At 47.4% G+C, this 43,548-nt stretch carries 57 protein-coding genes; 18 read left to right on the top strand and 39 right to left on the bottom strand.

What is annotated here, in order from left to right:
* The 3 genes from HYR79_02505 to HYR79_02515 form a co-directional block, all read left to right on the top strand.
* A partial coding sequence (locus HYR79_02505; GenBank protein MBI1820558.1) for an ISL3 family transposase occupies positions 1–132 on the top strand: 132 nt, incomplete at its 5' end.
* 380 nt (positions 133–512) lie between these two features.
* Positions 513–737, top strand: coding sequence for a hypothetical protein (locus tag HYR79_02510; protein MBI1820559.1), 225 nt, complete (start codon positions 513–515; stop codon positions 735–737).
* A complete protein-coding gene (locus HYR79_02515) occupies positions 737–1,096 on the top strand; it encodes a PIN domain-containing protein (protein ID MBI1820560.1) in 360 nt (119 codons plus the stop codon). The genes HYR79_02510 and HYR79_02515 overlap by 1 nt, the downstream gene beginning before the upstream one ends.
* Positions 1,097–1,390: 294 nt before the next feature.
* On the opposite strand, the gene HYR79_02520 is transcribed toward HYR79_02515, so the two are convergent.
* Genes HYR79_02520 through HYR79_02535 form a run of 4 tightly spaced genes read right to left on the bottom strand, consistent with a single transcriptional unit; the run spans position 1,391 to position 5,725 of the window.
* Positions 1,391–2,782 carry a hypothetical protein gene (locus HYR79_02520; protein ID MBI1820561.1) on the bottom strand — a complete coding sequence of 464 codons (1,392 nt, stop codon included), beginning with the start codon at positions 2,780–2,782 and terminating at the stop codon, positions 1,391–1,393.
* Positions 2,779–3,585: an outer membrane lipoprotein-sorting protein gene (locus HYR79_02525; GenBank protein ID MBI1820562.1), complete on the bottom strand. Its 807-nt coding sequence runs from the start codon at positions 3,583–3,585 to the stop codon at positions 2,779–2,781. The genes HYR79_02520 and HYR79_02525 overlap by 4 nt, the downstream gene beginning before the upstream one ends.
* Positions 3,582–4,982 carry an ABC transporter permease gene (locus HYR79_02530; protein MBI1820563.1) on the bottom strand — a complete coding sequence of 467 codons (1,401 nt, stop codon included), beginning with the start codon at positions 4,980–4,982 and terminating at the stop codon, positions 3,582–3,584. The genes HYR79_02525 and HYR79_02530 overlap by 4 nt, the downstream gene beginning before the upstream one ends.
* Positions 4,979–5,725 carry an ABC transporter ATP-binding protein gene (locus HYR79_02535; protein ID MBI1820564.1) on the bottom strand — a complete coding sequence of 249 codons (747 nt, stop codon included), beginning with the start codon at positions 5,723–5,725 and terminating at the stop codon, positions 4,979–4,981. Before HYR79_02535 ends, HYR79_02530 begins: the two co-directional genes overlap by 4 nt.
* Before the next feature lie 94 nt (positions 5,726–5,819).
* Here HYR79_02535 and HYR79_02540 point away from each other — a divergent pair, with 94 nt between their 5' ends.
* The gene (locus HYR79_02540; GenBank protein MBI1820565.1) at positions 5,820–6,491 is read left to right on the top strand and encodes a TetR/AcrR family transcriptional regulator; all 672 of its coding nucleotides are present in this window, start codon (positions 5,820–5,822) and stop codon (positions 6,489–6,491) included.
* A 78-nt stretch (positions 6,492–6,569) separates the two neighbouring features.
* Here HYR79_02540 and HYR79_02545 read toward each other — a convergent pair whose 3' ends face one another.
* From HYR79_02545 to HYR79_02600, 12 genes are all read right to left on the bottom strand, one after another.
* Positions 6,570–7,190, bottom strand: a complete 621-nt coding sequence (locus HYR79_02545; protein MBI1820566.1) for a hypothetical protein — start codon at positions 7,188–7,190, stop codon at positions 6,570–6,572.
* Between the two features lie 153 nt (positions 7,191–7,343).
* Complete coding sequence (locus HYR79_02550; GenBank protein ID MBI1820567.1) at positions 7,344–8,438, bottom strand: beta-propeller fold lactonase family protein; 1,095 nt, start codon at positions 8,436–8,438, stop codon at positions 7,344–7,346.
* A gap of 102 nt (positions 8,439–8,540) precedes the next feature.
* On the bottom strand, positions 8,541–8,876 hold the full coding sequence (locus HYR79_02555) for a hypothetical protein (GenBank protein ID MBI1820568.1): 336 nt from the start codon (positions 8,874–8,876) through the stop codon (positions 8,541–8,543).
* A gap of 177 nt (positions 8,877–9,053) precedes the next feature.
* Positions 9,054–9,551 (bottom strand): peptide-methionine (R)-S-oxide reductase MsrB, encoded by a 498-nt coding sequence (msrB, locus tag HYR79_02560; GenBank protein ID MBI1820569.1) that lies wholly within the window; start codon positions 9,549–9,551, stop codon positions 9,054–9,056.
* Positions 9,552–9,626: 75 nt separating this feature from the next.
* Positions 9,627–11,393 (bottom strand): cytochrome c biogenesis protein DipZ, encoded by a 1,767-nt coding sequence (locus HYR79_02565; protein MBI1820570.1) that lies wholly within the window; start codon positions 11,391–11,393, stop codon positions 9,627–9,629.
* A gap of 56 nt (positions 11,394–11,449) precedes the next feature.
* Positions 11,450–11,788, bottom strand: a complete 339-nt coding sequence (locus tag HYR79_02570) for a hypothetical protein (GenBank protein MBI1820571.1) — start codon at positions 11,786–11,788, stop codon at positions 11,450–11,452.
* 143 nt (positions 11,789–11,931) lie between these two features.
* Positions 11,932–12,441 (bottom strand): BamA/TamA family outer membrane protein, encoded by a 510-nt coding sequence (locus HYR79_02575; protein ID MBI1820572.1) that lies wholly within the window; start codon positions 12,439–12,441, stop codon positions 11,932–11,934.
* A gap of 115 nt (positions 12,442–12,556) precedes the next feature.
* Positions 12,557–13,324 (bottom strand): hypothetical protein, encoded by a 768-nt coding sequence (locus HYR79_02580; GenBank protein MBI1820573.1) that lies wholly within the window; start codon positions 13,322–13,324, stop codon positions 12,557–12,559.
* Positions 13,325–13,445: 121 nt separating this feature from the next.
* Complete coding sequence (locus HYR79_02585) at positions 13,446–14,444, bottom strand: hypothetical protein (GenBank protein MBI1820574.1); 999 nt, start codon at positions 14,442–14,444, stop codon at positions 13,446–13,448.
* A 187-nt stretch (positions 14,445–14,631) separates the two neighbouring features.
* Positions 14,632–15,711, bottom strand: coding sequence for a HAMP domain-containing protein (locus HYR79_02590; GenBank protein ID MBI1820575.1), 1,080 nt, complete (start codon positions 15,709–15,711; stop codon positions 14,632–14,634).
* Positions 15,711–16,412, bottom strand: a complete 702-nt coding sequence (locus HYR79_02595) for a response regulator transcription factor (protein ID MBI1820576.1) — start codon at positions 16,410–16,412, stop codon at positions 15,711–15,713. Before HYR79_02595 ends, HYR79_02590 begins: the two co-directional genes overlap by 1 nt.
* A gap of 184 nt (positions 16,413–16,596) precedes the next feature.
* On the bottom strand, positions 16,597–17,289 hold the full coding sequence (locus HYR79_02600; GenBank protein MBI1820577.1) for a spondin domain-containing protein: 693 nt from the start codon (positions 17,287–17,289) through the stop codon (positions 16,597–16,599).
* A gap of 205 nt (positions 17,290–17,494) precedes the next feature.
* On the opposite strand from HYR79_02600, the gene HYR79_02605 reads away from it, so the two are divergent.
* Entirely contained in the window at positions 17,495–17,863 is a 369-nt protein-coding gene (locus tag HYR79_02605) for a nuclear transport factor 2 family protein (protein MBI1820578.1), read from the top strand.
* 15 nt (positions 17,864–17,878) lie between these two features.
* The gene (locus tag HYR79_02610) at positions 17,879–18,214 is read left to right on the top strand and encodes a TfoX/Sxy family protein (GenBank protein ID MBI1820579.1); all 336 of its coding nucleotides are present in this window, start codon (positions 17,879–17,881) and stop codon (positions 18,212–18,214) included.
* A gap of 301 nt (positions 18,215–18,515) precedes the next feature.
* Here HYR79_02610 and HYR79_02615 read toward each other — a convergent pair whose 3' ends face one another.
* The 3 genes from HYR79_02615 to HYR79_02625 form a co-directional block, all read right to left on the bottom strand.
* Positions 18,516–18,764 (bottom strand): zf-HC2 domain-containing protein, encoded by a 249-nt coding sequence (locus HYR79_02615; GenBank protein MBI1820580.1) that lies wholly within the window; start codon positions 18,762–18,764, stop codon positions 18,516–18,518.
* Between the two features lie 128 nt (positions 18,765–18,892).
* Positions 18,893–19,303 (bottom strand): hypothetical protein, encoded by a 411-nt coding sequence (locus tag HYR79_02620; protein MBI1820581.1) that lies wholly within the window; start codon positions 19,301–19,303, stop codon positions 18,893–18,895.
* Positions 19,304–19,312: 9 nt separating this feature from the next.
* Positions 19,313–19,663 carry a hypothetical protein gene (locus HYR79_02625; GenBank protein MBI1820582.1) on the bottom strand — a complete coding sequence of 117 codons (351 nt, stop codon included), beginning with the start codon at positions 19,661–19,663 and terminating at the stop codon, positions 19,313–19,315.
* Between the two features lie 219 nt (positions 19,664–19,882).
* Between HYR79_02625 and HYR79_02630 the strand changes: the two genes are divergently transcribed.
* On the top strand, positions 19,883–20,440 hold the full coding sequence (locus HYR79_02630) for a sigma-70 family RNA polymerase sigma factor (GenBank protein MBI1820583.1): 558 nt from the start codon (positions 19,883–19,885) through the stop codon (positions 20,438–20,440).
* Entirely contained in the window at positions 20,437–21,192 is a 756-nt protein-coding gene (locus HYR79_02635) for an anti-sigma factor (protein MBI1820584.1), read from the top strand. Before HYR79_02630 ends, HYR79_02635 begins: the two co-directional genes overlap by 4 nt.
* Before the next feature lie 8 nt (positions 21,193–21,200).
* On the opposite strand, the gene HYR79_02640 is transcribed toward HYR79_02635, so the two are convergent.
* Entirely contained in the window at positions 21,201–21,530 is a 330-nt protein-coding gene (locus tag HYR79_02640; GenBank protein ID MBI1820585.1) for a hypothetical protein, read from the bottom strand.
* A complete protein-coding gene (locus HYR79_02645; GenBank protein MBI1820586.1) occupies positions 21,527–21,958 on the bottom strand; it encodes a LysR family transcriptional regulator in 432 nt (143 codons plus the stop codon). The genes HYR79_02640 and HYR79_02645 overlap by 4 nt, the downstream gene beginning before the upstream one ends.
* A gap of 69 nt (positions 21,959–22,027) precedes the next feature.
* Between HYR79_02645 and HYR79_02650 the strand changes: the two genes are divergently transcribed.
* From HYR79_02650 to HYR79_02685, 8 genes are all read left to right on the top strand, one after another.
* The gene (locus HYR79_02650) at positions 22,028–22,711 is read left to right on the top strand and encodes a hypothetical protein (GenBank protein MBI1820587.1); all 684 of its coding nucleotides are present in this window, start codon (positions 22,028–22,030) and stop codon (positions 22,709–22,711) included.
* A complete protein-coding gene (locus HYR79_02655; protein ID MBI1820588.1) occupies positions 22,708–23,166 on the top strand; it encodes a nuclear transport factor 2 family protein in 459 nt (152 codons plus the stop codon). The genes HYR79_02650 and HYR79_02655 overlap by 4 nt, the downstream gene beginning before the upstream one ends.
* Before the next feature lie 22 nt (positions 23,167–23,188).
* Complete coding sequence (locus HYR79_02660) at positions 23,189–25,051, top strand: MBL fold metallo-hydrolase (protein MBI1820589.1); 1,863 nt, start codon at positions 23,189–23,191, stop codon at positions 25,049–25,051.
* 333 nt (positions 25,052–25,384) lie between these two features.
* Positions 25,385–25,663 (top strand): DUF1778 domain-containing protein, encoded by a 279-nt coding sequence (locus HYR79_02665; protein ID MBI1820590.1) that lies wholly within the window; start codon positions 25,385–25,387, stop codon positions 25,661–25,663.
* On the top strand, positions 25,660–26,187 hold the full coding sequence (locus tag HYR79_02670) for a GNAT family N-acetyltransferase (protein MBI1820591.1): 528 nt from the start codon (positions 25,660–25,662) through the stop codon (positions 26,185–26,187). The genes HYR79_02665 and HYR79_02670 overlap by 4 nt, the downstream gene beginning before the upstream one ends.
* Before the next feature lie 294 nt (positions 26,188–26,481).
* Positions 26,482–26,979 (top strand): hypothetical protein, encoded by a 498-nt coding sequence (locus tag HYR79_02675; protein ID MBI1820592.1) that lies wholly within the window; start codon positions 26,482–26,484, stop codon positions 26,977–26,979.
* Positions 26,976–27,275 carry a hypothetical protein gene (locus HYR79_02680; GenBank protein ID MBI1820593.1) on the top strand — a complete coding sequence of 100 codons (300 nt, stop codon included), beginning with the start codon at positions 26,976–26,978 and terminating at the stop codon, positions 27,273–27,275. The genes HYR79_02675 and HYR79_02680 overlap by 4 nt, the downstream gene beginning before the upstream one ends.
* A 157-nt stretch (positions 27,276–27,432) precedes the next feature.
* On the top strand, positions 27,433–27,669 hold the full coding sequence (locus tag HYR79_02685; GenBank protein MBI1820594.1) for a CDGSH iron-sulfur domain-containing protein: 237 nt from the start codon (positions 27,433–27,435) through the stop codon (positions 27,667–27,669).
* Positions 27,670–27,783: 114 nt separating this feature from the next.
* On the opposite strand, the gene HYR79_02690 is transcribed toward HYR79_02685, so the two are convergent.
* The 6 genes from HYR79_02690 to HYR79_02715 all read right to left on the bottom strand — a co-directional run bounded on the left by HYR79_02690 (position 27,784) and on the right by HYR79_02715 (position 35,025).
* Positions 27,784–28,371 carry a hypothetical protein gene (locus HYR79_02690; GenBank protein MBI1820595.1) on the bottom strand — a complete coding sequence of 196 codons (588 nt, stop codon included), beginning with the start codon at positions 28,369–28,371 and terminating at the stop codon, positions 27,784–27,786.
* 103 nt (positions 28,372–28,474) lie between these two features.
* A complete protein-coding gene (locus tag HYR79_02695) occupies positions 28,475–28,747 on the bottom strand; it encodes a DUF4242 domain-containing protein (GenBank protein ID MBI1820596.1) in 273 nt (90 codons plus the stop codon).
* Positions 28,748–29,094: 347 nt separating this feature from the next.
* Entirely contained in the window at positions 29,095–29,643 is a 549-nt protein-coding gene (locus HYR79_02700; protein MBI1820597.1) for a hypothetical protein, read from the bottom strand.
* Between the two features lie 265 nt (positions 29,644–29,908).
* Positions 29,909–30,820 (bottom strand): SUMF1/EgtB/PvdO family nonheme iron enzyme, encoded by a 912-nt coding sequence (locus tag HYR79_02705; GenBank protein ID MBI1820598.1) that lies wholly within the window; start codon positions 30,818–30,820, stop codon positions 29,909–29,911.
* 72 nt (positions 30,821–30,892) lie between these two features.
* Positions 30,893–31,054: a hypothetical protein gene (locus tag HYR79_02710; protein MBI1820599.1), complete on the bottom strand. Its 162-nt coding sequence runs from the start codon at positions 31,052–31,054 to the stop codon at positions 30,893–30,895.
* A gap of 275 nt (positions 31,055–31,329) precedes the next feature.
* The gene (locus HYR79_02715) at positions 31,330–35,025 is read right to left on the bottom strand and encodes a tetratricopeptide repeat protein (protein ID MBI1820600.1); all 3,696 of its coding nucleotides are present in this window, start codon (positions 35,023–35,025) and stop codon (positions 31,330–31,332) included.
* Between the two features lie 264 nt (positions 35,026–35,289).
* Here HYR79_02715 and HYR79_02720 point away from each other — a divergent pair, with 264 nt between their 5' ends.
* Together HYR79_02720 and HYR79_02725 are read left to right on the top strand one after the other, a co-directional pair.
* Positions 35,290–35,418, top strand: coding sequence for a hypothetical protein (locus HYR79_02720; GenBank protein ID MBI1820601.1), 129 nt, complete (start codon positions 35,290–35,292; stop codon positions 35,416–35,418).
* A gap of 39 nt (positions 35,419–35,457) precedes the next feature.
* Complete coding sequence (locus HYR79_02725; GenBank protein MBI1820602.1) at positions 35,458–35,964, top strand: methylated-DNA--[protein]-cysteine S-methyltransferase; 507 nt, start codon at positions 35,458–35,460, stop codon at positions 35,962–35,964.
* A gap of 3 nt (positions 35,965–35,967) precedes the next feature.
* Here the strand turns inward: HYR79_02725 and HYR79_02730 are convergent, their stop codons facing one another.
* From HYR79_02730 to HYR79_02785, 12 genes are all read right to left on the bottom strand, one after another.
* Positions 35,968–36,480 carry a DNA-3-methyladenine glycosylase I gene (locus HYR79_02730; protein MBI1820603.1) on the bottom strand — a complete coding sequence of 171 codons (513 nt, stop codon included), beginning with the start codon at positions 36,478–36,480 and terminating at the stop codon, positions 35,968–35,970.
* Positions 36,481–36,513: 33 nt separating this feature from the next.
* Positions 36,514–36,927, bottom strand: a complete 414-nt coding sequence (locus HYR79_02735; protein ID MBI1820604.1) for an SRPBCC family protein — start codon at positions 36,925–36,927, stop codon at positions 36,514–36,516.
* 66 nt (positions 36,928–36,993) lie between these two features.
* A complete protein-coding gene (locus tag HYR79_02740) occupies positions 36,994–37,617 on the bottom strand; it encodes a TetR/AcrR family transcriptional regulator (protein ID MBI1820605.1) in 624 nt (207 codons plus the stop codon).
* 531 nt (positions 37,618–38,148) lie between these two features.
* Positions 38,149–38,658, bottom strand: coding sequence for a hypothetical protein (locus tag HYR79_02745; protein MBI1820606.1), 510 nt, complete (start codon positions 38,656–38,658; stop codon positions 38,149–38,151).
* A complete protein-coding gene (locus HYR79_02750; protein ID MBI1820607.1) occupies positions 38,655–39,095 on the bottom strand; it encodes a hypothetical protein in 441 nt (146 codons plus the stop codon). The genes HYR79_02745 and HYR79_02750 overlap by 4 nt, the downstream gene beginning before the upstream one ends.
* 227 nt (positions 39,096–39,322) lie before the next feature.
* Positions 39,323–40,024, bottom strand: coding sequence for a DUF2461 domain-containing protein (locus HYR79_02755; protein ID MBI1820608.1), 702 nt, complete (start codon positions 40,022–40,024; stop codon positions 39,323–39,325).
* Positions 40,025–40,031: 7 nt separating this feature from the next.
* Positions 40,032–40,424, bottom strand: a complete 393-nt coding sequence (locus HYR79_02760; GenBank protein ID MBI1820609.1) for a hypothetical protein — start codon at positions 40,422–40,424, stop codon at positions 40,032–40,034.
* Between the two features lie 74 nt (positions 40,425–40,498).
* The gene (locus tag HYR79_02765) at positions 40,499–41,209 is read right to left on the bottom strand and encodes a YafY family transcriptional regulator (GenBank protein ID MBI1820610.1); all 711 of its coding nucleotides are present in this window, start codon (positions 41,207–41,209) and stop codon (positions 40,499–40,501) included.
* 61 nt (positions 41,210–41,270) lie between these two features.
* Positions 41,271–41,531 (bottom strand): TfoX/Sxy family protein, encoded by a 261-nt coding sequence (locus tag HYR79_02770; protein MBI1820611.1) that lies wholly within the window; start codon positions 41,529–41,531, stop codon positions 41,271–41,273.
* A 15-nt stretch (positions 41,532–41,546) separates the two neighbouring features.
* Positions 41,547–41,861 carry a helix-hairpin-helix domain-containing protein gene (locus tag HYR79_02775; GenBank protein MBI1820612.1) on the bottom strand — a complete coding sequence of 105 codons (315 nt, stop codon included), beginning with the start codon at positions 41,859–41,861 and terminating at the stop codon, positions 41,547–41,549.
* A gap of 196 nt (positions 41,862–42,057) precedes the next feature.
* Positions 42,058–43,128 carry a methyltransferase domain-containing protein gene (locus tag HYR79_02780; GenBank protein MBI1820613.1) on the bottom strand — a complete coding sequence of 357 codons (1,071 nt, stop codon included), beginning with the start codon at positions 43,126–43,128 and terminating at the stop codon, positions 42,058–42,060.
* 123 nt (positions 43,129–43,251) lie between these two features.
* Positions 43,252–43,548 (bottom strand): SPASM domain-containing protein (locus HYR79_02785; protein ID MBI1820614.1); only part of this gene is annotated, 297 nt, incomplete at its 5' end.

The following is a 43,548-nucleotide window of genomic DNA, read 5'->3' on the forward strand; positions in this document are numbered from 1 at the left end:
GGATTTAACCTCAAGGCGAAACTGACCATGAGAAAAGCATACGGTTTTCGGTCGGTAGAAAACCTACAAATCGCCTTATATCATACACTTGGTAATCTGCCAGAACCGGAAACAACCCACAAATTCTGCTGAGGAGCCAACTTTTCTTTCCATTTTTTGTCGGCTCCCCCCACACCTCCCGCCGAAAGAATAAGAAAGATAAGGAAAATTTTTGATTTTTGTTCCCCGCGACTGCAGGGAGCGGACGAGGCGCGCAGATTAGTCCGTTTTCTGTTCAAAATAGGTTCGAGCAAAGCAAAGTAATACAGCACTAAAAATAAAAAAGGGAGGCTTTTGGCCTTTCTTTTTTTATCTTCTCAAAACATCCAAATTTCCTAATGATATCCATGATGTCAAATCAAAGGCGTTTTCTTATAGTAAAGATTTGGAAGGAAAAAGAAATTCATCATGAACATTGATTATATACACTCGAATTGCTAAACTTAATCTACAATAATTTATTGGAGGAGGCCGTGCCAAAAATTTCTTTTCAGATACCTATTGAAGTCAGTAAGGTCATATCAAAACATCCAGAAATAAACTGGAACAAGGTAATCAGCAACACCCTAGGTAATTATACTAAAAAAATAAGACTCCTGGATTCAATCACCTCTAAAAGCAAACTTGCTGAACAAGACATTGAAGAAATCGATCATGTCATCAAGTCCGGCCTTCTCAAAAGATACAAAAAAGCCTGATGAAGTTTGTGATAGATACAAACATTCTCATTTCGGCCCTCCTTAAAAAATCCGTTACCAGAGAAATTCTTCTCTTAGACTCTTTTGAGTTCTTATTGCCTGAATTTGCTCTTGAAGAAATAGAGGTTCACAAAGATTATATTTCCAGGCGAAGCGGTTTAAACAGGGAAGAGTTAGATGTAATACTATCCATCCTCCTGGAAAATATAGCGATCATACCGTTTTCTGAGATAAAATCTAACTTGAAAAAGGCTGATAAGATTATGGGCGGTATTGACCCTCTGGACGCTCCCTTTGTCGCTCTTGCTCTCTCTGTAGTAAAAAGAGGGGACAGGTCTATTTTATTGTCATTCTCCTAGAATTTTAATTTATCAGCCCGCTCACTGACGTAAAGCAATAATGTCAACTAAATAGACCTGACTCTAATATTTGGACTCTAATATTGGTTTGACTCTAATATTTTGTTACGAAAATAGAAATAGGGCTTTTACTATGAAATATCTAGGGGAATACAGAATGGAAAATTCTGAGAAAATATTCGATATAAAGAAAGTGACATTAAAATTAGAAGGAGGCACCTTACGGGTTATTTCCGAAAACGGCAAAGAGAAACTTGTTTATTCCGGTCTTCAATTTCTATCCCTACAATCCCATTAAAAATAGCGGGTTAGCTGAAGAACGGCGCTACTTACCTGCGGCACACTTCCATTTACCGTTTCTATCCCTCCGGATGAAAAGCTAATGTAACTCGCAATCGTTGACCGGCTCGACAAGAAATAGGCCCCGGACATTTGAGTCGTCGTTGATTCATCATAGGGGCTGATGAATGCGATGGCTCCAAGCTCAAGGTTCTTTACCAGGGAATCAGGCCAATCGGCACGGACAAACAACTCCTGTTGCATCCACGGCTCCTGCTGGTCAAAGGCATACTGCCGGACATACCAGAGTTCACTTGCCAAAAAAGGATTAGCGGCGCCCAGGCTGAACCAGCGGTTTAATTCCTCATGATTCAGACCCGACTGGTGAAAGTGATACTCCAGATTCACCGTCAGTTTTGACGGACCCGACCATGAAAGGCCAAAAGCAGAGTCTTGTTGCAGACTTGCACCCGCGGCTTGCTGTGGGATCACAGGCGTCATCGCAGGAAGGCTTCCCGTCATTTTTCCAAAAGTAACCGCTCTTTCACTTAAATCAGGTTCCTTCGCTGCGGACCATTCGAAAAGGCCTACCAAACTGGGACAGATTACCTTGCTGACATTGAGCCCGACCCGCGTAATCGCGCTTTCGTGATAAAAGAGCATCTGGGGAGAAAAACTTGCAATATCGTATGAAAGAGTAAGAAGAATTCTATCGGAATCATTGGTCTGTCCGAAAAGAGGGTCCAGACTGGCAGGTCCTGAGGCTGTGATGGGTTGGGCTGCCTGCAGTCTCGGCGCGTAAATGATGCTTGCAGCGCCTGAGTCCCATATCTTGTGAAGATGAAACATGACCGTTCCCAGCCTATTTTCCCTCAAGGAGGAGGGATCCTGAGATGCCTGGGTCAACCCGGAGCGGGATTTGAAGTAATCGGTGGGATTAAAACCTAACGCGACGCCATTTCGGATGTTGATCCTTCCCGCCTCCAGAAATGTTCCTGGAAAAGTCTCCTCCGAGAGATACACCTCGCGAAAATTCATCTGGGCCGATCCTTGAGAAGGAAAAGGAAGGTTCTCCGCCTCAAAGGCGCTGAGGCGGCTGCTCAATATGAAACTCAACGATTGCGCGACTTCCCAACGACGCGTCAAATCGACGCTCGTTCGATTTTGCCAGCGGGGGGAATCTATTGGAACGGGAACAGACAAGGTCTCCCTAAAAGAGGAGACCGTCAATGCATCTTCAATGTAAAGACGAAAAAAGTTCTTGGAAAGCATCCGCGGAGCTTCCTGACGTTCGGGCTGGTTTCGTACCACGTCCGGAATTAAGCCGAGATCGGAGTTCTCGTCGGCCAAGAGAGGCGCCGCAGTAAAAAGGAGCGCCATAAACAGAAAAATCGCTCTACCCATCATTCGATTTTCAGATGCGGCAAGAACTCTCGTTGGAACCAGGCCTCCGGTATTTCCTGGTAACGATAGTCTGAAAAATTCATGGTGGTAACCTGTCTCGTATTTACGGCGTCGATGATGATCACCTCTCCTGGCCTTTTTGTATCAAGCTGTTCTTTGTACCTATGATAATAGGCTATTTTTAGGAGCCTTCCGCTATCGGCGTAAAACTTTCCTTTGACGGGATAAAAAGTCCCTTGTTCCACCCAATATTCGACGCGGCTGTAAATCGTGTCGTCCCTGGCCGGCGCCAGGTCGAGATGCCAACAGATTTTCGGCTTCCGATCGGCATCGTCAAGCGTTTCAGTTCCGAGAAGTTCAGCCTTGTAGTCTGTCGCCAGATTAACCGTGACGACATCACCTTCGGAGGCTTGCCCGATCAAGCGCTGTTGGGGGGAGATCCGAACGCTCGCCTTTGAAGAGGGGTCAAAGAACCACATCTGGGAACCATTCATCAGAACCAGCTTTCCGAAATCACGAAGAGGCTCGATGTATCGAACAAGCGTTTTGTATTGGCCCAACTCCTTATCTTCCTTGGAAAAAATGATCAATGTTAATTCATTGCGGGCCACTCCTCCGTCATATTCGATGAGCTGACTCATCATCCGGAAGGGCTTAGCAGGATTTCGAACTTGATCCGATCGTGTAATAATCTCTTGAGCTGAGACCTTTTCCGGATCCGGTGACGCGGCAATCGAAAGATTAGAGTTGAAACCCAAAAGGAAAACCAAAAAAAAGACGACCATCAGGCACTCCTTCATTTTCATACATGTCCCAATGCATCAACAACTTTCATCCTGGCCGCACGATTTGCGGGAATGAACGAGGCAAGGGCCGCCATCAGACAAAGACCCAGCCAGATACCAAACATAAGCCCGCCTGATCTGTTGGTGAGGACATTCAATGGAACGGGAGCGGCTTGTCCGGGCGGAAGCCATGTCAGACCCGCATGATTGATAATCTCTGCGGCCGCAGATCCCAACAAGATTCCGGCTGTGGCTCCGAGCACTCCAATGATCAACCCCTCAATCAAAAACTGAAGGCGAATCCCTTTGCGTTTTACGCCAAGGGCGCGAAGCGTTCCGATTTCCTGGGTTCTCTCCATAACGCTCATACTCATCGTATTGATGACCATAAACAGGACAATCACTCCCATGATCGCCGCGATAAATGAAAAAATGGAACCAAACATGGAGACGACCTGTTTATAAAAAGGCTGAAGTTCCAGGAGATCGCGGACTTCAAGGTCCAGTCTCTTTTCCCGGATCAGTTGTTCAATCCTCGCGCGGGCAGGACTCATCTCTTCTGTATTGTGGAATTGCAATACAATGCTAATGGCCTGATGCTCGCTACGTCCGAAGAGAAGCTGCTGGGCCAGGTTAAAGTGCATACCGATGAAACTATCGTCAAGCTCCTTAACCCCCAGAGGAACGGCTCGATCCACATATAGACTGACGACGTTAGGAGCGCCTGCAGTAGTTCCGGCTAGAAGATCGAGCCTTGGGAGCGTGCTGTTTTGGTCTCTGCTTGTCAGATCCTTGTCCCGCCCGGTCAGTGAACTAAAATCCCGGTTCAATGAGGGTGATCCGGAGATAATGGGAGGCTGCTTCGAAGGGCAATCGGTAAGGTGAAGCGGCTTGCAAAGACCGAGGATCCGCCCCACGCCGGCGCCGACGAATCCACGTGTGATATCATCGTCGACAAGCCCCGTCTCTGACCTGGGATATCCGCGTCCCATGTCATACTCATCCCATTTTTGCATCTGTCGGTAGTCTAATGGAACAAGCCCAACCCCGAAAAACGTCTTCGAAACATCGGCATCGAAGTTTCCGGCAATTCCAAAGAGGTTTATAGTGGGGGTAATCACGGCGATCCTGGACTTGAGGAGAGGATCTTGTGAAAGGAGAGAAATCACCGACGAGTAATCAGGTATCCCATAGGCTGAAGGATTTCCGGAACCATATTTGAAATATCCATTACGGAAAAGCGCAACGTGCCCCCCTTGTTTAACGGCATTCGTTTGAAGCCCCAGGACAATGTAATTTACAAATTCGCCGAAGAGGAGCATCGACATTGCACCCACGGCAATTGCGGAAATGGTCATCAGGGATCGCCTGGTATTTCGGAAAATATTACGGAAGGCGGTTTTGAGAAGAAGGTTCATTTAGTCTCCGATCTGCGCTCGACAAGCTCCCCGTCCCGAACGACGAAAACTTCCTGGGCATGAGAGATCAGCTGTGGATCATGGGTTGAAAAAAGAAACGTCGCGCCCTGCTCTTCCCTAACCCGATGCATGATCTCAATAATCGCGGCTCCGGTCTTGCTATCGAGATTGGCTGTGGGTTCGTCCGCAATCACCAGTCCGGGACCCTTGACCAACGCCCTTGCAATGGCCACGCGTTGCCGCTGTCCGCCGCTAAGCTGATTGGGACGGTGATCCGCATGTCGATCTAATCCTACGGATTCGAGTATTTTCAGGGTCCTTCTTTGACGTTCCAGCTTGGGCAGCCCCAGGAGGATTAAAGGGTATTCCACGTTCTCGTAGGCGCTCAGGACCGGAATTAAGTTAAAACTTTGAAAGATAAACGAAATGTTCCGCGCGCGAAACTCTGAAATCTGGTTGTCCGTAAGCTCGGCGATCGGTTGACCGAAGATGCGAATGCTCCCTTCCGTCGGGAGGTCAAGGCCTCCTACAAGATTTAGAAGCGTTGTCTTCCCGCTTCCGGAGGGGCCCAGGATCATTGAGAACCGATTACGAGGAATTTCAAGGCTAATGGTCTTGAGGGCTGGCACGCGAATCTCTCCGGATTGATAAATTTTGGAAACGCGATCAAAAATCACCGCCGGGGCGGTGGCCCGGTTGTCATCGGGAGTCTGAATTCCAGCTTGCAATATGCCCTCGCTCATGGTTCAATAGGATAGTACCAGTTGGTACCGGTTGGCCTAACATACAGTACCAATGGGTACTTTGTCAAGCGTTCGTGTAAACTTTTAAAAAAAGATGACAAAGATAAATGGGGTAAAACAAAAAATCAATCAAGACCGGACAAGTGAAAGGCCCGCGTGGCTTCCGATACTGCCGGATCCTCGAGATGAGGAAATTTTGGGCGCGGCTTTTCATGTTTTTTCCGAGCGCGGCTTTTACGAAGCGACGATGCTTGAGATCGCGCGTTGCGCTCGCGCCTCCAAGGCGACGCTCTACGCTCGTTTTCAAAACAAGAGCGGTCTTTTCAAGGCATTGCTCGAATGGGGGGCGCGCCGGTACCTGGGCATATCTAATTCAATCGAGAAAGACTCGGCCATTGATCCAAAAGAAGCGCTGATTCATTACACCACTTTGATCCTGGAAATCTCTATGCAGGCCGAGGCCCTGGCATTATTTCGGATTGCAGTCGCTGAATCGAGGAGATCTCCCCAAATTGGTCGAATTTATTCGAATACCCTAAAGGAACATTGTGAGGGAGTGTTAAGCACGATAGCAGAACAATTAGTCCGCGCCGGACAATTGGGCCGGGTGGATGCCTCGGAATTCAGCGACGTATTGCTAGGTCTGTTGAGAGGGGAACTCTTTTATAGAGCGATCCTGGGTACTGAGACCTCTCCCTCCGCTGGACAATTGAAAAAACGCGCCCGGCGGGCGGTGGAACTGACCCTTCGGGCCTTCCCCCCATGAACAAAAACGCTTGTCGCCTTCCAGTGCGAATATCCCCTGGGACTCCTCTCCCTGCGCGGCCCCTTTTTTATCTCGCCCTTATTCCAAGCCATTCACAACAAAGTCCACATTGCGACTTTTGGCAATCACTTCATATCCCATGAGTTCGAGGTCTTCGGCATCCAGTTTTCCGTCGCCATTGCGGTCCTCGATCACATCGGGAGCCGTACCCTTTACCATCGTGATAAAGAGATGCGAAGGAATCATCTCCCCTTCAACTCCAAAAGCATTTTTGGCTCCGGCGATCCAGGTGGCCCAAATTTCCGTACTTGCGGGCGTGCGGTTAGTCACCGCAATGATATTGAATAAGTTCGCGATATTTTGGCCCGGACCGGCGCCCACCTTTGTGGAGGAGATCAGGACGACCAAACCGGGAAAATGGTCCTTATCCGCTCCCAAACTAAATGTTCCGGGAAATGGCGCCGCATTCTGATGCGCGCCCGGACCGGTGAGTTCCAGCGAGGCCCCGGTTGAGGCCAGATCCCCTTTGAATTCCACCGCCAAATCAACCAGGAACCCTCTTGATGCCACACCGGCAATATCTCCGGCGCCTGGCGCGAATATGGTTACCTTCGCCGGACGATCATCAGCAGCCGCGGCTACACCAGCCGTCAGAACAAGAATGGAGGCGCTTAGTATAAGTTTTTTCAATATAGACATGTGATCTTTCTCCTTAGAGTCTCTATCGGAAGAGATCGAATCAAGCCTGTCGGCCATCTCCCCATCCGACTGTTTAATAATAAGGGGTGCAAAGGGTTCACTCTGCACCCCTTTATTTTTGTCTGTTGAAGCCTTTTTACTTGTCTCGATTTCTTAGCGTACCGCGATCCCTTGCGCAAACAGGGCGAATTGTCCATAGACAACCCCCAAATTGCTCAAGCTCCCATCACGTTCGATACGGAACATATCCACGTTTCCGCTCCCAGGATCCAGGGCATAGAGAAAACGTCCGTCTGAGGTAATACCGAGGTCGAGCGGTTTATTGCCTCTCCTATCCGTAGCGTTCAAGAGCGACACTTGCCCGTTTTGGGGCATGAGGTTGTAGCTGGAGATCGTCCCACTGCCGGGATTCGTAGTGAAGATATCACCCCGTTCGTTGCCCGCGATCCAGCAGGCCGCTTTCTGCCCATTGACCACCGATCCGCTGATCACCTGCAGAGTATCATTTGGAAGAATATTGTAAGTCGAAACAGCATCGGGACCTACTTCAACCACCACGAGGCGACCCCGCTCGTCAAAAATAAAACCGAAGGGGACTTTACCGTTTGATGCCGAGGTGACCGGAGTCGCTGCGGGCAATCCGTCGTCGCTTACCGAGTAGACGATAATCTGACTTTCAGCTCTATCCGTCACCACCAACTTATTTCCCTCCGGGTCGAAACCGATCTGGGAAAACGCCCCGGTCGACACCAGCGATCGGGTGGAGTTCGACAGGGGAGTTAAATGGCCTCTCTGGCTCAAATTGAAACCTGTGATATTAGGAGATGGCCCGGCGTTTAGAACATAGACCAGGTTCTGGTCGACCGTCACGCTGACGGGAAATGTTCCTCCTGAAGCAACCTTATCCGCCAGTTCTAATCCATCCGGCAGGACCCGGAAGAGAGAGAGTTCATTGCTCCCTCCATTGACGGCAAGGAGCCATCTGTGATCGTGGCTCAGGACAAGGGAATTCTGGGAAGCAAGCGGATCAAAACCGCCCCCTGAACCCTTTCCGCCTGTCAATACCGAACCAATGTTCGTTAGAATCCCTTCCTCGTCCCGGCTGAAAACAACCACGCTGTTCCCGTTTGAAACGTTGGTCATACTGTAGACGGCCCCGACCGGGTTCGTGTTTTTTGCAAAAACGGTCATTGTGGAGATCATCAGCATCCCCACGCTTAATACGGTTGCTATAAACTTATGTTTCATTTTAATACTCCTTATATTGATTGATTAAAAGTGGTTCGCAGCAAATCTAAAAAAAGCGCTTCGCAATTTTATTAGATCAGTGAAAGTAATTTTTACGGAAACCTATTTATCCATTTTCATTTCATCTTTCTTCATTTCACCTCCTTTCATGTCGTTTTCCATCATCTTGTCGTCCCCTTTCATCATTCCATCTTTCTTCATCTCTTTTTTCTTCATCATCATCCCCTTTTTTTTCATTTCATTGCCTTGAGCAATCATTTCAATCCCCTTCTTGATCATCTCATCAGCGCTCATCTTTTCGCTTTGCATCATTTCCCCTTTCTGGCCCTCCATCTTCATGCCTTCCGAATCCATTGCAAATGCCGGCAAAGTGGTCAATAACATCCCCATCAACGCTGCCGCTAATATTAACGGTCTTCTTTTTACTGCTGTTTCCATCTGTTTCTCCTTTTATTAAATGATTGGGTTGAATTTTTTAAGTTATTTTTCATGGATACGAAATCAATAACTTTGATGGAGTGACTTTACCAACAGAGTGTGAAAAAAAAAATAAAGGGAGTATGAAGAATTAATGAAGAAGGGTTCGAAGGTGAAGAAGAAATCTTTTTTTTGTATCTACTGGCCAGGAACAAACTTTAATGCCGCTGAGTTAATACAATACCGTAAGCCAGTGGGAGGCGGTCCATCCTTGAATAAATGCCCCTGATGACCGCCGCACCGTCTGCAATGGACCTCGGTCCGGGGATAAAGTAATTTCCAGTCGGTCCGGGTCCGTACCGCCGACTCGCTTACCGGCTGCCAAAAGCTTGGCCAGCCGGTATGGCTGTCATACTTGGCCTCAGAGGAAAATAGGGGTAAATCACATCCCGCGCAGAGGTAGATGCCATGAGCTTTATTGTTGAAATAGGCATTCTTAAAGGGGGGGTCTGTTGACTCCTTTCGTAGAACGTTGTACTGATCCGGGGTCAAAAGTGACCGCCACTCATCGTCTGTCCTGGTCATTTCAAAGGATTCGTCAGACTCACCCGATCGAACCAGTCGGGGCTTGACGGAAACGGCAAGAATTCCGACTCCCGCAACCAGGGTAGATTTAAGGAATGTTCTTCGATCCATTGGCCCTCCTGCTATTTAACTTTAAAAAAGATGGTTTCACCTGCATAGTCTTAAACTCGAGTAAATTAAATTTATCTACCCAAATGTAAACGCGAAGAGCTTTACATTTGCTTTTTCAAAGAATAGTTCGAAGAGATGATCTCTTCCGTCGCTTTCTGAAAGCGCAACAAGATTGTACATTCTTGATTCGGAAATCCTGACTGTGCCGTCTGGTCCCACATCTTTCCCGCGAAACTCCGCAGGAATTGGTTTTCCATCCAGAAGAACTTTTGCGGTCAATTCTTTCTCTCCCGCGACCATGACCAGGTTGAGCTTTGGCGCGTTAAACCGGAATTGAACCGCGCCGTGCGGAGATTGGAGAACCGCGGCCTCTTTAGTGATTTTCCACAGACCTTTCAGCGCCCAGCGGTTCAGAGATAGTGTCGAGGGCGCCGTATAAGGCAAGGCGGAATCCGCCATCATTTTTTGAGGAGATGAAAAATGTTCCGTCCGTCCATACCCAAGGTAGGTTTCGTCCGAATGGATTTTTGTAAAATCAACCGAACTTTTTGGAGCCTCCAGCCTCATAGGTTTATGAAGAAGTTTTGCCTCGACTAATAGAGCCTGGATGGCTTGCTCAGTCTCATCAATATTACCTTCCCCAAAATGTTCTTCACGGATATTCCCCTGAACGTCGATTAAATAGTGCGCCGGCCAATATTGATTGTTATAGGCATTCCAGGTCCCATAATTATTGTCTATGGCAACCGGGTAATGGATGCCATGCCGGATGATCGCCTGTTTCACATTGGCTTCTTCTTTTTCAAAACTAAATTCCGGAGTATGCACCCCGACGACGACCAATCCCTGATCTTTATACTTTTCGTACCATTTCGTGACGTAAGGAAGGGTTCGAATGCAATTGATACAGGAATAGGTCCAAAAATCCACCAGGACCACTTTTCCTCTCAAATCCATAGAGGTCAGACCAGGAGAATTAATCCATGTCGTAATCCCGGAAAATTCCGGCATCTTGCCCAAAACAGGCAACGGTATTTTTCCAGTCGAGGCCAGAACGACACCAGGTGAAAAGTTAGCTATGGGTGTAAAACCCGCGAGACGCGTCGAGGAATCATTTTTCCCCAGCAATTCTTTTTCAATCTTGTTGGTGATGAAAAATTGTCCGGGAAGGTGAGAAAGAAGCTGAGTATCAAGATTAAAGAAGAGACCAATGACCGTCGCGAGCGTCGTAAATCCAAAAAACCTGTGGAAAAATGGCCCCCACGAGCGAAACCTTTGAATTTGGCGAAAAATTCTCTGTCCCCCATAACCGATCAGGAGCATTGGGACAGCCGCTCCCAGAGCATATCCTCCCATCAAGAGGAGGGTATGTGTAAACGATCTCTGAACGGTTGCCAATGTAAGGACAATACCCAGGATCGGTCCTGCGCAGGGCGCCCAGATCAAACCCAACGATGCCCCGATCAGAAGGGAGGAGAGTCGGCCCTCTTCCGCAACGAACCGGTTAGTCCCTACAATCCTTTGCGCCATGGAACTGATTCGGCCTCCAATTCCTTCCCAGAGCTTCGGCCATATCAATGTGAGGCCAAAGAAAAAGAGAATGACCAATGCCACTTTGCGGAGGAGGGAGTTGCTTAATCCCAGAATGCTTCCAAAGAGAGCAAAGGCCGTTCCGAATAAGGCAAAACTACTCGAAAGACCCAACACGATCCAGAAAGGACGGTGACGAAGGGGCGTCGAGACTGACGCGCTCAGAAGGGGTGGTAGAATGGGAAGAACGCAGGGACTTAACACCGTCATCAATCCAGCGAAAACCGATAATAACTCCAGAGTCCAATTCATGATTTTCTCCTTTTCAACTCACCACTAAACATCATCGAGGATACTCGATCCACCGATTATTTCCCCATCTCCTTCATCTTCATATCCTCCATTTTATCGCCTTTCATTTCGTTTCCCTTCATCATCCCCTCTTCTTTCATCATTCCACCCTTTTTCATCTCTTTTTTCTTCATCATCATTCCCTTTTCTTTCATTTCTTTTCCCCGGGTCATCATCTCATCCCCCTTCATGATCATCTCATCGGCGCTCATTTGTCCGCTCTGCATCATTTTTTCTTTCCCGCTATCCATCTTCATGCTATCCGGATCCATCGCATAAACCGGCAGACTGAGGAAGAGCATTCCGAGAAAAGCTATTGTCCAGAAGGAATGATTTAATTTTAAGATTTTTTTCATGGGTTTCTCCTTTTTTGTTTGGGTTAGACTTCCTTTTTCCCTGTACTGGAAAAAGGCGCTTTTTATTTTACAGAAGTAATCTTATCAGAAAATCTTGAAGGAAGAATAAAGGAAATATGAAGAGTTTATGAAGAACCATTCAATTAAAAAAACTGTTGCAAACCAAAAGTAAATCCAACCTGCTTGATCGGCTCTTGAGTCCAGGCGATATCCCCTCTTAGAATACCACGATAAACTCTCGGAAGAATAATCCGGAAACCGGTTCCAAACGTAATAAAGGGCTTGTCGAACCCGGCGACTGAAAAGCTTTTTCCATCCCATGTCTTCGCTAAATCGGCAAATAGATTTCCCTGGAGGATCCAGTTCGGGGTTTCCAAAAGTGTTGGACGGACCTCAAGATTAAACAGCCAGAAATGATCGCCGCGGAATTGTTTATCCAAAAATCCGCGGAGAGTATCCAATCCTCCCAGATAAAATTTATGCTGAAACTCATTGCCGGTCTTTGAACCGACCTGAAACTGGGTGGCGACATTAAGTTTTTCCTCCGGACGGAATCCAGCATTCCAGCGCAATTCTCCTCTGACAAAATCAAAGTCTGATCCCAAAAAACGCTTGGCAACCTCTCCTTGTAAAGTGACCTCAGACCCCTCCACATAAAATTCATCTTTATTGACCTTTCCTAAAATGATCTGAGGTAAAAAGGAAACGGTAAGACCGGAGTTTAACGCCTCATTGCCGGCAAAAAGAGCGTTTCTAGTGTAGTGTCCGCTAAATAACTGGACAACTATTTATGATTATACCCCTCCCTTGATGGGAGGGGTAGGGGAGGGTGAAAGGTGATCTGTTCCCCTCTCCCAGCCTCTCCCACAAGGGGAGAGGAGTCGTGTAATACTTACGGTATAGACTGAGACCAATCCCCGCGCGTACATTATCAGTTAGTTCTCTTAAAAACCGGGTATTCCATCTCACTTCTTCATTATCGAAATCCCCTTCTTCCACGCCTTCAGATGTAAACAGAGGCAAATTGATGGTATGAACATAAACCTCAGTTCCGAAATTATTTCTTCGGGAATAAAAATAGGGATGGCGGAACCAGGCAACACCACCACTTCTGCCGCTCATATTTTCATACTGCGCTCCAATCTCCAGAAGCCTGTCCAGGAAATTCACCTCATAGGCCCCTACGGTTAAAAGGGATGTTCCTCCGCCCTGTTTGTACTTAAAAATGGGAATTAAAGAAATCTTGTTTCTGAGATGAAAGTGAATGACCTGTTTCCCATTTTCTTCCTCCACTTCATGATGAAGATCATAAAAGAGCCCCGTATTTTTAATTCTTTGAATATCCCTTTTCCATGTCTCTGGATCAAATTCATTTTCTGCTGTTGTATCAAGAAGCTGGCGAACAACATTAGAGTGAGTCCTGGCTCCTTCAATTTCGACCTTTTCTACCGGAAAAGCTGAAACATCGATTGGAAAATATAAGACCCCTATTGAAAAAATGCAAAATAATAATCTTTGATTATAATTGGTTATCATCTGAAAAGATTCATTGGTAAAATGGAGAAGGCCTGTTTAGAACAGGCCTTCTGATTAAATGTCATTTCTGACCAAGAATCGATGGTGTCATCGATTGACTTATCGGCCTGATTCTGATCTTTTATTTATCACCGTTGCCCGCGACCCGCACAATAGGGCAGTTGATGATTAACCCCGGCTCCGGAAGAAGTCTCATTTGCCCTATTCCAGCCAGGCGAAAAATCTCCTGCTCCGATTTAATAAGAGGATAAGCCTGGAATGACTGATTGGTAAATGTCACCGGCGCGATATCCCACATCGGGCTATAGTCTTTGTCGATATTTGATGGGCCTACCGGATTCGGCGCCGAATCTTCTACGTTTTTTTGCGCAGGGTTGGCACTGCCCACAAAAGGGTGAAGATCTGCTTCTGCTCCGCTTCCTCTCAGATTAACAAGCTTGGACACAAAGTTCGAACCATCCTGAACCGCCGCAGCCCTGTCAGAAGCATCTGTGCTAATATAGAAATTGACATGGCCATTTGCAAAACCTTTAATCAGCGGAAGCGTAATGGTCCCCTCTCCCTCAGCGGCCTCTTCAAGGTTAACTTCAAGCGCGCCAGGAAATGTTCCTGTGGAAGTAACCATGACGGGGCAGTTTACCACTATCGTGGTCGCCTGGACAATCACTTTACCGGCAGATTGAGCGTCCTGAATATCTGCTTCCGATTTCAATGTCACCGGCGTAAAACCTTTTTGCCAGGTTACCAAATGGATCAGCCAGAGAGGACTGTAGTCAGGATCGGTATTGTTTGGACCGACAGGATTCGGTACGGAATCCAGGATATTCGGCTGACTGAAGTTTGTGACATGGTACAAATCGGCTGTTCCCAATGCCCCGATTGCATTCACCAGTCTGGGAACATAGGTGGTCCCATCAGCGGCAGCCACAGCCGCATCGGAAGCTTCGGTATTGATGTAATAAATCATCTCCCCGTTAAAGAAACCTGGAACAAGGGGCATCGTTATCTTGGGAGCCGCAGACGCGCTGACAGGATAAGCCATTGAGACCAGAGCGATGATTCCCCCTAAAAATACGGCCGTTGAAAATACCCGAGCCAATCTAACTATGAAACGTTTCATACTATCTCTCCTATATTTTATAAGGTTTAGGTGCTTTAAAAGACAACCGCATCCGCTGGACTAACCGCGATCCAGATTAAATTTATTTCTTGTTTAAAAAAGACGCTTTTGCTTTTTTCTGAAATGATTCTACCGAAACATTTTGAAGGAAGAATAAAGGGAATATGAAGAGCTTATGAAGAGTGCTTTACAGGGGAAGGGTAAACCAGACCTGAGTCTGACCGGATCTGCTCCTGGTTCCTACCTCTCCGCCATGAGCCTCAATAATCTGTTTTACAATGGCCAGTCCAATGCCTGCTCCGCCCCATTCACGCGACCGGGATTTTTCTCCCCGGTAAAACCGTTCAAAAATATGAGGCAGATCCTCCTCCGGAATTCCGGTTCCGCTGTTGGTGAAAAGAACCTTTAGCCGATTCCCTTCTCTCAGTAAATCAATAGCGGCCTTCCCTTCTTCAGGCGTATATTGCAGAACGTTCTGGATCAGGTTTTGAACAACCTGTATGATCTGATCGGTATCGGCGATAACGGGAATCGGCGCTCCATTCATTTTTAACCGAATCCTCTTTTGATCAAAACGGGTCTGCTCTTTTTGAACCAACCGCAGAATCAAGGGATAAAGATCAATCTGCTCTTTTTTCAGGACTCCTGTTTCGGAGTCAATCTGAGAAAGATGATGAAGCGCTTCAACCAGACGAACCAGCCGTAGGAGCTCTTCATGGAGGGAATCGATCGTCTCCCGTGACGGCTCCATTAAACGGTCTTGAATCGCTTCCAGTTGGCCCCGCATATTATTGAGCGGGGTGCGAAGCTCATGGGCCACGTTGGCGACCAGTTCTTTTCTCATCCCCTCGATTTTTTCCAGGCTTTCCACCATTCGATTAAAAGCGAGTCCCAGGTCGCCAACCTCATCATGGGTGGTCACCTTGACCCGCTCGGAGTAATCCCCCTGCGCCAGCTTCCCCGTTACCCGGTTCATCTGAGTCAGAGAGCGCATGACCTGCTTGGTCATAAAGAAGCTGAGAAGCGTAACCACTCCGAGACCGAGAAACATCGAAAGGAGAAGAAACTGATGGGTGGTATGAAGAAACATGGCATGGAGGACCTTGGGGTCAATATTATATTGTTTCATCAGATCCATAAAGTAGCCCGCGGCCAGATGATCAATCACCTGCCAGGCAAGAATAATGACAGTTCCGACCCCTAGAAGGTTAATCGCAACCAGTTTCCAGATCAGGCTGATTCTCGGGATTTGCATCTTATTCCTCATTATTCCTCAGCGAATTGGTAACCGATTCCCCTGACCGTTTTAATATACCGGGGGCGCGCGGGATTTTTCTCGATCTTCTGCCGGAGATTTTTAATATGCACATCGACCGTTCGATCAAGGACGGTAGCCTCGCCTCCCGGATAAATTTCTTCCAGCAGGGCCTCGCGTGAATAGACCCGTCCGGGAACAGCCAATAGCGTTACCAAAAGTTTAAATTCGACGTGAGTCAGTTGCAACGGAACGCTGTTTAAAGTGACCTTGTGTTTTTCCGAATCGACCGCAAGACCTTGAAACGAAAATGTTTTAAGGGACCCCGCTCCTCTTCGTTGAAAACGGCGAAGAATCACCTTGACCCGGGCGACGATTTCTCTCGGGCTGAAAGGCTTGACGACGTAGTCATCTGCGCCGATGGAAAGACCAACCAGTTTATCGATTTCTTCCACCTTGGCCGTCACCATCATAATCGGAACATCAGACTCCTGCCGGATCTTCTTACACACTTCTATGCCATCCAGCTTCGGAATCATCAGGTCGAGAAGGACAAAAACGGGCCGGCATTTCTTAAAGAGGGAAAGCGCGTCGATTCCGTTGTAGGCTTCGAAGGTCTGAAATCCCTCTTTTTGAAGATAGAGACTGAGGATTGAAGCCGTTTTTCGGTCATCCTCCACAATCAAAATTGAATCCTTCGGTGAGGCGGTCATTTTTCTATCCCCAGGTTGCTTAGAAAATTATAACATGGCTTTGTGAAGATAAGAAGAGCCGAAGAAAAAGAAGGCCTCAAACGGGATATCTCAGTCAAAAAAAGAGGAAGGCCAAAAACAGGCCTTCCCTTGAGAGAGTTAAATTTCCTCATAAAATTCCACCCGAGAATAAAAAAAGGATCGTTTAAGGGACACGCCGGATCGTAATTTCCGCCACCGGATTTCGCCAATCCCGTTGATCCGCCTTTAAATCTCCGATTCCATGAATTCCCCGGTGGATATGGACAAATCCCTCAGCGCTATCCCTGCTCGCGTTAAATCCCTCTCCCTGGCAAATAAAAGGAGGACCTGGAATATGGGAACAAAGCTCATCATTTGCTTCTGTTCCGGCATCATATGCAGGGGCATAAAGGGTTAACGATTCATTTTCGTCAGGTCCTCTGACATCGTCAATCGAAAAGAAAGCATCATTGGTAGGAACCAACATCGCGGCAATACTTAGAGAATTGAAAAGATGATCAGTCCCGATCATAAGGGTTACAGATTGACCTGGAGGGAGTGGAGCGCCTGAATTGATAACTATTTTTACTCCAGGATCGCTGGTCAAGAGGTTAGTGAGGGGAGCGACATTTCCCCCTTCAGCGAGAATTTCCAGTTCCACACTAGCCGGTTTTCCCAGAGTAAAAAGTTTCACTCCCGGTTGATGACTTGCCAGAAGGATAGGAGTAAAAATCTGACCGGAGGTAATATTGGTAATCGTGACTTCATATTTCCCGGCGCTTTTCCCCCCATATTCCTCCGCAAAACCTTTCACAGAATTAAAAGAAAACATTAACAGAACCAATACGCTAATACCCGTCGTTTGTATAAGCTTCATCGTGTTTCTCCTTATGATTATTAGGGTTAATTTTATTGACAAGACCGATCATAAAATATATTTTTAAAGAAAAGATGAAGGGATGATGAAGATTTGAGGAAGAATTGACCCGGCAATATGAACCAAAGAATGAACAGGCGGATTCTTTTTTGTTTTTGCGCTCCGGTCTGTTTTTCTTTTATAAACCTTTCCTTGGAATAAGCCTATGACAACAAAAGAACTTCTCGAAGCATATTACGATGGGCTTGCGCAAAAGAGCGGATGGGAATCCGTTATATCTGATGACTTCAAGTTCGTCGGTGGCGATATGACAAAGACAACTCCGATTGTGGGCAAGTCGGCATACATTGAAGTCATCAAAAGATTCTCTCGATTATTCAAAACCATGCGGGTGAAAGAAATGATTGTGGAAGACGATAGAGCTTGCGTCCTTGCGAGCTATGACTATATATTTCCTAACGGCACCAGGATCAATGGTGATGTTGCAGAATTTTGGAAAGTAAAGGATGGGAAGCTTCATGCGCTGACGATATTTTTTGACACCTATACTTTTTCCGTTCTTACGAAAAAGTAAATCAATTATCGTATTATGGCATACAACGAAAAATTAACCAATAGAGTCAGAGAGGCGCTTGCGCATTTGTCGAAAGTGGAAGAAAAGAAGATGTTTCGTGGCGTGACTTTTATGGTAAATGGAAAAATGTGTGTCAGCGTTGGTGACGATGAAATGATGTGTCGCATTGACCCTGCACTACACGAAGAAGCAATGAAGAGAAAAGGTTGCCGGACGATGGAAATGAAAGGAAGAGAATATAAAGGATATGTTCTCATCAAAGAAGAAGGGATGAAAAACAAGAAGGATTTTGGCTTTTGGATCGGGCTTGCGCTTGACTTTAATAAGAGGGCAAAAGCAACCAGGAAATAAAGTCCGGATTAAAGTTTTTTTGAATTCCTCCTGGGGGGCGCGTAGCGCGCGGGAGACGCTAGTCAGCATCATCGGGGTTGGTTTCAAAGGTCTGAAACCCCTCATAAAAATTCCACCCGAGAGTAGAAAAAGGATCATTTAAGACATACTTTTATTGACAAGCCAAATCATAAAATATGTTTTTAAAGAAGAGATAAAGGGATGATGAAGATTTGAGGAATAAAACCGGTAAACTGACAGAGGCAGGGATCTCATACGACCATAACGCCTGTCGTTGCCGGATAAAAAAGCTTAAACCACTTTATTTGAATTTTTCAGGCAAGGCTTTTTCTTTTATCAACTCAATCAAACGAACCTTCAGGTCATGAGGGACTTCTTCTCTGGGTAAATTGTTTTTATAGAACATTAACAGTTTTTTTTCATTTTGAAGTTTGATCCGGCAGTTGGGACAGGTGTCGAGATGCCCCTGAATCAACATCGCTTCTTTTGTATCCAGTTCACCATCCAGATAAGGATGCATAATATTAAGGATCGTACTGCAATCATACATTTTTTAAAAATGCTCCAGGAGAGTTAGAGTTTCACATACCTTTAAAGTTTACGAAGAGCCAGAATACAATATCTCTAACCCGTTGAATTTATTCAACTAGCATTGGGACAGTAGTGATTGGCCCCCATTTATAAATACCATCGGAGAAAGGCGGCGCCGCTCAGCGCAGTGACTCCAAGCCCCAGCATGAACTGCCGTACAAGGATCTGACTGCGAGATGACCAATGGACGGCACCCACTCGCAGATAGACCACCGCAAGAATAAAACCGGTCGCCGCGCAGGTTATTTTTATCACGAGCGCCACGAGTGCGATACCGGCGACGTCGGGAATTTGCCCCTTTAGATACAGGCTGGTTAAACCAAAACCTGCTCCGCTTGCGCCTTGGGTGGTCCAGCCGAGCACCATCAGCCAGGCAAGCTGATGGTGCCTGGCTTCATGATCCTGGCCCAGCCATAGAGCCACAGCCGGAGCGCTGACAACCATGACCGCTCCGAAATTGTGGACCCATTGCACGCAAGTATAAATAAGATCGCCCACGGTTTCACCCTACCTGGTGGCCATGACCTTAATAGATTTCTCAGGACCGGTTGGGTTGTGATCCTTGGCAACCAGTTTGATCATAATCGTGTGTTCGCCCGGGGTCATTTTGGGGAGTTTGTAGGTACCCTTTGTGTCATGAATGCCGGGTCCTCTTTTATCATCCACCCAAACATGAAAATGATCGCTTCCTGTCCCAATGGTGACCTCATAGCTAAGCGGATACGTCTCCCCGGCGTCAAGTTGGCTGCCATCTACCGGCAAGAGGATCTTGATGCTCCCGGCGGTTTCGGCTTCCGCATAGGTGGATAATGACAGGATTAATGTTAAAGCCAGCACCATCAATTGTATTGTTTTCATAAGACTTTGCTCCTTTTATTAATTGGGTTAACGTCGGACTGGTCCCTTCTGGAACCTTTGCCGTTTTCTTTTACCTATAATACCGGTTAAATGGCAAAAATATTCCCGGAGAGATTAAATTTCAGCCCGGGGAATAAAATTGGAACAAATCCGGTCTCTTTAATAAAGACGGCGTGGTATAATCATTTCCCTGATCGGATCAGGTTTAAGGGAGTTGCCATGCAGGAAGCGGAAAAACCGTTGCGCTTTGAGGAAGTCATTTTACCCCATCTGAACGCCGCCTATAATCTCGCTCGCTGGTTAACGCGGAACGACCACGACGCGGAAGATATCGTTCAGGAGGCTTGCTCTCGTGCTTTAAAATATTTTTCATCTTTTCGCGGTCAGAATAGCCGGACATGGCTTCTCACCATTGTGCGGAACACGGGTTACGACTGGATGAAGCAAAACCGGCCCAGGGATCAGGTGACTTTTTTAGATGACGACCCGCAAAGTGATTCCATCGACCCGTTGGATTCCCTTGCGAGAGAATCTTCAACTCCTGAGACCCTTCTTCTTCAGCGCGCCGATCGGGAAATGCTGATGAAAGCTCTGGAGGGGTTGCCCGTCGAATTCAAGGAGGTGGTGATCCTGCGTGAACTGGAAGAAATGACCTACAAAGAAATCTCCAGCATTTGTAACGTCCCGCTGGGGACGGTGATGTCCCGCCTCGCCCGCGGACGTAAACTGCTTCAGCAGGGGTTGGCAAATTGGGACAATCAAGGAGGATTGAAATGAACGATCATATCGAGCGGACAATCCTTCACGTTTATCTGGATAATGAACTGGATCCGGTTCGGAGTCTGGAAATCGAAAATCACCTGAAAAAGTGCCCGGACTGCTCAACAGCCTGCCAGAACCTGCAATCCCTGCAAACAGCTATTCGTAGAGAGCTTCCTTATTATCCGGCGCCATTGCAGCTTCGCCGGCGATTTGAATCGAGTCTGAAACAGGCTGTGAGCCATGGGCGGCCTCCGGCTCGCCCGTTTAAATTATGGCTATGGCCGGGAATCGGGGCTTCATTGGCCGTCGCTTTGATCATTTTCTTGACCCTTATGACACCTCTTTGGCGGGAGCCGGCTGAAAATATTCTGGTTCGAGAAGTTTTATCCAACCATGTGCGCTCACTCATGGCAAACCACCTGATGGACGTGGTTTCCTCAGATCTTCACACCGTTAAGCCATGGTTTAACGGCAAGCTCGCTTTCTCGCCTGACGTCAAAGATTTAACCAAAGAGGGTTTCCCGTTAGTCGGCGGCCGTCTCGACTACATCGACAAACACCCGGTGGCCGCCCTGGTTTTCCAACATCAGAAGCATTTGATCAATCTTTTTACCTGGCCGTCCACCAGTGAAAAAGAGAAGACAATACAAAATCTTGAAAAACAGGGATATCATCTCTTTCACTGGTCGCAGGCTGGTCTGGAGTACTGGGCAGTATCCGACCTGAATCCCAGGGAGTTTCAGGAGTTTGTCCGGCTTTACCAGTGAGCTGCTTTTCAGGTAGAATTGTGAACCGTCCTCGATTTCAGAATCTCAAGAAAAGCCCCGACTTTTAGACTTCGCCCCTCTTTTTTCCAGATCAGAGCGATTGAAGATTTTCGGATTTGTGGCGGCAGTTCATGTGCTTTAAGTTGAGCACGATTCGGAAATGCGTTAAACACCTTTCTGGGCATGATAGCGACTCCCATTCCAACAACGGCGCAACTGAGAATCGTGTAATAAGAAGAAAATTCAGCGATTCTCTCAGGAAACACTTCGGCGCTGGCAAGCCATCTTTCCAATATTTCCCTGTAAGTACAGCCCATTCTGAACGAAAGAACGGTCATTTTTGAACCATCTCTGAGGTGGGGCCAGTTTGAAGCTCTAACCTCACCTCAGGAAATTGTCGATGATACTCGGCCAGGTACCGGGGCAACTCCGTGGTCGCGACGCTCTCAAGGGTCCCCAGTCGAAAAGGTCCGTTCCGGGTCGGGTCAAGCAAAGCCTGCTTCGCCTGATCAACGAATGAAAGAATTTGACCACAATAATCGAGAAGCACTTTGCCATCAGGAGAAAGTTTAAGACGCTTATTTTCCCTCAAGAAGAGCGTCACTCCGAGTTTTTCTTCCAGTTGTTTAATTCGCGTCGTGATATTGGAAGGAACCCGGTAAAGTCTGGCCGCCGCCGAGGTAATACCGCCCGTTTGTGCAACCATCTGAAATATTCTAAGTTCTGAAGTCTCCACACATTCTCCTTTTAAGAATAATACATTCATAATAATTCATTTTTATTAACTTTTCAACTGCTGTAGAGTCGAACCTTAAACTTAAATCGGAGGTGACTTATGAATCTATCAGCAGTTGATCTGACAACCCTATATATTCTGACTATGGACATTGTTCTTAGCGGATTCCTTCTTGAGTTGCTCAAGAGAACGGGGGCTTCTTCAACTTTAATATTTGTGACGGGCTTAGTTTTTGCCGGCTGGCTTGCGGTTTTGTATCTGGGACTATCTGGACACTGGCTCTTTCCGTCTGACATTGGCGGATTCTCATTTTTTGTCGTAGTTATTTTGGGGGTAATTGTGGTGAGCGGCGTGATGCTTTTCTTTCCGCCGATCAAGAAGCATCTCTTCGCGGCGCCACAGGAGCTATTGCTTCTTCCTCAAGGCCTGCGGATGTTTCTAGGCGCTGGGTGGCTGATGGAATCCTCTCTTGGAATCATGCCAAAAGAGTTCGGCATTGCGGACGGAATCACTCATATTACCGCGGCCTTTCTCGCCCTAAAGGCCGGAATCCTGTATGCCAGAGGCGATCGAAGCCGCGGCGGGCTCTGGTTTGCGAATCTATTTGGTCTGCTTGATATCGTGGTGGTCGCACTCGGAATCTCGTTTGTCATGTTGAAAGAGATTACTCCTTATCATAACGTGATGTATGCGGTATTCTTCGTCGCACCGATCTTCATTGGCTTACACTTCGTGTCGTTGGTAAAACTTGCGACGAATAAAAGTGAAGGGGCCCGGCAATGAAGAGACTCGAAGTGATTACCGGTTCGGAAGGGGATACGGGGGAACCTAAATTGAACGCACTTGTTACCTTTTATAACGCGTTTAACAATCGGAACAGGGCCCTGATGAAATCTTCCTGGGCCAACGATACCGGGGTGGTGATGTCGAATCCCCTTGGCGGCGTCAAGAGAGGCTGGGGAGAAATATCAGAAGTATACGAAAGAATTTTTTCCGGACAAACGAAAGTTTTTGTCGAGTTCTATGAGTTTACGCTAAGAGGCTCGGACGAGATGTTTGTTGCTGTCGGACGTGAGCGTGGTTTTGTCCGAACGCCTGATCAGACGATTGAGCTAAAGATTCGAACAAGCCGGGTCTTTCAGCGGGTGGATGGCGAATGGAAGCAGATTCATCATCATGGCTCGATCGACGACAGTCATTTACTGGAACTTTATCAGGAAGCAGTGATAAAGAAATAGAGGCCGGAGAGGAAAATTTAAGATGAGACTACCGAAAATTGTTTTCAACCTTTTAATATTATTGGCTCTCATTGGCGGCTTGATCTTGGGCGGATGCAGTTCTGCTCCACTCAAACCACTTGCAAGAGACTACACTTTAGATAATTTTCAAGAAGCGGGTCGATGGCCTAACCAGGATCCCGTCTTGCTCCTCAGTACCATGCAGCTTTTCTACTCGACCGGCCGCACCCAGCAGGGGGTGCGGTATTTTCACTCTCTGAGCGAGACCTATCCCGACCGGGCATTATTGAAAGTCTGCGAGGGGACGCTGATGGCAAAAATGGCCTATGACGTATCTCTTCTTAAACGGATCGGCTGGGTCAACGACGCCCTCAAAAAACTGGATGAGGCAGAAAAGGACGGGTCCGTCGAAACGTTGTATCTAAAAGGCCTCGTTGAATCAGAGCTTCCTGGATTTCTTTTCGGCAGGGCGAGCGCCGCAATAACCGATCTAAACTCGGTTTTGTTGAGACAAAAGGAACTGCCATTTGAGGCAACGAGAGGGCTTCATTCAGCCCTCGCACGGGCTTATGCCACTCTAGGCGATGAAGAAAAATCCAAAACCCACTTGAAGATTGCGGGCCTTTCTTCATTGGATGGCCCCCATCTGTTATCCAATAACCGTGTCACTTCATTTTTATCCAACGCCAGTATCACTTCAGAAGATGGTTATCGATTCGTAAAACCCCAGGTCATCGAAATTGCAAATAAACTATGGGTCATTCAGGGCTATGATTTTGCAAACATGATTGCCTGGGAAACCTCAGAGGGTGTCGTTCTGGTCGACACAGGAACCACAATTCCGTCAGCGCAAAAAGCCAAGGCCGCTCTAAGGGGTGTCACGCAAAAACCGATTCATACCATCATCATCACGCATTCCCATTGGGACCATGTTGGCGGGATTTCAGTATTCATGGAACCCACTACCAAAGTCATTGCAAGTGCGCTCTTCGAGCAGGAACTTCAGGTGGTCAATGAGGCGCCCCTTCCATTCAAATATATCTTTGGAAAACATACGAAAAAAGAGCCCTATGCTTTTAAACCGGATCATCTTGTTCGGAAAACAGAAGAAATCTCCATTGGAGGTTTGCAACTGCGGCTGATTCCGGTATCGGGAGGTGAAACCGCGGATGCGTTGATTATTTATGAGGGTCAGAATCAGATTGCGGTAGTCGGTGATATCTTGATGCCCTACTTCGGCGCTCCCTGGGCGTCGGAAGGCTCGCCCGAGAACTTATTAAAAACAATCGGCGTCTTGCGAGAACTGGACGCGAAGGATCTTATTCATGGGCACGACCCGCTCACACGCTATTTCAACAGGAACGCCCTCCCAGGCCTTGAGAAAGCCATTGAAGAAACGATCAAAAAGACCAAGGAGATGACGTCGCAAGGTCTTACCGCGGCTGAAATTCTTCGTAATCTGAAACTCCCTGAAGTTTTGAAGAGAGAGCCCCATGCTGTCCTTTCATTCCTGGTGATGCGTGAGGGTCTCATTCAAAGAGTCGCAAGGGAAAACGTGGGATACTGGAGCGCCGATGGCGAAGGGATCGATCCCGTGACTCTGGATGAAATGGCTTTAGCCGTTGATCTTGTCGGAGGTCAAACCGCCTCGGCTTTTATCATGGCGGGAGAAAATCTCATGAACCGCGGCGACACGATCCTGGCCGCCCGCATTTCAAGGCTCGGCACTTTGCGATATCCCGAAAATGCGAAGATAAAAGAAATCTATTTAAGCGCGCTGGAGCGTTTGCGCGACAAAAACCATCTAGTCAATCCATTCAAATTCATGATTTATTCAGAAATGGGAAAAAAAGAACTCAAACCGATTAAGGAGACCAACCATTAGTCCGGCGAAGCGTCTTTGCCTTATCTTATATAGCTAAGGATTTTCCCGGATTTGGGATTTGCGGATTTGCCAATGAGTTTGACGCTGAGGCTCTATCGATCATGCACACAATCAATACACCCAAGAACAGAGTTAGAAAGCTGTCATTGCGAACAAAGTGAAGCAATCTCAAGACTTTACGATAAGATTGCCACGCACCCTTCGGTGCTCGCAATGACATGATTAATAAGTGGGTGCGAAGTCTATCGCTGGTCTTGTACACACAAAAGTTGACTCCTGTCTGTTTTTGATGTACTATTTGAATATGTACAAAATAATGGGGGAGTCACTGCCATGCCGAGAATAGCGGTTGAAGACAACAGCCGGATGTCATTGCGGATTCGGGCCGAGGAAAAAGCGCTGCTCTTGCGTGCGGTGGCGCTGAATCACACCGACTTGACGGATTTTGTCATTCGTCACGCCTTGCTTGCCGCCAAGGCGGTCATCAAGGAGGCAGATCATCTGCAACTCTCCGAGAGGGATAGTTTGCAGGTTCTGAATCTGCTGGAGAATCCGCCTGCTCCGAACACAAAACTACTGAAAGCCGCTCGGTCGTTGCCAAAACGGTCATAATCGTGACGGCCTGGCACGAAGAGCCGATCCACAAGAAACATGATCGGGAAGCTTTCGACTGCGGCGAAGAAGCGCTGAATGAATTTTTGCGCCGTTACGCCCGCAAGAGCCACGAGCTGGGCGGAGCGAAAACATTCCTTGCGATTGACGATGCTGACAACAAGACCATTCTCGGCTTCTACAGCCTGAGTCCCGCCTCGATTGACTACGCCCGGACGCCGGAAATTATACGGCGCGGGCTGGCACGCCATGACGTGCCGGGCTTTCGCTTGACGCGCCTGGCTGTGGACCGCAGATTGCAGGGGCAGGGAATCGGCGGACAACTTCTGCTCGCGGCTGGCAGACGCTGCCTATTGGCCTCGGCGGAGGTTGGCGGCGTCGTGCTTGTCATCGACGCCAAGAATGAAAGGGTCGCAGGATGGTATGCCATCTATGGCGCTGTGCCACTGCTGGACTCCCCGTTATCTCTGCTACTGCCGCTTGTGACAATCGAGGCCGCGCTCAAAAAAACCGGGAAATACTGATATCATTTCATTCTCCAACCTATACATCAACCCGTTCTTCTCGAATGGTCATGACTCCCAATAACAATTTCTTAGTCCTTTCATATTGCTCTTTTGCTTCTCCTCCCACATCCTGAAAAACCAATATAAATTTCACAATAACACAAGACCCCTCTTAGGAATAAAATAATGACATAACCATTTGATATTACTAATGTTTATTAATATCATTTTGGCCCTGGGGATAGTCTGGTGACATAACTTTCCACCTGAAAATAATTTGACGTTTGATTACAGTTGTAGTAGAATGTAAACATGATTAGTTTCGATTCCTCAACTCTTATTCTTTTGGCCAAGATTGACCTCTTAAAGGAAACGCTTCAGGATATCGAAATAATCATTACGGATATCGTTCAAAAAGAATGTACTATAAAAGATACTTATGATGCAAAAATCATTAGCGCCTTAATCGCTTCCAATCACATAAAGGTGGAGAAAAAAGTTTCCAAGAAAGAAATGCACCTGATCATGAAAGATCTTAATATCAATGCCGGGGAGGCATCTGCTTTATGGTTGGCCAAAAACAGGAAGATCCCGCTCGCAACTGATGACGGCCCCACGATAAAAGCATGCAAAGTTTTCAACATTCCATTTTTGACCGCCATTCACTTCCTGCTTGATATATTCGAGAGCGGCATCATCTCAGATCGAGAAATGGCGCTTGTGAAGGTGGAAAGACTTGCCACCTATGGAAGGTATAATCATCGGATTATTGAAAGCGTTATCAGTCGAATCAAAGGAGAAAAACCATGAGTGTCTTGAGCATCAGATTAAAGGAAAACGAACTTGAAAGAATTAAAGAACTCTCCAAGCTGAGGAAAGAGGACAAATCTACTGTCGCAAAGGAATTAATGGATTGCGGCTGGGATTATTTAATGGTGAAGCTTTATAAAGATGGAAAGATCTCTCTGGGAACGCTTTCTGAAAAACTCAATCTGTCGATGAGCGAGACTCTTGATCGCCTTGCCGAGTTCGGAGTCACAGCGCCGATTGAATATGAGGACTACCTGAAGGGCTCTGAATATTTTAAGAAGATGAAAGAGCGTTAAAAGCATCCCGTCTAAATTGCTTGATAAGCAATAAAAGACCCCTTTTGACTTTTTTACAGCAGACAAATAAATTGTCGTGAAGAAAGTCTGTCCCTATCTTAGGAACCTTATGTCGAGCTCGACATAAGGTTCCTAAAAACAACAGAGGAGGAAACAGATGAAAGAACCGATTATCGCGCAGAAAAGTCCGTACGTCAAAGAGATGGAGCCTGGAACCTACTATTGGTGCCGTTGCGGCAAGTCCAAAAATCAGCCTTTTTGCGACGGGGGACACAAAGGTTCGAAATTCAGCCCGTTGGAGGTCAAAATCACTGAAAAGAAAACGGTCGCCTGGTGCGGGTGCAAACATTCAGCCAATGGATCTTTCTGCGACGGATCGCATAAAAAACTGTAAAAGACGGAACATGATAACCCAAGATGGCATCAAAGCGGCCAAAAGTGGCGGCTTCGCTATATCCGTGCCGATATGGAGGGAGTCTTTATTCTCCCTCCATATTGATCTTGCAATTTATTTGAGCGTTTTAGGACTTTGATAAATCATCAAATGGGCATAGGGGGTCCCTTCAAACATGACATAGGTGCCAAATTTTGAGGGGAGAGAAGGAATCCCGCTCGCTTTTGAATCGACCGGCCAAAAAATCATCCAATGGGGTGGCTCACTGACTCTTTGGGCGCCCGGTTCTTCCTTCATCAAAATCTTACCCTCTTTTTCAAAATGCCATCCCCCTTTCGCCATGTAAGAGAAACCAGGCGCTGTATTGGTCGGTTTCGGTGCGCCGCTCATGAGGTCATTGATCCATTGAGAGGCTGCCTGATCGGCACAGACCGGGTCGGGAACCTCCTGGCCGTCCACATCGGGGAAACAGGTGAACCCGTTGCTCCCCTTTTTGGCTTCAACCATTTTTCCCTCTTCGCCGGGAACCATGACGGATGAATCCTTTGCGATGTTTGCAGGGGCCGCGCTCAAGGCAAGCTTTACTAACGCCTCCTTGCTCATCCCTTTGACCGGGCTCTTCCCCTTTTCCATGGCTATCGAGAGGGAGGTAACTCCCATCAAGAATAAAACAACCAGAATCATTCGTTGAAAATATTTCATCGCTTCTTTCTCCTTCTCTGAGTGAGGTTTAATAGAGGAGTGCCTGCCCGCCGCGGCGGGCAGGCTACGGCTCCTCAACGCCCCGCCGCGGCTTTGTCGACGGTTACTCGGCAGTCGTTGGATCGATGACCGAAGCGACTTGGGAGACCCGGTTTGCAGGGAAACCTCCTTGCTGGGCATGTTCTCGAACCATTTTTTCGTTCGGCGCGATGTAGACGCAATAGATCTTATCCCCAGTCACGTAACTTTGGAGCCATGAAATCTGCGGTCCCATCTTGCTCAGCACGCCGCAGGATTTCTGCGAAATGGCTTTGAGTTCTTGAGCCGACAATTTGCCGGCCCCCGGAATTTCACGTTCAATAACAAACTTTGGCATGTTAACCTCCTTTTGGTTGATTAATAAATTTATAATATTGGGTCTATTCCCTTTCACGGGTAGAACTCTAGCAGAGGGATGTTGCGAAATTGTTGCGGTGGAAACCTTTGTTTAAAACAGGTGAATTTAAAGTTTTTTTTGATCAGGCGAAGAACTTGGAAGGCGACACGACTTTGGCCTTGAGAAACTCTTGCGGAAAATCTTTTGGCCAGACGAAATTATCCGTTTCGGCCCATTTATGGAGTAAATCCGCGCTGGGATTCTTGTCAGGTATGTATTGCTCTCTGAAGCCTGAGATGCCCGCTACGAGCACGTTTGTATCTACGACAATACGCCGTTTCCGTTTTTTAGTTCCCTGTGGCAATGGCGATCTCCGGAGCACTCCTCTCTTTTCGATAGGAGCGAACTGCTCGCAAAATTTCTTCTTCAGAGATTTTGCCCATGTCTTTTGCCGCCTCCGTCAGAGATTCCACAAACTCCTTCTTCCAGCCCTGGCGCTTGCGTCCTCGAGGAAGGTCCTTGTAGAGACCCACCCAGTTCATTCGCTCTTCTATCTGTTTTCCTAGAGCTCGGAATGGCACTCCTAGTTTGATTGGGTCTTCTCCCGCTGAGGGACGGCACTCGAAGAAAATATACTTTGGATTCTTCGATTTGAGTTCCTTTTCAGACGAGAGGAATACCGCCATGAACCTGGAAAGAATACTCGTGCGAGTTCCCAGGTATTCTTTCAGAGAAAAAGCGATTTTTGCCGCAAGGAGAGCGTCTCTGTCGAAGAAATACGTTCCCTCCCGTTGCCTGGGCATAACAACTCCAAATTGGACTAGATTTTGTAACTCTTTCGGCTCGATTTGCAGAACAGCGCTCGCCTGTTTGAGCTTTAACCATTGCTTCGTCATATTTCCTCCAATTAACATCTAAATATTAGATTATATTGTGATGGATGTCAAGGACTTCGTCGATGAGGGGATTTATGGGTGGTTTCTTTTTGATGGAGGTGCAGTGTTATCTATTTTCCCCATGAATGAGGAAGCTTCCTGTGCATTTCCAGGAAAAATCAGCTTGGGAGAAAATAGTGTTGTCCCTATTTTCGGGGAGCGTGGCCAGGCGCCATACTGCGGCGCACGGCCACGGCCGCCAATCCTCAAATGTCAAATCCCAAAACTACCGGGCGCAACGGAACCCGAAGTCGCCCGAGCTCGGCGGCCCGTCGAACGCGCGCAGGGCAAACACTCCGGCAAAAGTGCCGCCGTACCAGTTCCCGCCGCGGAGCAGGGCCGCAGGGAAGTTGGCACTGCCGATACCTTGACCCGCAGCAGGATTGGTGCCAAACATCATGTCAGTCCCATAATCCGTACCGGCGCTCATGGAGAACGTATTTGTAGGGGCCCAGTTATTCCCGGCTGTGCCATTCCCCTGCATCCAGTCGGCCACCCATTCCCAGACATTCCCCACCATGTCGTTGACCATCCATTTGGAGACACAATTGCTCCGGGAGCCGGTATTGACTGGATTCCCGCTGGACACGTTACAGTCGGTGGTGCCGTTATCCGTCCCCGGGTCGGGGGTGCCGGCCGCCGCCATCTGCCACTCGGCATTGGTCAAAAGCCTTTTTCCCGATAGCGCGCAAGCCTGCTGGGCCTGAAACCAGGTGACACTGGATGAAGGTAAAACCCCCGGTTTTGAAACAGCATATAGTGGCGTGGTCCAGTTGCCGTTTGCCGGAAAAGTGCCGGGCAATATGGTTAGCCCAAAGGTTGGTTCTCCATAGGCAGTGCCGGAGCCATCCGGAGCGGACCAAATGCTCGCCTCGTATTTGTCCACGCACAACGGCCCCACTTTGACCATCACGTCATTGGCGCTGTTACCGGGACAGGCGGTCTTGATCGCGTCTATCGCTGTGGCCAGGGCGCTGAAATTGGCGTTGACCTCGCTCGATTTGGCGGTGGTCCCCGATGTGAAAATATTAGGCACCGTGGTCGCGGCCCAGGCATAGATCCCCGCTCCCACAATCACCATGGCTAATAACATCACGACTTCAAGCAGGGTAAAACGTCTTTTGAAAAGTTTTTTCATGATTCATTCCTTTTTTTTATGATCCATTTTTGTATTTCATAATAGATGGATTTTGGGGTCAGAAGTTTAATTTCATCCCCAGGTCCCCTGATCCCAGGCCATTTGATCCCAGGCAGACCCTGCGGCCGGGTTGGCCACGGGAGCCGCCGACCCGCCGCCTCCCCCGCACCCTGCCAGAAGTCCAATGGCAAAGATCAGGAAAAAGAGCCGTGTAAATGGCTTTAACCGTTTCATAGCAATCACCCCCTTTCATCAAGAAATAAAAAACGTCGGGAAGCCCCCAATAAACCATTGGAACCAGGGGGTCTAAAGACCATAAATAGAATCGTTGCCAGCGATAAAAAGATGAAAAAAGAGAAGAACTGAGGAGATCTTAAGTAAGGTGTTGTGAGTGAGTGATGCAACATCGGTACCCCAAAAACTAATTGTAGGAATATAGCCCAAAAACCATCGGGAAATCAAACCCTATTACAGACCCCCGACATGGGTATGAGATTAATTTTATTTTTTTACTGGAACATGGCTGGAAGCATTTCTGCCACCATCCGGACAGTATCAGCGGGGATTTTCGCCATCCGGGCATGTTCATAGATCAGTTCGATATTGGGCGCTTCATACTCACAATACATCTTCCCTTCATCGGAATTTTCAGCCTCTTGATACCTTCCAAACGCCAGGAAGGTTTCGCAGAGACTGGAGTAAATATTTCCTTCCGCTTCCTGATCCTGAAAGGATTGCGCGATTTTCAATGCCCCCAAACTGGTCTCAAGTGACTCTTCCATCCGTCCTGTCTCGCGGTAAATGACCCCCAGGGCCGCCAGAACAGCTCCTTCGGCCACATGGTCCTTTTTCTCCCTGGCCAAACCAAGCGCTTCACGGTAATAAGGAATGGCTTCTTTCGATCTCTTCCCGATCCAGAGCGTTTGACCTATTTGACAAAGGAGTGAACGCCGGGGCTCAAAAAGAGCCTCTTTCCGGTAGTAAGAGAGGACGGTTTCATAGTAATGAAGCGCCCGGTCAACATCCTGAACGCCTCTGATCATCAGGTCCCCTAACCGCTTGCAGATCTCGGCCCATGAAGAAAGATCCCCGCCGTCGGAGAATAGGGCGGCCGCTTCGCTGAAACAGGATGAGGCCTGGCCGAAATCTCCTCTTTTTTCAAAAATAATTCCCATTCCCTTGAGGGCCTCTCCTTCCCGGCAGGTACTTCCCCCCATCTCCTTTGTAATCTTAAGCACAGACTGGTAAAACTTGAGCGCCTCCTCTGTATTGCCCAAGGCCAGATAAAGCGATGAGACGTCGAGAAGATAATGAATTTCACCGAGACGGTCGCTCTCTTGCCGGTGCATTTCGAGGGCTTCAAGGGTGTTGTCAATGGCCTCGCTAAGGTTCCCGGTCAATCTGCAGATCCTGGAAAGAATATTGAGCGTCCGTCCCTCGCCGTTTCGATCTCCGATTTTTTGGAATTCACGACGCGCCTGACGGTAGTATTCCATTCCTTTGTCGTAATTTCCTATGCTGGCATAAATCTGACCTAAATTATGGAGATCTCCTGCCACTCCCCTTCTATTTCCAATCTCTTCATGAATAGTGAGGGCCTCTTGATTGGCCTGAAGCGCTTTGTTCAATTGCCCGGAATGCCAGTGAATAAAACCGAGCTCCCTCAGCGCAATCGCTGTTTTTTCCCTGTTTTTCTCTTTTTTGAAAAGGTCCAATGCCTGGTCAACCAGATCCACCCCTTCCTCCCATTGCTGAGTCGCATTGCGGATATTCGCCAGGGCCAGATAGGCCTCCCCAATTTCTATGGGATCTCCCAGCCGCCGGGCAAGCTGGATCATATCGGAGACCACCTTTTCCCGTTTTTTAATCTGGCCAAGTTCATCCAGGATCTTTTCCTTCATCTTGCATAAGGAAAGGTTCTGCCGGTATCTCTCTTCGTCATCGGCAAAGGTGGAACCATGGAGAATGAACAGTTCTTCGGCCTGTTGAATAAAGATAAGCGCCGTCCTGTAAGCAAAGGAACGAAGAGAAGCCCTGGCCGCCTCTTTCAGGTAATGAAAGGCCTTATACCACACTTCAGCCGTTAAATAATGATGGGCCAGCTCCTGATCGATCCCATCTCCGGAAGCTCCTGATTCAAGCGTCTGGGCCACCCGGAGGTGAAAGGCTTTTTTGTGACTGAACGTTAAAGAGTCAGAGATGGTCTGGCGGATATTCTCATGGACAAAACGGTAGGTCCCCTTTAGATGAGGATCTTCCTGGATAAAACCAAAGCGGATCAACTCCTCAAGAACCATCACGCTTTCCATCTTTTCGGGCAGAAGCAATTTTTTCAAGAAATCCTGCGTGAACAAACGGCTCAGGGTGGAAAGGAGTCCCAGGGTTTTTCTTTGATCCGGTTCGATCCGGTCCAACCGGGAAAGGATGATTTGTCGTATTCCATTGGGAAGTTTCCACTCTATCCTCTCCATCTGATTGGCTTCCGGGGAGATCCATTTTCCTCTGGCATTGACCTTTAAAATTCCTTTTTCCAGGAGGGCCTGAAGAAACTCCACGACAAAGAGGGGGTTCCCTTGCGTCCCCTCATAGATCCATTGAGCCATTCGTTCCATCTCGCGCAAGGATTGATCTCTGGATTTCATTTTCATAAAAAGATCGGCCATGGCCTCGTTTGAAAGATGCGAAAGAAGGATAGCGCGGGAAGAGAACCTTTGAATCGAGGTCAAAAAATTTAAAAAAAGAGGATTTGAGGAAATCTCTTCAGCCCGATAGGTCGCTAAAATCAAGAGTTTTTCTCTGGAGATCTGCCGAACCAGATAGGTCAAAACTTCCAACGTTTCGTCGTCGACCCAGTGCAAATCGTCCAGTAACAAGACCAGAGGCGTTTGAGCAGATACGGCAATTAAAAGCCGGGTCAACGCTTCAAAAAAACGGTGCTTCTCTTGTTCCACCGGAAGAGGAGGAAGGATCGGAACATGATGACCTGGAATCAGTTCCGGAATAATCTTGCCCGCGCAGGTTAGCCAGAAAGGTTGTTGGGAGAAAAGGATCTCCCTTCCGGGTCCTTTAAGAATCTGCCGAAAGATTTCAGTAAACGGTTCATACGACAGTCTGAGAGGAGGAGCATAACATCTCCCCACAGCCGTAAGAAAAGATCGTCCTCGTGCATAGACCAGTATCTCTTCACAAAGCCGGGTTTTTCCGATCCCCGGTTCCCCGCCAATCGCCACAATGCTCCCTTTCTGATGAAGGGCCCCGTTGAGGTGGGAAACAAGCAGTTCCACTTCTGTCTCCCTCCCCACAAATGAAAGCCTCCCCAGGGAGTAAGGCACTCTGCTCTTTTTTTTAACTGTAATGGAAGATCGCGGGGTTTTGTCAATACCCGAAACCCGTCTTCGAAGAATCTGTTCATGCAAATGAATGGTTTCTTCGGAGGGGGAAACCCCTAACTCCTTTTTCAAAACTTCAACGCATTTTCTGAAAAAAATCTCCACTTCATTAAAATGACCACTTAGATAGTGGCACAACATCATCTTCCGGTAGGCTTCTTCATGGCAGGGATCAGAAGCGAGAATTTCCCTGCAGGATTCAATCGCCGAAGGGTATTGATTTAAAAAGAGATGACTTTCCGCTTTGGCAACCAGAAGGTCCTGGCGGACTTTTTTCCAATGTTCCCGAAGGGGGACGATCCAGTCTGTGTCCGGCTCATCTGCAAGAAAATCCCCCCGAAAACAAGAAAGCGCTTTTCCATAATAATCGATGGCCTGTTCCCAAAGGTCCTGTTTTCTAACCTCCTGACCCTGACGGTAAAATGAGGTGACATCATCGGTATCCAGGCGGACCTGTGGAGAAGCGTTAAAGGCATATCCCGTTCTCTCGGTTAAAATATAGCTGGAAAGCCTTCCCTGACGAAGGTCAGGTTCCAAAACCTTTCGAAGTTTGGAAATTGAAGAGCGGAGAGATTTTTCAGCCTCTTCAGGCTCTAAATTGTTCCAGATGAGGTCGATAATCTCTTCCGATGAGAAGACACGACCCGGCGCCGTGAGGAGAACTTTGAAAAGAGAGCGGGTTTTTTGCCGGTCCCAGGCCTTTGGGGGGAGGGGGTTCCCATTGATAAAGATGGCGAGTGGTCGAAGAACCTCGACCCTTAAAGGGAAATTTCTAGAAGGAGAGACCTCCTTTTTTTCCAAAAATCCTCTTTTCATTACCTTGAAACCCTTGTATCCCAATATCGGTCATAGTCATTTATGATAATCATGCCTTTTTTAATTTAAAAAGGCAAGTTCAGCTCTTCTCCCTAGAACAGCGATAGAAAGTTGTCATTGCGAGCGAAGCGAAGCAATCTCGCCATCGTGAACCGAGATCGCCACGCACCCTGCGGGCGCTCGCGATGACAGGCAAAACAAGGAGTTACAAATCCTATCTCTGTTCCTGGGGAAGAGAAGAGACCCTGTAAACTGGAACTCGTTATGGACGAGGCCCTGGAAAAGAATTTATATAAAGCGCTTAAGACGAAAGACTCGCGCTATGACGGCAGAGTCTATTATGGAGTTAAAACAACAGGGATTTACTGCCGCCCCATCTGCCCGGCATTTTAAAAATCATTGCGAAGATTTTTACAAGTAAAGGAAAAAATAATGAAAGAGAATCTGTTTTATGAAAAATGGGGAAGCCCCGTTGGTCATTTGTTCCTTTATTCGAACGACACTCATCTGCTCGCTCTCACCTTTGCGCAGAATAACGAGAGAGTGTTAAAACAATTAAGATTCGATCATTTTAATCAAGGGTCTTCAAAAGTGATCGAGGAGGCTATTTCTCAGCTCACCGATTATTTTCAAGGCACGTTGACTCAGTTCCAGATACCTTTCCGTCTTGAAGGGACAGATTTTCAGAAATCGGCATGGAACTCTTTAAAACAAATTCCTTATGGGCAGACCATCACTTATAAAGAGCAGGCCCAACGATTAAACAATAAAAACGCATTAAGGGCTATCGGCACTGCTATCGGCAGAAATCCGATTTCAATCATCGTCCCCTGTCATCGCGTCATCGGATCGAACGGAACTCTTAAGGGATATGCGGGCGGATTGTCAGCAAAGGCAAAGCTCTTGGAGATTGAAAAGCTTTCTACAAAGGTTGGATAACTTTTATTTTGAATCCATTCGGGAGTCTTCCCGCTTCCGAATCGTTTCTGGCATTTCCTCTCCAACAGCCCGAAGGAAAAAGACAACCGTTGATCCGCCAAGAAAAGAAAAACGTTTGGTCAATTCGCGGCAAAGCGCCTCTTCACCGTCCCTGCTTGTTTCTTTTAAATACTTCACAAATGATCCGTGTTCCCTGCGTATCACCAGGAGTTCCCGCGCATTTTCGAGGGTTGCGGACACTTTCCGGTAATTTCGGACGATCCCCTGGTTTTTCATTAAGCGGTCGAGATCGGATTCGTTAAATTGAGCGACTTTTTCCACGGAAAATTCACCGAAGGCTTTCTGAAAGTCGGGCCATTTTTTCTCGATGACGTCCCAGTTCAGACCGGAGCGGAAGATCACCTTCGTCATCTGCTCAAAATAGCCGTCGTCGTTCACCGGCCTTGCCCCTAGATGGCAAGTATTAAAACCTAGTTTTGAGGTTGAAGATAGTCGGAGTTTCGCATGTTTTTTCATCGGCTGTCTCCTATGATACACGTTTACCTGTTCTCAGGATTTTTCTATGAGCTGTTTTAAAGAATCGAGGCACTGAGCGTAAATTCCCTCAAACAACCGAGTCACTTCGTCCTCCTGAGCAGGATCGAGAAGATCAAAATCAGTCTCCCACACAACCACCGAACCCTTGCCGTGGGGCATGACGGCAAAACTGCCACGGTAGTTTTTCGCCGGAAGGGGTCCCTCGATAATCGTGTAAGCATAAGAACGCTTTTCGTTGGAATAGTCCCTGATGCTCTCACGCATATGACCGCTTCCATCGGCCAGGGTGCAAACCCGTTGCGTGCCTTCAACCTTGGCATCGGATAGCATAGGAACCCACCGGTTTACGGCAGCTAAATTCCCTACTACTGTCCAGGCCTTGTCCGGCGACGCATTAATATTGATGGTATTGTGAAATTGTGGCATGAGATTTTCTCCTTATGAGTTGGTTATTAGTTGGATACCTGTCTACTCCTATACTAAAAAAATTGTCTATCTCTTTTTCGGCCTCAGCCGGCTGTTTTTCAAGACACTTGGCATGACAGCGGATTGGCTGAGACGCTTGATCAACTCAGGGTTATTTTGAGACTTTGCCAATAAAATAATCCCCTCAAAGTACCCAAGAATCGCATACGCGCTCAATTTTGTATCGATTTCATCCAGCTCTCCCATGGCGACGGCGTCACGCAGCGCTTTTTCAATGTAATAGGCAATCTTCTCAAAGATCTGGGCGATTTTTTCGCGGATCGCTCCATCCTGAGTGCTCAATTCGATCGCCAAATTACCAAAATGACAACCATACATTTGGCCGCCACTATCTTTGACCAACCGCTGATATTGGTAAGCGAGTTTAAAATAGCGTTGAATGCGCTCGAGAGGAGGATATGTCTGAGAAAAGGCTCGTTCCAAAACCGTTTTGTTGAGCAGGTCCCATTGCTGTTCCAGGGCCGCCAGCGCCAGATCCCGTTTTGTCTTGAAGAAATAGTGAAAACTCCCCTTTTTAACATCCGCATGTTCGCAAATATCCTGCACGCTCACACCCGCGTAACTCCGGCTGTAGATCAGATCTATCGCGCTTTTAAGAAGGCGCTCTTTTGCGTCGCTTGTCCGTCCCATGTTGATATGTTATAGACGACCGTCTAACTAAAGTCAAGCCTGTTTTTCAAAAAAGCTATTCAATGTGTCTGATAGGGGCTTTCCGATTTGAACTTTTATTTTCCTTAAACATCTCGCTCTTGGCTATCTGTTTAACAACGGTTGACGCTTATCCATCCTACCAACGCAGATCAAGGGTCGCCGTTAGAAATTTCGTCAACGGGGCGGAAGTTTGGCAGAGCCTGGCAAACCGGTCAATAAAGTCAGGAGAACCGGCATCTTTTTCGGAGAGTTCGGCGATCGATACAAAATCTTTTCGCTTTAATCATGGGGTCAGATCTATTGTTGATTATCAATTGATAACAATTGATAATTACATCCCCTGAGACTGGGAGGGTCAGTTCTTGACTTCATACACATACATAAACTTACGGAAACGAATTAATTCTAAATATTCCTTCAAAAATAAACTGAAAATTATTATTCTCCTGATTTAGCCTCAATTTGTTAATCGATAATGGCAATTTACCTTCTTCGGTTTTTTATGGTCTCCTAATTGAAGGAGCCGAATTCCGCTTTGGTTAAGAAATCACAGAGCACCTGGTATGCTGTTGGCGGGTTAGGTTGAGGAAAGTTGGGCTTTTCCCATCGTTTACCATGGGCAACCCAATTACGGTATTCACAAAGTCGCGAAGTATGTTCAAAGATTTTCTCGGGAACGGCCGATTCAAAATGTAGAATTGCTTTCTCAATTCCTCTGGGGCGGCCACCGGACTCTTCTCTAAGAAGAGATTTCGGATGATTAAAAATGATGTTTTCAAATTCTGAAACAAGAGATACGATGGTCTGATCGATAAGCTCTGTTTCGGCATTTTCAAGCAATTTTTTTGCTTCTTCTGTTTTTTCTTCTTTATTTATGTCAGAAAGAACAACAGCTTTTTGATATGCAATGCCTTTAAGTGAATATTTATTTTTGAGGAAGATTAATAGAATTTGCCGGCTATCATTGAGGACATGATAGGTTAGGAGAACCTCTTTAAACCTTATGGAATCTTCGTTCACGCTAACGAACGTTTAAGGAGGTCTTCAAAGACATCTTTTGAAAGCTCCGGAAAATCAGCGGGTTTCATTCCAAACCCATGAACCCATTTTTTCTCATTGGTGAAATACAAGAACATATATGTTCCGTTGGGAGATACCATATCCGCCCTGCCATTAGCTCCAATAATTAAGGAGCCCATTGGTTTGATCTCTACTTTTTTATTATTAAAGACTAAAGTTAGGAAAGGAACTTTGTAAGTGCCGAGAGTTTCTTCCATTATTTGTTTCTCTCCCTCCTTATAATCGATCAGTTTTTCCTTTTTTGCTTCTGCAAGCCAGGTCTTAATTTTTTGAAATAAGGCATCAAGGGCAGCCAAGTATTCCTTTTTCATACCATCCAATAATTCTGGATCATAGACCTTTTTTTGCTGACGTAAAAAATCTGTCAGGGTACTCATGATTACCTTCCCTTCTTTTTTTATTAGCTCATCAAAGATATTGAATCTTCTTTAATAAAGCATAGTATAATTAATAGCAGGAGCAATTGCAATAAGGGGTCAAAATCGTGTTTTGACTCATTTGCCCGTAAATAATTCCAAGGATAGAGTGGGGTGGAGTATTAGAAGGATATACTCAGAGACAATGGTAGGTAAAAAATCCAAATCGGGAATTGGGGGACATCCATTTACCAACGTAGGTCAAGCGATACCGTTAGAAATTTCGTCAACGGGGCGGAAGTCTGGCAGAGCCTGGCAAACCGGTCAATAAAGTCAGGAGAACCGGCATCTTTTTCGGAGAGTTCGGAGATCGACACAAAATCTTTTCGCTTTAGATCCTCTATAAGTGGATGGTCCGCATCAAACCCGGCGGGTGGCCGCACAAGAGATTCGCCGTCTAATTTATGTGTTTTCTTGAATCTTTTATCGGAAAGGAGCGCTTTCCACTGTTTGGGACGGTTCGCAATCGCTTCGCGGATTTTCTGAAGCGTATCTCTCTCCGGATGCCAGATTCCGGCTCCCGCAAAACTATTGCCCGGTTCGAGGTGGAGATAAAAACCGGGGGCATGCGCGTCTTTGGCCATTTCATGACGGAAATGGATCCCGGCCATGGTCTTATAAGGACTTTTGTCCTTCGAAAATCGGGCATCCCGGTAGATGCGGAAAAGCGAACCTCCCACAGGACGGGAATCCGCGACATAATGGCGGCTGATCTTTTGTAAATGGGGCGCAAAATCGCGGATAAAGTCGAGAGAGGGGTTGCGAACCTCCGCGATGTAACGGGCTTTATTTGCCGTAAACCACTCCCGGTTATTATTCATCTTCAATTCTGTCAGAAACTTAAAAAAATCAGCGTTGAAATAAATGCGGTGGGTTAACGTGACTTTCATCTGTTACCTAACTCTTCTCCATCAGGTTTTTTAATACACCGAACTCATGTCTGAGCGCCTCCACCTGTCCGGCAAAAATCTCATCCGAAAGATCAGGGCTCTGAAAAAAGGTGAAGACATATTCAGCCCCTTGCCCATTTGAAATGACCCGTGATGCCACGTATCCCTCGACTCCGGGAGCCGGGGAGGTGTAAAAATCAATGACCCCCGTTTCCGCGTCAGTCATATACCGCACCGACATTTCACCATACGGGGTCTGGATCATCCATTTTTGTCCATCCCGCCGGATGCCCTGACAAAACTTGACGGCCCATTTAGGCATATTTTCCGGCCTTTCTAAAAAGTTAAACACCTTTTTGGGACTGGTCTCAATCGTAACAGTCTCAGTATGTGCCTTCATCTTTATACCCTCCCTTTTTTTGTTTTAAGTTAATGAATAAGGGTATTCTCCCTTCAGAAGGTGACAACAGCTTGTCAGGAGTTTTTTGAGGGCGAAGAGAAGGCTTCCTTCTCACAGAGCCGGATAAAATCTTGAAGCGTTAAACCGGGTCGCGGTGTGAATGTAGCTTCCGTTTGCCGGGCTTCGATAATCCGGTCTGCCCGAAAGACCCGAAGATCCTGCCGCAACCGGCAATAGGCGGGGATCAGCCATACATTCGCATATCGAACCAGACCAAGAGGCTCGACTTCGCGCTTCGTTTTTTTACCCCGTGCAATTCCATCATACGTAATTGCCAGGACTTTCCGACGATTGACCGCTTCAAGTAGCAGACCCATAGGTCCTGTAACCCGGTCAGGCGATTTAATCAGCACACGATCTCGACTCTCGGCCACACGGGCAAGCGCCTCGGAACTTAAGACCGCTTCGATCTTGGCGATAGCAGATCGAAGCCGGTCTTTCAGGGATGAATCCACCAGGGAATCTAACAGCCTGGCTCCAGTCGTTAGAGCTTCGGCCTCATCCGGCGAGAACGCCAATGGCCGGAGTTGAGTCGTTGGCGGCAGACGGTACCCGTCACCCGCCGTTCCCACCACGGGAAACCCGGCATCCTGAAGCGCCTGAATGTCCCGATAAACAGTCCGGAGGCTGACCTCAAACTGTTCGGCCAGATCCCCGGCACGCAATCTTCTCCGGGCCGAAAGCAACAGACCAACGCTCAGCAGCCGTTCCAGCCGGGTCATCATCTCTCCCTTTTCTTTTAATCATCATCTTGTCCGGATTCTAACCATGCCCCTAAGGCCAAAGCTATGGTTGCTTCTTTTCCAGTACTTCCACTTGAGTGAGCAAGGGAAGACGATCGTTTTTCGCGACTTCCTTCCAGTCGCGGTCTGTCAATGCGCCTTCAATTGCCCAGAGAAGATTCAAGCTCGGGGCACACCCCACGCGCTTCACCGCAACGAAAGCAGCCGCCGGACCCATTGCCCGCAACTGATCCTCCGTCTTGATGCCGGCGGCGGCAAGCATCTCTTGCGAGTGCCGACCTAGATTTCTGAGCTTTCTGATCATGATTCACCGCAGCCTTCACCAACGCGTCCGCATGCGCGTAGGGTCGGTTTTTTTAGGGATGGTCCCATCTTTCCAGTTCCACCATTTCAGCAACTCGGGATCATGAATGGTATTGCTCGCATAATACACAGCACACCGGAAAACATAAAGAACACAGCGGTCTATATGCATACCGCGTAGCTGACAAAGATCACGATACATCTTTTCCGGGTCTTCGCCTTTAAGCTCTTTTATCTGTGAGTAACCAAGTTCCACGAAGTCCCGAGCGAGACTCGGGCCAACACCTGGAATAATCTGAAGTTCTTTCGAGGGGTTCGCATGGCGTTTCATTCTCACCTCCATCTCTTCCGCAAGTCCAAGTCTAAATTAACAGGCTCGCAGAAAGCAAGCGAGGCGGCGCTTTTCGCGAGTCCGTGTTGAACGCAATGTCAGGAGTGGGCCCGTGCATAGGCAACGAACAATGCGGTTTGAGCGGCAGAATCGGGACAATCCATTCGAAGCCACTCATTTTCCCTCCGTTTAATCTTTAACAACAGGATGTCTCCGCTTCGCCTGCCGGAGGACAACAACTCTCTGAATTTGAAATTTCAGACCGAACCGTTCCCGGCTCATTCACCGTAAAGAGAGTTTTGTATGGCTCTCCCTTTAATTTTGATGCGGTATCGGTGCAGATCTCCACCCTTTTGTTCCGGGGAAAATAATGGCCTTCCTCATCCATAATCCCCTTGAAGGGACCCAGATAAATGGCCGTCTGGCCGATGAAATTGCACCCTTCCTTTTTCTCAAATTTAAATCCTCTCACGGTGAGGGAATAAAAAGGATAGCCTTCCACCTCTTTCCAGAAGGCTTTCTTAATGATTTCCAGACCGTAAAAACCGGCCTCTTCCAGATAGGCCAGAAACTCTTCCTGGGTGAGTGCCCCTGAAATACACTCACCCCAGAGCTGGGGATTCAAGGCCAGTTTGGCCGAAACAGGATCTTCAGCGATAATATCTGAAATCACCGCTCGTCCATGATCTTTTAAGACCCGCCACATTTCCGCAAAGACCTTCTTTTTATCGGCCGAGAGGTTAATCACGCAATTGGAGGTGATCAGGTCAACCGTGCGATCCTCGACCGGAATGGCTTCCAGGTATCCCTTGCGAAATTCGACTACGTCGAATTCAAGGTTCTGAGCAACCGGAATTTTGTTTCGGTCGGCCACCTCCAGCATCGATGGCGTCATGTCCACGCCAATAACCTTTCCGGTTGGACCGGTCTTTTTGGCCGCGATAAAACAATCAATGCCCCCTCCCGAACCAAGGTCCACCACGGTCTCTCCCGCTTTTACCTGTGCTTGAGAAATGGGAGAGCCGCACCCATAAAACCGGTCGATCACCTCCTGCGGAATATGGCTGATCTCTTCAGTATTAAAATTCACCGGACAACAGAGCTCTTTTTGGGGCACCTCTGCCGCTTTTCCATAAAATGCCTGTACCAGGTACCGGGTCTTTTCAACATTAAACGACAGGACACAATTCGAATGAAGAAGCGCCACCTCTTTTTCAACCTCGATTCCTGACCCATCGCTTCCGCAGGAGATGGCCCCCTCTCCCATGGCATGGTAAATGATTGGAGCTTGAAATCCCGATTTTAAATTGAATTGATTTTTCCGGCTTTCTGCCAGATCGACCATGGTCTCTTTAATCAGGTTGATATAAAGATCATAGTAAGGGTCCTCTCATTCAATATCTCCTTTGCCGGTCAGACTTTTCGTATAGAAATAACTATGCTCGATGTCCCCTCCCCCGGTTATAAAACGGAAGGGGTCTGCCTGCAGCCCTTTTTTATGGGCTACCGTGGCCTGGCGGAACTGTTTAGCCACTACACTATTCTCCAGAAGGTCCTTCATCGACCTCTCAAATACATTCCCCAGATCCAACTTTGAAGTGTTGGCAAACGAAGCGGAGGGATAGAGGTGTCCATCGGAATAAAGACAAAGGCTTTCCCAGCAGGCATTCCCAAGATCAAATTTAAC

It is taken from the genome of Nitrospirota bacterium, from assembly GCA_016178585.1.
GTDB lineage: Bacteria > Nitrospirota > Nitrospiria > JACQBW01 > JACQBW01 > JACOTA01.

Coding starts and splice junctions, on each gene's coding strand:
- HYR79_02690 (MBI1820595.1), bottom strand. CDS start 28,371: ATGAAATATTTTCAACGAATGATTCTGGTTGTTTTATTCTTGATGGGA.
- HYR79_02750 (MBI1820607.1), bottom strand. CDS start 39,095: ATGAGTACCCTGACAGATTTTTTACGTCAGCAAAAAAAGGTCTATGAT.
- HYR79_02525 (MBI1820562.1), bottom strand. CDS start 3,585: ATGAAAATGAAGGAGTGCCTGATGGTCGTCTTTTTTTTGGTTTTCCTT.
- HYR79_02600 (MBI1820577.1), bottom strand. CDS start 17,289: ATGAAGCTTATACAAACGACGGGTATTAGCGTATTGGTTCTGTTAATG.
- HYR79_02630 (MBI1820583.1), top strand. CDS start 19,883: ATGCAGGAAGCGGAAAAACCGTTGCGCTTTGAGGAAGTCATTTTACCC.
- HYR79_02700 (MBI1820597.1), bottom strand. CDS start 29,643: ATGACGAAGCAATGGTTAAAGCTCAAACAGGCGAGCGCTGTTCTGCAA.
- HYR79_02585 (MBI1820574.1), bottom strand. CDS start 14,444: ATGAAACGTTTCATAGTTAGATTGGCTCGGGTATTTTCAACGGCCGTA.
- HYR79_02535 (MBI1820564.1), bottom strand. CDS start 5,725: ATGAGCGAGGGCATATTGCAAGCTGGAATTCAGACTCCCGATGACAAC.
- HYR79_02775 (MBI1820612.1), bottom strand. CDS start 41,861: ATGAAACGCCATGCGAACCCCTCGAAAGAACTTCAGATTATTCCAGGT.
- HYR79_02695 (MBI1820596.1), bottom strand. CDS start 28,747: ATGCCAAAGTTTGTTATTGAACGTGAAATTCCGGGGGCCGGCAAATTG.
- HYR79_02545 (MBI1820566.1), bottom strand. CDS start 7,190: ATGTCTATATTGAAAAAACTTATACTAAGCGCCTCCATTCTTGTTCTG.
- HYR79_02590 (MBI1820575.1), bottom strand. CDS start 15,711: ATGAGGAATAAGATGCAAATCCCGAGAATCAGCCTGATCTGGAAACTG.
- HYR79_02645 (MBI1820586.1), bottom strand. CDS start 21,958: ATGAATGTATTATTCTTAAAAGGAGAATGTGTGGAGACTTCAGAACTT.
- HYR79_02540 (MBI1820565.1), top strand. CDS start 5,820: ATGACAAAGATAAATGGGGTAAAACAAAAAATCAATCAAGACCGGACA.
- HYR79_02760 (MBI1820609.1), bottom strand. CDS start 40,424: ATGAAGGCACATACTGAGACTGTTACGATTGAGACCAGTCCCAAAAAG.
- HYR79_02610 (MBI1820579.1), top strand. CDS start 17,879: ATGGCATACAACGAAAAATTAACCAATAGAGTCAGAGAGGCGCTTGCG.
- HYR79_02635 (MBI1820584.1), top strand. CDS start 20,437: ATGAACGATCATATCGAGCGGACAATCCTTCACGTTTATCTGGATAAT.
- HYR79_02520 (MBI1820561.1), bottom strand. CDS start 2,782: ATGATGGGTAGAGCGATTTTTCTGTTTATGGCGCTCCTTTTTACTGCG.
- HYR79_02705 (MBI1820598.1), bottom strand. CDS start 30,820: ATGAAAAAACTTTTCAAAAGACGTTTTACCCTGCTTGAAGTCGTGATG.
- HYR79_02720 (MBI1820601.1), top strand. CDS start 35,290: ATGGACGAGGCCCTGGAAAAGAATTTATATAAAGCGCTTAAGACGAAA.
- HYR79_02680 (MBI1820593.1), top strand. CDS start 26,976: ATGAGTGTCTTGAGCATCAGATTAAAGGAAAACGAACTTGAAAGAATT.
- HYR79_02770 (MBI1820611.1), bottom strand. CDS start 41,531: ATGATCAGAAAGCTCAGAAATCTAGGTCGGCACTCGCAAGAGATGCTT.
- HYR79_02570 (MBI1820571.1), bottom strand. CDS start 11,788: ATGAAAAAAATCTTAAAATTAAATCATTCCTTCTGGACAATAGCTTTT.
- HYR79_02530 (MBI1820563.1), bottom strand. CDS start 4,982: ATGAACCTTCTTCTCAAAACCGCCTTCCGTAATATTTTCCGAAATACC.
- HYR79_02735 (MBI1820604.1), bottom strand. CDS start 36,927: ATGCCACAATTTCACAATACCATCAATATTAATGCGTCGCCGGACAAG.
- HYR79_02605 (MBI1820578.1), top strand. CDS start 17,495: ATGACAACAAAAGAACTTCTCGAAGCATATTACGATGGGCTTGCGCAA.
- HYR79_02555 (MBI1820568.1), bottom strand. CDS start 8,876: ATGGAAACAGCAGTAAAAAGAAGACCGTTAATATTAGCGGCAGCGTTG.
- HYR79_02595 (MBI1820576.1), bottom strand. CDS start 16,412: ATGACCGCCTCACCGAAGGATTCAATTTTGATTGTGGAGGATGACCGA.
- HYR79_02710 (MBI1820599.1), bottom strand. CDS start 31,054: ATGAAACGGTTAAAGCCATTTACACGGCTCTTTTTCCTGATCTTTGCC.
- HYR79_02650 (MBI1820587.1), top strand. CDS start 22,028: ATGAATCTATCAGCAGTTGATCTGACAACCCTATATATTCTGACTATG.
- HYR79_02515 (MBI1820560.1), top strand. CDS start 737: ATGAAGTTTGTGATAGATACAAACATTCTCATTTCGGCCCTCCTTAAA.
- HYR79_02550 (MBI1820567.1), bottom strand. CDS start 8,438: ATGAAACATAAGTTTATAGCAACCGTATTAAGCGTGGGGATGCTGATG.
- HYR79_02765 (MBI1820610.1), bottom strand. CDS start 41,209: ATGATGACCCGGCTGGAACGGCTGCTGAGCGTTGGTCTGTTGCTTTCG.
- HYR79_02625 (MBI1820582.1), bottom strand. CDS start 19,663: ATGAAAACAATACAATTGATGGTGCTGGCTTTAACATTAATCCTGTCA.
- HYR79_02615 (MBI1820580.1), bottom strand. CDS start 18,764: ATGTATGATTGCAGTACGATCCTTAATATTATGCATCCTTATCTGGAT.
- HYR79_02640 (MBI1820585.1), bottom strand. CDS start 21,530: ATGACCGTTCTTTCGTTCAGAATGGGCTGTACTTACAGGGAAATATTG.
- msrB (MBI1820569.1), bottom strand. CDS start 9,551: ATGGATCGAAGAACATTCCTTAAATCTACCCTGGTTGCGGGAGTCGGA.
- HYR79_02780 (MBI1820613.1), bottom strand. CDS start 43,128: ATGGGAGAGGGGGCCATCTCCTGCGGAAGCGATGGGTCAGGAATCGAG.
- HYR79_02655 (MBI1820588.1), top strand. CDS start 22,708: ATGAAGAGACTCGAAGTGATTACCGGTTCGGAAGGGGATACGGGGGAA.
- HYR79_02580 (MBI1820573.1), bottom strand. CDS start 13,324: ATGATAACCAATTATAATCAAAGATTATTATTTTGCATTTTTTCAATA.
- HYR79_02725 (MBI1820602.1), top strand. CDS start 35,458: ATGAAAGAGAATCTGTTTTATGAAAAATGGGGAAGCCCCGTTGGTCAT.
- HYR79_02730 (MBI1820603.1), bottom strand. CDS start 36,480: ATGAAAAAACATGCGAAACTCCGACTATCTTCAACCTCAAAACTAGGT.
- HYR79_02675 (MBI1820592.1), top strand. CDS start 26,482: ATGATTAGTTTCGATTCCTCAACTCTTATTCTTTTGGCCAAGATTGAC.
- HYR79_02740 (MBI1820605.1), bottom strand. CDS start 37,617: ATGGGACGGACAAGCGACGCAAAAGAGCGCCTTCTTAAAAGCGCGATA.
- HYR79_02660 (MBI1820589.1), top strand. CDS start 23,189: ATGAGACTACCGAAAATTGTTTTCAACCTTTTAATATTATTGGCTCTC.
- HYR79_02665 (MBI1820590.1), top strand. CDS start 25,385: ATGCCGAGAATAGCGGTTGAAGACAACAGCCGGATGTCATTGCGGATT.
- HYR79_02685 (MBI1820594.1), top strand. CDS start 27,433: ATGAAAGAACCGATTATCGCGCAGAAAAGTCCGTACGTCAAAGAGATG.
- HYR79_02565 (MBI1820570.1), bottom strand. CDS start 11,393: ATGAATTGGACTCTGGAGTTATTATCGGTTTTCGCTGGATTGATGACG.
- HYR79_02715 (MBI1820600.1), bottom strand. CDS start 35,025: ATGAAAAGAGGATTTTTGGAAAAAAAGGAGGTCTCTCCTTCTAGAAAT.
- HYR79_02755 (MBI1820608.1), bottom strand. CDS start 40,024: ATGAAAGTCACGTTAACCCACCGCATTTATTTCAACGCTGATTTTTTT.